We start from the raw sequence: 53,170 nt of genomic DNA, 5'->3' as shown, positions 1-53,170 counted from the left end.
ACGGGGTATCAACATATCTGGCGTTGACTTTTGGCACGCTGTTGAGTTCTCAAGGAACGGACGCTTCCTTCGTACTCACCCTCTCGGGCTTTCCTTCGGGCGCTTCCCTTCGGTGTCTCCGACTCTATCAGGATTTTCCGGTCTCTCTGACCACCGTCCTGCGGGCATGCAGAAGATGATCCCGAGATAGGATCTGACAAGTTGGGTGCTGCCAGGCGACGACGCGTGGTGCGCCGCTCAGCCCCAGGCAGGAGTACGACTGTACACGGGGTCTCGGAACGGGTGCAAATCAATAGGAGAGGTGGTCTAGACCACCAACCGTGAGCTGTCGTAAGCTCTCGTACGGAACCGGCACGTACCGTGACATAACCTGCTGCACAGTGCGCCGTCCGGTACATGCAGTGACGGCCCATCTGAATCTCCACCCCTGGGAGGCTTCCCATGACCACCGTGACGTCCCCGCTCGCAGGACGCGCCATCGGACTGGCGGCTGTGCCGGATCCGGTCTTCTCCGGGGCCATGGTGGGCCCGGGTACCGCGATCGATCCGGTGCGTGAGCCCTCCGAGGCCGTCGCTCCCGTCGACGGAGTCATCGTCTCGCTGCACCCGCACGCTTTCGTCGTCGTGGACGAGCAGGGGCACGGGGTCCTCACTCACCTGGGTATCGACACCGTGCAGCTCAATGGGGAGGGCTTCGAACTGCTCGTGAGCAAGGGGGACAAAGTGACCCGGGGTCAGGCCGTGGTCCGCTGGAACCCAGTCGCCGTAGAAGCCGCCGGCAAGTCCCCCGTGTGCCCGGTCGTGGCGCTGGAGGCCACGGCCGAGTCTCTCTCCGATCTTCGTGACGACGGCGACGTGAAGGCCGGAGACGCTCTCTTCGCCTGGCAGTGACATCACCGTCGTCTCGAAGTGACACCACGGCCGTCTTGAGCACGGCGAACAGGACAACCATCGCGGCGGCCGGACCCGCCGCACTATCGGAGACGGGTGAGATGGAGACAACGCTGCGAGGCGTCGGCGTGAGCCACGGAGTGGCGATCGGCGAGGTTCGGCACATGGGGACGGCGGTGCTTGAGCCGCCTGCCAAACAGATACCGGCCGAAGAGGCGGGCCGCGAACAGGGGCGCGCCCGTCAGGCCGTGGAGGCGGTGGCGGCCGACCTGATGGCGCGCGGCAATCTGGCGGGGGGTGAGGCGCAGGCGGTGCTCGAAGCGCAGGCCATGATGGCGCAGGACCCGGAGCTGATCGCGGATGTCGAAAGGCGCATCGCGGTCGGCAGTACGGCCGAGCGAGCGGTGTACGACGCATTCGCCGCGTATCGCAACCTGCTGGCGGGTGCCGGCGAGTACCTCGCGGGCCGGGTGGCCGACCTCGACGACGTGCGGAACCGTATCGTCGCGCGCCTTCTCGGCGTGCCGATGCCGGGTGTGCCGGACAGTGACGAGCCCTATGTTCTGGTCGCGCGCGACCTGGCACCGGCCGACACCGCGCTGCTGGACCCGTCCCTGGTGCTGGGCTTCGTCACCGAGGAGGGCGGGCCGACGAGTCACAGCGCGATTCTGGCTCGGGCGCTCGGTGTGCCGGCCGTGGTGGCACTGCCGGGGGCCGGTGAGCTGGCCGAGGGCACCGTGATCGCTGTCGACGGCAGCACCGGTGAGATCTTCGTGAACCCGAGCGACGAGAAGAAGGCACACATGGAGGCCGCGGCGGCCGAGCGCAAGGCCGCGCTTGCCGCCTCGACCGGACCGGGTGCCACCTCCGACGGTCACAAGGTGCCACTGCTCGCGAACATCGGTGGTCCTGCCGATGTGGCGGCGGCGGTCGAGGCCGGTGCCGAAGGTGTCGGCCTGTTCCGGACCGAGTTCCTCTTCCTGGACGACAACAAGAACGCGCCGTCCGAGGAGAAGCAGGTCGAGGCCTACCGTCAGGTGCTGGAGGCCTTCCCCGAGGGCCGTGTGGTCGTCCGGGTGCTCGACGCCGGCGCGGACAAGCCGCTGGACTTCCTCACGCCGGCCGACGAGCCGAACCCGGCCCTCGGCGTGCGCGGCCTGCGGACACTGCTCGACCACCCCGAGGTGCTGCGCACCCAGCTGACCGCGCTCGCCAGGGCTGCCGAGGGACTTCCGGTCTACCTCGAGGTCATGGCCCCGATGGTCGCGGACCGGAGCGATGCCAGGGCGTTCGCGAACGCGTGCCGCGAGGCCGGGTTGCAGGCGAAGTTCGGTGCGATGGTCGAGATCCCGTCGGCCGCGCTGCGGGCGCGCTCGGTCCTGCAGGAGGTCGAGTTCCTGTCGCTGGGGACGAATGACCTCGCGCAGTACACGTTCGCCGCCGACCGTCAGGTGGGCGCGGTGTCCCGCCTCCAGGATCCGTGGCAGCCGGCGCTGCTCGACCTGGTCGCGATGGCCGCCGAGGCGGCGAAGGCCGAGGGCAAGAGCTGTGGTGTCTGCGGCGAGGCCGCGTCCGACCCGCTGCTCGCCTGTGTGCTGACCGGTCTGGGTGTCACCTCCCTGTCCATGGGTGCCGCGTCGCTTCCCTACGTCCGGGCGACGCTGGCCAAGTACACGCTGGCGCAGTGTGAGCGGGCGGCCGCCGCGGCGCGGGCCGCGGACAGTGCGGACGAGGCGCGCGACGCTGCTCAGGCGGTGCTGTCCGGCGAATAGCCGGACCGGGCATCGGCCGTGCATCGAGGGGCGCTCCACCTGGGGCGCCCCTCATGCGTTGGGAACCCTTGTCCCTCACACGACCTGGGCGAAGGTGACCGCGCCTGCTCAGTGCCGGTGCCCCTGCCCAGTTCTGGTCCCTCTGCTCAGTGGTGGTGCCCCGTCGCCGGTCCCTTCCCTCCCAGGTCCGGCGGCTCGCAGTAGTCGACGCCCGATTCCGGGGAGATGAGGTCGCCGGATTCGATGTCGGTGCAGTAGGCGTCGAAGACCTCTCCCGCCGTGAGGGGTGCAAGTCCGTCGCCGCGCAGGCGCCAGCCGTAGACGCGGTCCGGGATGCCGGGAGCGGTGGTGCGCATGACGAGCCCGCCGGCGCCCCGGGTGGCGATCCCGAGGGCGAGGACCGTGGTGAATTCGAGGGCTTCCGCCTCGTCGAGCCGGGTGTCGCCGTTCTCGTCCTCGTCCGCGTGCAGCACGGCCACGAGTGTTTCCGGGGGACCGGAGACGCTGCACACCATGTGCCGGTTGCCTGGCGGGGCTGTGTCGAGGATGCGGGTGAGGAGGTCCGATGCGCGGGTGAAGGCGGCGCGGCCGATGTCCTCGCCGCAGGTTGCGCAGGGGCCGAGCCGAGCCAGGAGCGTGGATGCGTACTCCCAGGTGGCGTGGCGGACTGCCTCGTCGACGAGGTCGGGCACCAACTCGGCGAGGGGTCGCCCGTCATAGGGGACGGTGGGACCTGAGCTCGCGAGTTCGGCGGTGAAACGGGTGCGGCTGGACGGGATGTCGGGGTCGAGACCGGTGTCCGCGCAGTACTCGGCATACTCCTCCGGGTCGAAGAGGGCCACTGTGGTGTGGCTGCCCTCGGCGGACCGGCTCTTCAGCAGTGCTTCGACCTGTTGGAGGTAGGTGGTGTGGTCGTCGAAGGCGAAGCTGCGGTAGCGCCGCATGGCGCGGAAGTCCTGCTCGTCGGTGAGCAGGCCGATGATGCCGGCGACTTCCTGGCGAAGGACGCGGCGCATGGTCTGCTGGTCGGTGTAGGCCATGTTTCCCCCTGTGTGCACAGTCGATCAATGCTCACTCACAGTAACCGGCGGCACTGACAACGGGGTCCGGGTGAGGCGGTCGCGGACGAGCCGGTGCTGGATCAGGCAGGTCGCGGCGATGCCGGCGCCGAAAACCGTCCAGCCGACAGGGCCGGTCGCGATGGCGGCGGTGACCGCGAGGGGTCCGATGCTGCGTTGTGCGGACTGCGCGAGTCCGTGGACGCCGAGGTATGCGCCCAGTGCGGTGTCCGGGGCGAGGGCGACGGAGAGCTCCCAGGAGACGGTGGCGTGGAGCATTTCGGCCAGGGTGAAGGCGGCGGCCGAGGCGGTCAGGAGCAGGGTGGCGCCGACGGGGCCGCGGGTGGCGGAGAGGGCCATGGTGACGCCGCCTGCCGCGAATGCGACGGAGAGCGGGAGCAGGAGGGTACGGGCGGCCGCGGTGGTGGCGCCGAAGCGGGCCAGTGGCACCTGGAGGCCGACCACCATCACGTTGTTGAGCACCATCAGCAGGGGGGCGAGGCCGTGCGGTGCGGTGCTCGCGTCGGCGATCCACAGTGGCAGGCCGACCTTGAAGACTGCATCATCCAGGAAGAGGACGGTCTCGGTCGCCACGTAGGCGAGGTAGGTGCGGTCGCGCCAGGGGTTCGCCGGTTCGGTGCGGGCTGCCCGGGTTTCGGAGCCGGTGACCTTGCGCGAGGACGACGCGGGTTCGCCGCAGCGCACGGTGAGCACGGCGGCGGCCACGAAGGAGAGGGAGTCGCCGGCCAGCAGCCATCGGTAGGCCGCCGTGGTGCCCAGGGCGAGAGCGGCCGCGGCAACGAGTCCGCCCAGGGCCCAGCCGGCGTTGGCGACGGTCCGGTTCACCGCCTGGTAGCGGACCCGGTCGGGGCCGGAGACGCGGGTGGCGTACAGCTTGGTCAGGACGCCGGCAGCACGGTCCGCGAGGCCGCCCAGTGCCGAGAAGGCCAGGAGCAGGGCGTAGTTGTCGGTGGTCAGGAGGGCGAAGGAGGCCAGGGCGCGCAGGAGTTGCAGGGCGATCAGCACACGAGTGAGCGGGAGCCGGTCCGCGATGCGGCCGCCGACCGGTGCGCCGGCGATTCCCACGGCTCCGGCGACGGCGGCGAGGGTGCCGACCTGGGCGACGGAGAGGCCGGAGACATAGGTGAAGTAGAGGACCGAGACGGAGGCCCACAGTCCGCTGCCGGTGCGGTCGACGAGGGCGATGACGAGCATTCTGCGGCCGTCACGTCCTCCGGGTATTCGTCCCGCCGCTGCGGCCGTTCGGCGCGTGATGCTCATTGCTCTGCTCCCCCTAGCTTCGCGTTATGTATTGATACATAATGATCAACGTGGCAACACAATATGGGATCAGTGGTTCGACGGCCAAGGCAATTGCCGCGTCCGTCGAACGGGGCGTGGCAGAGGGTGCGTTGGCCCCGGGGACGGCACTGCCGCCGGTGCGCCGGCTCGCGGACGAGTTGGGAGTGAGCCCGGGGACGGTGGCGACCGCGTACAAGGACCTCCGCGGACGCGGCATCGTGGTCACCCGCGGGCGGGGCGGCACGGTGGTGGCGCCCGCCCCGGCGGTGGCCTCACGACGGCCGCCCAGGGTTCCGGCGGGGCTGCGGGACCTGGCCGGTGGGCACCCCGATCCCGGACTGCTGCCCACCCTGGTGCCGCGCTCCGTCCTGTCCGCCGGTGCACGGTCCCATCGCTCCACGCCCAGGCTGGCGCGGTTGGAGGAGGCGGTGCGCGACTGGTTGCGACCGGACGGTGTGCCGGTGGAGCACGTGACGTTCGCGCACGGTGCGCTGGACCTGATCGGACGGCTGCTTTCCGTGGAACTGCGTCCGGGCGACGCCGTCGCGATGGAGGACCCCGGCTACCACCATCTGCTCGACCTGGTGACCGCCCTTGGGCTGCGCAGCGTTCCGGTCGCCGTGGACGACGAGGGTCTGCGGCCCGACGCGTTGCGTCGGGCACTCCGCGCGGGGGTGCGGGCGGTGGTGTGCAGTCCGCGGGCGCAGAATCCGCTCGGCGGGTGCTTCTCCACGGAGCGCCGCGACGCGCTGACCCAGGTGCTGGGCGAGGCGCCCGACGTACTGGTCGTGGAGAACGACCATGCCTCCGCGGTGGCGGACGTGCCTCTGCGGACGCTCACCTCCGGCGGTCTGACGCGATGGGTCCATGTGCGGACGGTGAGCAAGTTCCTCGGCGCCGACCTGCGCTGGTCCGCGGCAGCCTGTGACGCCACCACGCTGGCCCGGCACGACGGGCGGCTGCTGCTGACGTCCGGCTGGGTCAGCCACCTGCTCCAGGAGACGGTGTACGGCCTGATGAAGGACGACGACACGCGCGCGTTGGTGTCACACGCCCGCGAGACGTACGGGCAGCGGCGAACTGCCCTCCTGAGGGAGCTGGAGGCCAGGGGCCTCAGGGCACACGGCGCGAGCGGGATGAACGTGTGGGTGCCGGTGACGGACGAGTCCGCCGTGGTGAACGGGTTGCGGTCGTACGGCTGGTGGGTGGCGGCCGGAGCCCGCTTCCGGCTGGCGTCGGAGCCGGGTGTCAGGATCTCCGTCGCCGAGCTGGAGCCGGCCGACGCGGCCCGGCTGGCCTCGGACTTCGCGGCGGTGCTGGGCGAGTCCGAGGCGACCTACGGCGGCTGAGCGGGTGCGCCCTCAGGCGCGCTTGCGGGCCAGGTCCTCGTAGAAGCTCAGCAGGTCGAGGTTGTCGATCGAACCGGGGTTGACCGCCTTCTCCAGAGGCGTGCCCTGGAGGAGGCGCTTGACCGGGACCTCGATGCGCTTTCCGGTGAGGGTGTGCGGTACGCCGGGCACCTCGATGATCTCGTCGGGGACGTGGCGCGGGGAGAGCTGTTCGCGGATGGTCCGCTTGATGCGGTGCTCGAGGTCCGCATCCAGGACGGCCCCGGGGATCAGGTGCACGAAGAGCGGCATCCAGTACCCGCCGTCGGGCTGTTCGATGCCGATGACGAGGGACTCCTTGATCTCCGGAAGCCGTTCGACGGCTTCGTAGATGTCGGCCGACCCCATGCGCACGCCCTGACGGTTGAGCGTGGAGTCGGAGCGACCGTGGATGATCACCGAGCCGCGGGAGGTGAGGGTGATCCAGTCACCGTGGCGCCACACGCCGGGATACACGGCGAAGTAGCTTTCGTGGTAGCGGCTGCCGTCGGGATCGTTCCAGAAGTGGATCGGCATCGACGGCATGGGGTTGGTGACCACCAGTTCGCCGACTTCGTCGATCACGGGCGTTCCACTCGGGTCCCAGGACTGCAGATCGGTTCCCAGACAGGGTGCCTGAAGCTCGCCGATGTGCACCGGCAGGGTGGGGACGGCTCCTGCGAAGCAGGAACACACGTCGGTGCCGCCGCTGACGGAGGCGATCCACAGGTTGTCGCGGACCTCGTCGTGCAGCCAGCGGAATCCGTCGGGCGGAAGGGGCGATCCGGTGGTGGCGACGCACTGCACCCTGGACAGGTCGAAGTCCCGGGAGGGGTGCACGCCGGCCTTGCGGCAGGCCATGACGTACGCGGCGGAGGTGCCGAACAGGGTGGCTCCCGTGCGCTCGGCGACTCGCCACTGGGCGCCGGTGTCCGGGTGGCCGGGACTGCCGTCGTACAGCACGATCGTCGTGCCGGTCAGCAGGCCGGAGACGAGGAAGTTCCACATCATCCACCCGGTCGACGTGTACCAGAAGAACCGGTCCTCGGGGCCGAGATCACAGTGCAGGCCGAGTTGCTTGAGGTGCTCCACCAGGATCCCGCCCTGGGACTGGACGATGGCCTTGGGCAGGCCTGTCGTGCCGGAGGAGTACAGCACCCACAGGGGATGGTCGAAGGGGACCTGTTCGAAGTCGGGTGCCACGTCGGCGGAGGTGAGCGCCGACCACTCCAGGGCACCTTCGGGGGCCGGGGTCCCCAGGAGGGGGATGTGGACGACCGCACGCAGGGTGGGCAGTTCGCGGCGCAGCTCGGCGACGGTGTCGCGGCGGTCGTGCTCCTTGCCGCCGTAGCGGTAGCCGTCGACGGTGAACAGGACGACCGGCTCGACCTGCTGGAAGCGGTCCAGGACGCTGCGGGCGCCGAAGTCGGGAGCACAGGACGTCCACACGGCGCCGACCGCGGCCGTGGCCAGAAGGGCGACGACGGCCTGCGGGACGTTCGGCAGGTAGCCGCTGACGCGGTCTCCCGGGCGGACGCCGAGGGCGCGCAGCTCGGCGGCCAGGGAGCCCACCTGGCGGCGCAGCTCGGCCCAGGTCACGGGCCGCGGTTCGTGCGTCTCGTCGACGTACAGCAGCGCCGGTTCGTCCGCGCGGGTCGCGGCCGCGCGCAGGGCGTGTTCGGCGTAGTTCAGGGTCGCCCCGGGGAACCATGCGGCGCCCGGCATCCGGCGGTCGCCCAGTACGCGTTGGTACGGAGTGGAGAAGTGCACGTCGAACCACTCCGTCACGGCCTGCCAGAAAGTGTCCAGCTCGTCGACGGACCAGCGGTGCAGGGCCGCGTAACCGCCCTCGGACGGCGCTCCGTGGTGCTCGGCGGCCCAGGCCTGGAACCTGGTGATCTGTGCCTGGGCGATGCGCTCCGGCTCGGGCTGCCAGAGCGGCAGGGGGTTCGCGGTCGACATGGGGGCGGCTCCTGGACTGTGCGCGTCGTGAGCGTCGGTCGCGCACGTGCGGGGTGTGCGCGTGACGCGGCTGACACGGACGATGCCATGTGATCGACTTCTGCACCAGGGTGCCCCCCACATAGTCCGTGTCGTGAAGATGTGGCCCCGGCACGGGTGAACGGCAGTTGAACGACACGCGCGGACGGTGCGGTCAGTGGCAGGGTGAGCAGTATGGACGGTCGTGACCTGGTGCGTTCGGTGAAGGCGGTCGGTTCGGCGGGGGCAGCCCAGGGGGTGCGCACCGTACGGGCCGCGTGGCGCAGGCGGCGCACCGACGCCAAGGGGCTGCCGCCGCGGGGGGCCGAACGCGCGCGGGTGCCCGGCACGGTGCGGGACGTGGAGCCCGGACCGGGAGGCGGTGTGGTGCGGTTCAGCCGGTCACAGCTGCGCATCACCGTCACCGTGACCGGGGCCGTGTTCTGGGGCTGGGACGGCGCCGCCCCCGAGCCGTCGTACGCGCTCGCGGGCCGGTGTCCCGAACCGGACCCCCGCGCGGTGCTGGAGCCGGACAAGGACGGCGGCTGGCGGGTGGTGGCAGAGCGGGTCACGGTCACCGTCTCGCGGCACGGCGCGGTCGAGGTGTGCACGCCCGGGGGCGTGCCCCTGCGCCGCGATCTGCCGCCCCGGTGGTGGGAGCCGGTCGGTGGGGGCCCGGCGCGCTGGCTGCAGCGGACGGAGGTCGCGGCGGACGCGCGTTTCTTCGGCCTGGGCGGACGCTCCTCGGGGCCCCGGCTGCGCGACGGCACGTACCGCCTGTGGAACACCGATCCCGGGCATGCGTTCGCGCCGGGCGACGACCCGCTCTATGTGACCATGCCGGTCCAGCTGGTCGTGGCGGACGCCGGCACCCACCTGGTGTTCCACGACAACTCGTGGGACGGCCGGGTCACGCTCCGGGAGGGCGAGGAGGGCGCCGGCTCCGGTCACGACCAGTCCGGGAGGACCGAGCTGCGGATGGACGGCGGCCCGCTGCGGTGCTGGGTCGTCGTCGGCACACCCGCGCGCGTGCTGCGCACCTGGGCCTCGCTGACCGGTGCGGCCGCGCTGCCGCCGGCGTGGGCCCTGGGCCACCATCACGCGCGGTGGGGGTTCGGGTCCGAGCGGGAGGTGCGGCGGATCGTCGCCGGCTACCAGGAGCGCGGCCTGCCGCTGGACGCCGTCCACCTGGACATCGACCACTACGACGCGCACCAGGTGTTCACGGTCGACCAAGAGCGCTTTGCGAAGCTGCCGGAGCTCGCCAAGGAGCTGCACCGGGACGGGATCCGGCTGGTGTCGATCGTCGACCCGGCGGTGAAGGCCGCTTCGGGCAACCCCGTCTACGACACCGGGGCGGCCGAGGACGCCTTCGTGCGGGACTCCTCGGGGCAGGTCGTGCGGGGCGTGGTGTGGCCCGGGGAGGCGGTCTTCCCGGACTTCACGCACGCGCGCGTGCGGCAGTGGTGGGGCGGACTGTACGAGGAGCGGCTCGAGCAGGGGTTCGCGGGCTTCTGGCACGACATGAACGAGCCCACCTCCTTCACCGCCTTCGGCGAGACGACCCTGCCCCGGTCGGCGCGCCACGCTCTGGAGGGACGGGGCGGCGACCATCGCGAGGCGCACAACGTGTACGCCCTGTGCATGGCCAAGGCGGGCTACGAGGGAGTACGCCATCTGGTGCCGCAGGAGCGGCCGTTCGTGTTCTCCCGGTCGGGGTGGGCGGGGATGCAGCGCTACGGCGGGACGTGGTCGGGGGATGTGGCCACCGGCTGGCCGGGGCTGCGGGCGTCGCTGTCGCTGGTGCTGGGGCTCGGACTGTGCGGAGTGCCGTACTCGGGGCCCGACGTGGGCGGGTTCGACGGGAGCCCCTCACCGGAGCTGTACCTGCGCTGGTTCCAGCTCGCGTCGTATCTGCCGCTGTTCCGGACGCACGCGAGTCTGCGGGCGGGGCGCCGGGAGCCGTGGGAGTTCGGACCGGACGTGCTCGACCACGCGCGCGTGGCACTGGCCGGGCGTCGGCGTCTGCTGCCGTACTTCGTGACGCTGGCGCATCTGGCACGGCGCACGGGTGCGCCGTACGTGCGTCCGGCGTGGTGGCGCACGCCCGAGGACCGTGCCCTGCGGGACTGCGAGGACACCTTCCTGCTCGGTGACGGCCTTCTGGTGGCACCGGTGCTCGACCGCGGCGCGGACCGGCGGGCGGTGCAGCTGCCACGGGGCCGCTGGTACGACACCGCGACGGGACGGACGTACGAGGGGCCCGGGCAGGTGCTGGTCGACGCGCCCCTGGCACGGATTCCCGTGTTCGCGCGCGCCGGCGCCGTGATCCCGGTGCGCGGCAAGGACGGTGGGCTGGAGCTGGAGGTGTGGGCACCCGCCCGGGGGCGTACCGGCAGCGGAGTTGTGGTGCAGGACGCGGGCGACGGTTGGGAAGAGCCGGAGATCGAGCGCTATGCCGCCCGCTGGGAGGACGACAAGGTGATCGTCGAGCGCGAGCGGGAGGACGGCGTGGGCGCGCCGTCCCACCCGGTGCGGATACGCGGGCTGGACGAGCTCTGACTCAGAGGTAGCGGCCCTCGAACCACGCGCGCACGGCCAGTGTGTGCAGCGGGAAGGCCAGCCCCTCCGGCCTGCGCAGCAGGTGCCAGCCCTCCGTCTCGTCCGTGGCGGTGGACTGCGGCAGGCCCTCGGCCGGGCGCTCCGGGAGCAGGCCGAACAGCAGCAGATGGCCGTCGGGGGAGCTCATCGCGTCCACGAGCCGCACGTCGCGACTCAACGCGTCGATGCCCGTCTCCTCCCTGAGCTCGCGGACGACGGCCTGCCGCCAGTCCTCGCGGTCGTCGACGTACCCGCCCGGCAGAGCCGTGCCCCCGCGCGCGGGAGCGACGGTGCGGGTGATGACGACCAGGGCGGTGCCCTTCGTGTCGTACACCGGCTGGAGGGCCACGGCAACCGGCAGCGGATTGCGGTAGGCCACGGCGCCGCAGGCCGAGCAGGTGCGGGGCCAGCCGGAGATGCCCTCTCCATAGGGCGCTCCGCAGCCGGAACAGTGAGAGCCCGGTATGGAGTTGGCTGAAGGGTGCTGATTTTCGGACACGCGCGGACTGTATCCGATCAGAGGAACGCCGTCTTCCGTCAGGCTCGCATGCCAGGGCTGCGTCCGCACCGCAGCGACCGCCGCCCCGGAGGCCTGCCCTTTTCTCCCCGCCCGTGGCACACTTCTGACGCATCGTCAGGTTTCCGATGCCGGGGAGGGACCTTGTCGCGCACACGCACTCCAGTGGTTGCCGGGTGGTTCACCGGGGCGGGGGACGCCTTCCGGCTCCTGGGCACGCGGTGTTCCGCCTGCGCGTCCGTGTTCTTCCCGCGCGAGGACGGCCACTGCCGCAATCCCGGTTGCCCAGGGGGCGGTCTGGTGGAGGTCCCGTTGTCCCGGCGCGGGCGCGTGTGGTCGTACACGGACAGCCGGTACCGGCCGCCGTCACCGTATGTGAGCGACCCGGAACTTCCCTGGGAGCCGTACGCGTTGATCGCTGTGGAGCTGGAACCGGAGCGCATCGTGGTTCTCGGCCAGGCGGCCGACGGGGTCACCGTCGCCGATCTGGCCGTGGGCATGGAGGTGGAGGTCGTCCCCGGCGTGCTGCATGAGGACGCCGAGACGACCTGGACGACGTGGAAGTGGCGGCCGACTGGGGTGACAGCATGACGGCGGAGGTGGCGGTGCTGGGCGCGGGCATGCACCCGTGGGGCAAGTGGGGCCGCACCTTCGTCGAGTACGGGGCGACGGCGGCCCGCGCGGCGCTCTGCGATGCCGGGCTGTCCTGGCGGGAGATCGGCTCGGTCGTCGGGGCGGACACCGTGCGGGGTGGCTACCCGGGCTATGTGGCGGGCGCGAGCTTCGCGAAAGCACTCGGTTGGCAGGGAGCGCGGGTCGCGAGCGTGTACGCGGCGTGCGCGTCCGGGGCGCAGGCCGTGGCCACCGCACGGGCGCAGATCCTCGCCGGCCTCGCGGACGTGGTGCTCGTCGTGGGCGCGGACGCGGCCCCCAAGGGGTTCTTCCGGCCGGCCGGCGGGGACCGGCCCGACGATCCGGACTGGCTCCGCTTCAGGATCCTCGGCGCCACGAATCCGGCCTACTTCGGCCTGTACGCCAGGCGACGGATGGCGGTGCACGGCGACACTCTGGACGACTTCGCGCAGGTCAAGGTGAAGAACGCCGCCCTGGGAGCGCTGAATCCGAACGCCCGCTACCGCAGACGTGTCACCGCCGAGGAGGTCGCGGCCTCCGCGGTCGTCGCGGATCCGCTGCGGCTGCTGGACATCTGCGCCACCTCGGACGGCGGAGCAGCGCTGGTGCTGTCCAGCATGGAGTTCGCCCGCCGACGCGGCGCTGCGCAGCCGGTGCGGATCCGCGCGGTGTCCACGGTGACCCCGCGCTTCCCCAACACCGTGCTGGACCTGCCGGACATCGCGACGGACTCCGCCGTCGCGGTGGAGCCGGCCGAGGACAGCTTCAGGGCCGCCATCGCCCGGGCGGCGTACGAAGAGGCGGGTGTCGGCCCGCAGGACCTGTCCCTCGCCGAGGTCTACGACCTGTCCACCGCCCTGGAGCTGGAGTGGTACGAGGATCTGGGCCTGTGCCGCCAGGGTGAGGGTGCCAAGCTGCTGCGGGAGGGCGCAACGGCCCCCGGCGGCCGCATACCCGTGAACGCGAGCGGCGGGCTGGCCTCCTTCGGGGAGGCGGTGCCGGCACAGGCGATCGCCCAGGTGTGCGAGCTGACGTGGCAGTTACGGGGGCAGGCGGGTGCGCGGCAGGTCGCCGGGGCGCGCGTGGGCATCACGGCGAATCAGGGGCTGTTCGGGCACGGCTCGGCAGTGGTGGCGGTGCGGTGAGAGGAGCCCCGACGGGGAGGTGACCCGCGGTTCGCGAGGCGGCCGGTGGGGCTCGGCGTGCGACCGTCACGGACGGCCGGTGGGGCTCGGCGTGCGACCGTTCAGGACCGTCGGTTGGTCGGCGTGCGGCCGCGGTCAAGACCCCTTTCCATACGCTCCGTGATCGCTCAATAATCCTGTGTGAACGTCTTATGAACTGAACCAGGGCGGCCTCGGACGGCGCCATCATGCTCCCGTGAAGTCCTGGTCGGATACTCTCCGCTTCGCCTTCCAGCCGGTGGTCAATCTGACCACCGGTGGGGTCACGGCGCTGGAGGTCCTCGCCCGCCCGGAGTCCGGCGACGTCCTGGCCGAGGCCCGCCGCGACCCCCAACTCGACGGCCGACTGGCCGTGCTGGCGTTCCGCGCGGCGACCCGTAAGGAGACGCTGCTGCCGCTGCACGTGAACGTCTTCGCCGCCACTCTCGCCGACCTCGGCGGCCTCGACACGTTGCATGACGCCGTGCGGCAGGCGGGGCGGATGCCCTGGGAGGTCACGATCGACGTCGTCCCGCCGTACACGCATGTGCCGCAGCATGCCCTGCTGGAGGCCGCGACCGCGCTGCGCGGGCACGGGTTCCGGGTCAGCGCGGACGGGGTCGGGGAGGGGGACATACCCCTGCGGCTGCTCGCCGATCTCGCACCCGACCTGGTGAAGCTCGACGGCGCACTGCTGGCGCGGCCCGCGGCCATACGGGCCATGAGAACTCTGTGCGAGCAGATGGGTGCACTGCTGGCCGTGGAGGGCGTCGAGACGGAGCGGCAGTGTGCCCTCGCGCAGTCGGCCGGGGCGCAGCTTGCGCAGGGCGAGCTGTTCGCGCCGCCGGCCAGGCTGCCGGCGGTGGACGTATACGTTCCGCCGCGCTACCCCGAGATCGTGCCGGCACCGCGCTCGGGGCCGTCGGTGCGGGAGTTCCTGCGGCCGGCGGCGCTGCTGCCCGCCAACGCCTCCGCGGGCCAGGTGCGGGCGTTGCTGACCGGGTCGCCCGAGGTGTCCGGGGTCCTGCTCGTGGACCAGTACGGCATTCCGGTCCGGTCGGTGCACCGATCGCGCTTCCTGCTGTCGATGTCCGGGCGCTACGGGCACGCCCTGTACGCCGACCGTCCCGCCGCCAAGCTGGGCGATCCGCCGCGCACGGTCTGTATCGGCGCCACCGCCTGGGAGGTCCTGGACGTGGTCGCGGTCGGGGCGCGCGACCGTACGTCGGACGACGTGGCGGTCGTCGACCAGCGCGGCCGGTGCGTGGGCGTCGTACGCCTGGCCGATCTCGTACGGGCACTGGCCGAGTCGCGGGTGGAGGAGGCGGCGGCACTCAATCCGCTGACGCGGCTGCCCGGCTCGGACATGATCACGGGTGAGGTGGACCGGCGGATCGCGGCCGGGCGGACGATCGCGCTGAGCTGGCTGGATGTCGACCACTTCAAGCAGGTCAACGACGGCGCCGGCTTCGCCGCAGGCGACGAGCTGATCCGGTCGGTCGGGCGGGCACTGCAGCGTGCCGCCACCGGATCGATGCAGGTGGGACACATCGGCGGGGACGACTTCCTGGTGCTGGCGGATCCGGAAGGACTCGATCCACTGGTGGCCTCGGTGTTGGACGCGCCCTGGTCGGCGGGTGGCCGGCCCGTCACGTTGTCGCTGGCCACGGTCGTGTGCGCGCCGGGCAGCGTGACCGACCACCGCCAGGCGGCCGCCTGTCTGGCACCGCTGAAGAAGGCCGCGAAGGCACTCCACGGGGCCAGCTGGGTCCTCGGTCGAGCGGGGCTGCCCGGCCACGAGATCCGCCGCGGCTCGGCGGCTGCGACCGCGCAGGCCGGGTGAGCCGCGAACCGCAAGGCCCTTGGGCCACTCCCCCGGATCGCGCCGAACCGCTTGTCCACCGGCGCTGCGGCCCGCCGTCATCGTTGCCGTCGGCGACCTTGACGCTCTCTGTATGCAGGTGAACACTTCCCGTGTCAGTCGACGTCGCCGTACATCTCGGCGTTCCAGGCGGCGCGGTGCGGGCCCCGCCTGCATCCCGCCTCTCCCCCCACGGGCGATTCGGCTGCGACGGCACGCTCGTCACGGACGCCGGGCGGGGCGCGGAATCTCCCTGCCTTCGGCCCAAGACGCCATGGGAAACGCACCTCGCAGGGAGCACCGGGGCCGAGCCCCGGCCGGGGCCTAGGAGCCGCCATGAGCAACGGAGACATATTCGTCGGCGAGATCATCGGCACGGCGATCCTGATCCTGTTCGGCGCGGGAGTCTGCGCCGCAGTGACCCTCAGATACTCCAAGGCCCGCGCCGCCGGCTGGACCGTGATCGCGTTCGGCTGGGGTTTCGGCGTGCTCGCCGGTGCCTACACCGCCGCTCCCCTGTCCGGCGGACATCTCAATCCGGCCGTCACCATCGGCATCGCCGTGGACACCGGGAAATGGGACAAGGTCTGGGTCTATCTCCTGGGGCAGTTCGTCGGCGCGATGCTGGGCGCCGTCCTCACCTACCTCGTTTATCTCGCGCAGTTTCGAGCCAATGTGAGCCAAACTGGTACCACCGAGGGCACAGCGGATGAACCGGTCCCCACTCTCGGTATCTTCTCCACCATCCCGGAGATCCGAAACCCAATCGCCAACCTGATTACGGAGATCATCGCAACGATCGCGCTTGTCCTGCCGATCCTCGCCTTCGGACTGACGAAGGGGCTCGGCGAGTCCGGCACCACGGTGCTGGTCGTCTCCCTGCTGGTCGTCGGCATCGGTCTGTCGCTGGGCGGGCCCACTGGTTACGCGATCAACCCGACGCGCGACCTGGGCCCGCGCATCGTCCACACCTTCCTGCCGATCCCGAACAAGGGCTCCTCCGACTGGGGCTACGCCTGGATCCCGGTCGTCGGCCCACTGATCGGAGGGGCGCTCGCGGGCGTCATCTACAAAGCAGCCTTCTGACCTCGCCACCAAGGGGTAGCCATGACGGACAACGCCGAGAAGTACGTGGCCGCAATCGACCAGGGCACCACGTCGAGCCGCTGCATCATCTTCGACCACGGCGGCGCGATCGTCGCCGTCGACCAGCGCGAGCACCGCCAGATCTTCCCCAAGCCGGGCTGGGTGGAGCACGACGCCACCGAGATCTGGTCCAGGGTGCAGGCGGTGGTCGCGGGCGCGATCGCCAAGGCCGGGCTGCGCGCCGACCAGCTCAGTGCGCTCGGCATCACCAATCAGCGCGAGACGACCGTCCTGTGGGACCGTGCCACGGGCAAGCCCGTCCACAACGCGATCGTCTGGCAGGACACGCGCACCTCGGCGTTGTGCAGTGAGCTGGGCGGCTCCGACGGGCAGGACCGTTTCCGCGAGCAGACCGGTCTGCCGCTCGCCAGCTACTTCTCCGGACCCAAGGCGGCGTGGCTGCTGGACAACGTGCCCGGGCTGCGGGACCGCGCCGAGCGTGGCGAGATCGCCTTCGGCACCATCGACTCGTGGCTCATCTGGAACCTCACCGGCGGCACCGACGGCGGTCAGCACGTCACCGACGTCACCAACGCCGGACGCACCATGCTGATGAACCTGGCGACCCTGCAGTGGGACCAGTCCATCCTGTCCGCCATGAACGTGCCCGAAGCGATCCTGCCCGAGATCAGGTCCTCCTCCGAGGTGTACGGCACCGCCGTCGGCCAGCTCGCCGGAGTGCCCGTCGCGTCCGCCCTGGGCGACCAGCAGGCGGCCGTTTTCGGACAGGCGTGCTATGACGTGGGCGACGCCAAGAACACGTACGGCACCGGCAGCTTCCTGCTCCTCAACACGGGCAACCGGCCCGTGCCGTCCAAGAGCGGCCTGCTCACCACCATGGGCTACAAGATCGGCAGTGAGGCGCCGGTGTACTGCCTGGAGGGCGCGATCGCCATCACGGGCGCGCTGGTGCAGTGGTTCCGCGACCAGCTCGGCATCATCCGTACCGCGGACGAGATCGAGCCGCTGGCGGCGAGCGCCGAGGACAACGGAGGCGCCTACATCGTGCCCGCGTTCTCGGGACTGTTCGCGCCGTACTGGCGCGCGGACGCGCGCGGGGTCATCACCGGTCTGACGCGGTACGTCACGAAGGCACACCTCGCGCGGGCCGTGCTGGAGGCGACAAGCTGGCAGACGCGCGAGGTCGTGGACGCCATGTACCAGGACTCCGGGGTGGAGCTCACCACCCTGAAGGTGGACGGCGGCATGACGAAGAACAACCTCCTCATGCAGCACCAGGCCGACGTGCTCGACGTGCCGGTGATCCGTCCGAAGGTCTCCGAGACCACCTGCCTGGGCGCCGCCTACGCGGCCGGGCTCGCCACCGGCGTCTGGAACGACCTCGACGAACTGAAGTCGCACTGGCAGGAGGACGCCGAGTGGACTCCGGCCATGGAGTCCTCGGTCCGTGACCGCGAGTACCGCAACTGGAAGAAGGCCGTGGAGAAGAGCTTCGGCTGGCTGGAGGACGGCGACAGCTAAAGGGGCGACAGCTGGACCCACACGCGCGCGTGCCGCGTGCCACGGGACGCGGCCCGTACCCCGGTCGGCGGGGGTACGGGCCGTGCGCGTGGGTCAGGTGGTGACGGTCTGACGTCGGTCGGCCGCGTACGCCATGGCGTGTTCGACGACGCCGATGAGGATCTCCTTCACCGACTCGCGGTCGCGGGCGTCGCACAGCACCAGTGGTACGTCGTCGTCCAGGTCGAGGGCCTGACGGACGTCCTCCTCCGGGTACCGCGCGGCTCCCTCGAAGCAGTTGACACCGACGATGAAGGGAATGGCGCGCCGCTCGAAGTAGTCGACGGCGGCGAAGCAGTCCTCCAGACGGCGCGTGTCGGCCAGCACCACGGCGCCGAGCGCCCCCTCGGACAGCTCGTCCCACATGAACCAGAACCGTTCCTGACCGGGCGTCCCGAACAGGTACAGCACCAGGTCCTCGCGCAGCGTGATACGGCCGAAGTCCATGGCCACCGTGGTGGTGTGCTTGCCCTCCACGCCGCTGGTGTCGTCGACCGGGCGCCCGGCCTCGGTGAGCAGTTCCTCGGTGCGCAGCGGCCTGATCTCGCTGACCGCACCGACCAGGGTGGTCTTGCCCACGCCGAAGCCGCCGGCCACCAGGATCTTGAGCGTGACGGGCTCGACCGGGGGCTTGCCGCGCTCAGAACGCCCGAAGATCATCGATCTCTTCTCCTGCTTGATGGGGGTCGGGTGACGGTGGGCCGTAGCCTCCGCCGCCGGGGGTTTCGATGACGAGTACGTCGCCGGGGACGGCGTCCGCCGAATCGCTTCCCCCGAGTCGGACGACCGTGCCGTCCGCACGCTCCACGCGGTTGGCACCCAGCCCGCCGGGCTCGCCGCCCGCCATGCCGTACGGCGGGACGCGGCGATGCTGGGACAGCGTGGAAACGGTCATGGCCTCCAGGAAGCGGATGCGGCGCACCGCGCCGTCGCCGCCGCGCCGTCGTCCGGCGCCACCGCTGCCGTGCCTGATCGCGAACTCCTCCAGCCGGACCGGCAGCCGCCATTCGAGGATTTCGGGGTCGGTGAGGCGGGAGTTGGTCATGTGGGTCTGGACGACGCTCGCCCCCGGGAAGCTGTCGCCCGCGCCGGAGCCGGAGGCGACCGTCTCGTAGTACTGGTGGCGTTCGTTGCCGAAGGTCACGTTGTTCATCGTCCCGGAACCCTCGGCCTGGACGCCGAGCGCCGCGTACAGCGCGCCGGTGATCGCCTGGGAGGTCTCCACGTTGCCCGCGACGACCGCGGCCGGCGGCTCCGGGCTGAGCATCGAGCCGGGCGGCACAACGATGCGCAGCGGGCGCAGACAGCCGTCGTTGAGCGGGATGTCGTCGGCGACCAGGGTGCGGAAGACGTAGAGGACGGCGGCGTTGACCACGGAGAACGGCGCGTTGAAGTTGGTGGCCAGCTGCGGGGAGGTGCCGGTGAAGTCGATGGTCGCCGACCGCTTCGCCCGGTCCACCCGCACCCGGACCCGGATCACGGCACCGGAGTCGCACTCGTAGGCGTACTCGCCGTCGTCCAGTGCGTCGATGACCCGCCGCACCGCCTCCTCGGCATTGTCCTGGACGTGCCGCATGTAGGCCTGGACGACGTCGAGCCCGAAGTCCTCGATCATGCGGGCGACCTCGTCGACCCCCTTGTGGTTGGCCGCGATCTGGGCGCGCAGGTCGGCCAGGTTCGTCCTGGGGTTGCGGGAGGGGTACGGCGACTCGGTCAGCAGGCGGTGGGTCTCCTCCTCGCGGAGCCGGCCGTTCTCGGTGAGCAGCCAGTTGTCGAAGAGGACGCCCTCCTCCTCGATCGTGCGGCTGTTCGCCGGCATGGAGCCCGGCGCGATGCCGCCGATCTCGGCGTGGTGGCCCCGAGAGGCGACGTAGAAGAGAATCCGGTCACCCTCCGTGTCGAAGACCGGAGTGATCACGGTGATGTCCGGCAGGTGCGTGCCGCCGTGGTACGGGTCGTTGACCGCATACGTGTCCCCCGGTCGCATCCGGGAGCCGCGACGGCGGATGACCTCCTTGACGCTGGTGCCCATGGAACCCAGGTGGACGGGGATGTGCGGGGCGTTGGCCACCAGGTTTCCGTCCGGATCGAACAGGGCGCAGGAGAAGTCCAGGCGTTCCTTGATGTTGACGGACTGGGCCGTCGACTCCAGTCGGGCGCCCATCTGCTCGGCGATGGACATGAAGAGGTTGTTGAAGACCTCGAGCAGAACCGGATCGGCTTGCGTGCCCAGATCGGAACTCTGCGTAACCGCCACGCGTTCCAGGATCAGATGCCCGTCGTCGGTCGCCGCGGCCCGCCAGCCGTCGTCCACGACGGTCGTCGCACTGGCCTCAGTGATGATCGCGGGGCCGGTCACGGTGTGGCCGGGAGGCAGGTCCTCGCGGCGATGGAGGGGGACGTCCCGCAGGGCGCCGCCGGTGTGGAGACGGACGGTCTCCGGGGTGGCGGAGCGGCCTGAGCGGGCGGCCTCGTAAGGGGCGAGGGCGGAGAGATCGGGGGGTTGGGTGATGCCGGTGGCTTCCACGGAGAGGGCCTCGACGACGATCGGGCGGTCGAGCGTGAAGGAGTACGTGGCGCGATGACGTTCTTCGAATGCGTGTGTCATGGCGTCGGGCTCGGTGAGCTCGACGGTGAGGGCGGTGTCCGTTCCGTCGTAGCGGAGTTGGGCGCGCCGGGTGACGCGGATGCGCTCCTGCGGGATGTCCTCGGCGAGCAGTTCCGCGCGGGCGGCGCCCTCCAGGTCGTCGGCGGTCTTCAGGACGCCCGGCATGCAGGCGGGCTCCAGGGGCACTTCGACGGACTGTTCCCGCATGGCCGTGGTGTCGGCGAGGCCGATGCCGAGCGCGGAGAGGACACCGGCCATGGGCGGGACGAGGACGGTGCGGATGCCCAGCGAGTCGGCGACCATGCAGGCGTGCTGGCCGCCCGCACCGCCGAAGGTGGTGAGGGCGTAGCGGGTGACGTCGTGCCCCTTCTGCACGGAGATCCGCTTCACCGCATTGGCGATGTTGGCGACGGCGATCTGCAGGAAGCCCTCCGCGACCTGCTCGGGGGTGCGGTCGTCGCCGGTCTTCTCGCGGATCTCGCGGGCGAGCGCGGTGAAGCGTTCGCGAACGAGTGCGTCGTCCAGGGGCTGGTCGCCGTCGGGGCCGAAGACCTTGGGAAAGTGCGCCGGCTGGATGCGGCCGAGCATGACGTTGGCGTCGGTGACGGCGAGCGGGCCGCCGCCCCTGTAGCAGGCGGGGCCCGGGTCGGCGCCCGCCGAGTCGGGGCCCACACGGTAGCGGGAGCCGTCGAAGTGCAGGATCGAGCCGCCCCCGGCGGCCACGGTGTGGATGTCCAGCATGGGAGCCCGCAGCCGGACGCCCGCGATCTGCGTGGTGAAGACGCGTTCGTACTCGCCCGCGAAATGCGAGACGTCGGTCGAGGTTCCGCCCATGTCGAAGCCGATGACGCGGTCGAAGCCGGCGAGCTGGGACATGCGGGCCATGCCCACGATGCCGCCCGCGGGACCGGACAGGATGGCGTCCTTGCCGCGGAACTGCCCGGCCTCGGCGAGGCCGCCATTGGACTGCATGAACATCAGCCGTACGCCTTCGAGCTTGTCGGCGACGTGCCGGACGTAACGGCGCAGCACGGGCGACAAGTAGGCGTCGACGACGGCGGTGTCCCCGCGCGGGACGAGCTTCATCAGCGGGCTGACCTCGCTGGACAGCGAGATCTGCGGGAAACCGGTCCGGGCGGCCAGCTCGCCCACGGCCTGTTCGTGCGCGGGGTGCAGATGGCTGTGCAGGCAGACCACGGCGACGGCCCGGATCCCGTCCTCGTACGCCTGCTGGAGGGGGTCGGCGAGAGCGTCCAGGTCGGGAGCGCGCAGGACGGTGCCGTCGGCCGCGATGCGCTCGTCGACCTCGATGACCCGCTCGTAGAGCAGCTCGGGCAGTTCGATGCGGCGGGCGAAGATGTGCGGGCGGTTCTGGTAGGCGATACGCAGGGCGTCACGGAAGCCGCGGGTGATGACCAGGAGGGTGCGCTCACCCTTGCGTTCCAGCAGGGCGTTGGTGGCGACGGTGGTGCCCATGCGGACCGACTCGATGGCGTCCGGGGAGCCGTCCAGCAGTTCGCGGACCCCGGCCACGGCAGCGTCGGCGTAGCGCGCGGGGTTGTCGGACAGCAGCTTGTGTGTGATCAGGCGGCCGTCCGGGCGCCGCGCGACGACGTCGGTGAAGGTGCCGCCTCGGTCGACCCAGAACTGCCAGCCTGTCACGTCACTACCCCGCTTCCGCGCCGTTCACAGCGCCCGCAGGCCGTTGATCACGTCGCGCAGAATACTCTCGTCCGGCAGCTCGGCCGGGGGCACCGGACGCTTCACATGGATGTAGGCCTCGTCCACGAGGTCACCGATGAGGACCCGCACCACACCCACGGGGAGGTCCAGCTCCGCGGCGAGTTCGGCGACCGACTGCGGTGTGTTGCGGCACAGCTCGACGATGTCCACGTGTTCGGGAGACAGGGTGTGGTCCGCCTCCGGATCCGCCACATGGGGTTCCGTGGCGACCGTGGCGATCAGGTCGAGGCGGTGCTGGGCCGCGTGGCTGGTGCGTCCCCGCGTCATGGCGTACGGACGGACCACCGGTCCGGCCTCGTCGTCGAACCAGTGGCTTGTTGCCTGACCGTCTCCGCTCATGTCATCCCACTACCCACCGGAGGACAGATCGGTGCGCGGAGCGGTGCCCAGGTGCACACCGACCCGCTTGACGAGAAGCGTCATCTCGTACGCCACCTGGCCCACGTCCGAGTCGGCGTCGGACAGAACGGCGAGGCAGCTGCCGTCGCCGGCGGCCGTCACGAACAGGAACGCCTCGTCCAGCTCGACGACCGTCTGCCGGACGTTTCCCGCCTCGAAGTGGCGGCCGACGCCCTTGGCGAGGCTGTGGAAGCCGGAGGCCACGGCGGCCAGGTGCTCGCTGTCCTCCCGGGTCAGGTCCATGGACACGCCCGTCGGCAGACCGTCCCCGGAGAGCACGATGGCCTTGCGGATGCTTGCCACCCGGTCCACGAGGTCGTCGAGGAGCCAGTTCAGCTCCCCCTTGCTGGTCGCGGTGTGGTCGGTCGCCTTCGGTGCGGTCATCGACCGTCCCCCTTAGTCGTTCCTTGTGCTGTGCCGTCGCGGGCATCGTCGCCCCTCGAGTTCTCCTTGCGGCCGCGCTGCCAGCCACGCTGGAGCGAGGCCATACGGCTGCGTACCTCGTCGGCGTCTCGTTCGACGAGGTCCGCCGAGTCCTCGGTACGCCGCTCGGAGCTCTGCTTCAGTTGCGGGGCGAGGTTCGCCTGCCGTACCCGTCGGGGCAGCGCCCCCGTGCCGGGTCCGGGTTCGCCGGGGCCGGTGGTGCGGCCGGGGCTCGTCTCCCCGGGGCCGCCGGCCGTCAGCCCGGCCGGGCGGGTGCGCCGCGAGAGGGCGGGCGGCTCCTCCGGCAGTCCACCAGCGGCGGGCGATGCGTCGCCTCCGCCGATCCGGTCCACCGAGGCGGAGGCTCGCCTCACCGGTGTGTCGGCGCGGCGGCGGGCGGGCAGTGAGGCCGTCGTCTCCGGTTCCGCCCGGCCGAGACTCGCCGAGGCATTGTCGTCCCCGGAGTCGCGGCGGGACCGCTGCTCGCTGACCGGACGCCCGTGGGAGCTGACCAGCTTGGGCGTGCGCCGCCTGGGCAGGGGGACCGGGCCGCCCGGGCCCTGTTCCTCCGCGGAGTGGTCCGGCGCGCCGCGCAGGCCTGTGGTCTGCCGGTGGGTGGCACCGGGTGATGCGGGAGCGTCGTCCGTCTCCGGGCGAGGCTGTGGGCGACGCGGGCGGAACAGGCCGCCTTGTTCACTGTCCTGGTCGCCGAGCGCGCCCGGGAAGTCGTCGACGGCGTCCAGGTCGACGGGGCCCTCCAGCTCCACCGGGCCGTCCAGGAGGGAGGTCGGCAGCCCGGGCAGTGGCACGGGCGCCCGGGAGAGAGCAGCCCTGTGGGTGTCCGTGAGCTCGGTCTCCTTCGGGGGCCGCTCCCGGTCGAGGCGGAAGCCGACGCCGTTGGTGTCGGGCACGTCGTCGGTCAGCAGCGCGTCGGGGATGAAGACGACCGCGGTGGTGCCGCCGTACGGGGACGGCTGCAGCGAGACGCGGATGTTCTGCCGCTGAGCGAGCCGGCTGACGACGAACAGCCCGAGCCGGTCGGTGTCGGAGAGTTCGAACTCCGGTGTCTCGGCGAGCCGGAGGTTGGCGTCGAGCAGTGCTTCGGCCGCCATGCCGAGGCCCCGGTCGTGGATCTCGAGGGTGAAGCCGTTGGCGACGCGTTCACCGAGAACCTGCACGGCGGTGTGCGGCGGCGAGAACACCGTGGCGTTCTCCAGGAGTTCGGCCACGAGGTGGGTGAGGTCGGCGACGGCCGGACCGGTGACCGCCGTGCGGGGCAGGCGGCGGACCTCGATCCGTTCGTAGTCCTCGACCTCGGCGACGGCGGCGCGCACGACGTCCATCAACTGCACGGGCTTGCGCCACTGCCGGGACGGGGCGGCGCCGGAGAGGATCACCAGGCCCTCGGCGTGCCGACGCATGCGCGTGGTCAGGTGGTCGAGGCGGAAGAGGTCGGCGAGTTCCTCGGTGTCCTCGGTGCGGCGCTCCATCGTGTCGAGGAGGGTGAGCTGCTTGTGCAGCAGGACCTGGCTGCGGCGGGCGAGGTTGACGAAGACCTCGGAGACACCGGCGCGCAGCTCGGCCTGTTTGACGGCGGCCTCGACGGCGGCCCGCTGCAGGGTGTTGAGGGCCTGGCCGACCTCACCGATCTCGTTCCTGTCGTATTCGAGGCGCGGGACCTCGGTCTCGACGTCGACCTGTTCGCCGGTCGACAGGCGGCGCATCACACTGGGCAGTCGGACTCCGGACGCCTCGTGGGCTTCCAGGCGCAGCTGGCGCAGGTCACGTATGAGGCCGCGGCCGATACGCACGGAGAGGACCAGCGAGACCAGCAGAGCGATCAGACCGAGGACGCCGGCGACGACCGCCTGCAGGATGACGTCCATCGCGACCGGACGGACACGGGCCTGGTAGCGGTCGTTCGCCCGGTCGTCGAGGGTGCCCAGTTCGTCGAGCACGGTCCCGGCGTCGATGTTCCAGCTCTGCGCGGTCACCCCGCGGGGGACACCGGTGGTCGTGGACACGGCGGCTTGCTCGGCCACCCGCAGCGGTGCGGAGGTGGCGTTGCTCCAGAAGCGTTCGTAACGGCCGCGTTCCGCGATGGGCAGCACGGGGAGGCTGACGGCGTACAGCAGCGAACGCTGGGCCACGAGGTCGGAGATGTCGCGGCTCTCCGCTCGAGTGAGCTTGCCGACGATCAGTGAGGAGCCGAGCAGCGCGTCCTCCCGGGAGAGCAGTTCGCGGGCCCGGGCCAGGTTGACGAGGGCGCGGTACTGCTTGTCCAGTCCCACGTCGTCGACGACCGGGAGGTTGGCGAGCAGGATGTAGCAGGGGTCGACCAGTCGGTTGTAGAGGTCCAACACCTGGGCACGGCTGACGGTGCCGTCCTCGACGCTGCGGCGCAGGGACTCAAGACCGTCGAAGGCGTCCAGGGCGGCGGACAGCCGTCCTTCGCTCCCGCTGCCCATCGCGCTGCGTACGTCGGAGTCCTTGGCGTTTGCGCGGATCTTGGCGACGGCCTCGTCGGTGGCGGTCCGGCTGTGCCGCAGCGCGGCGAGTCCGTCGGAGGCACGCGGGTCGGCGAGATAGACAAGGGTCTTGCGCCGCTCCTGCTGCACGGCGCGGACTGTGTCCTCGGCGGGGTAGGCGATCTTCTCCACCACCGTTGACACGTTGAGCAGTTGGGCCGCCTGACTTCCCGTGATCACGGTCGCGAAGGCCCAGATCGCGGTCAGGGACAGCAGCGGCACGAGCAGCAGCGCCACGATCTTCCTGCGGATGGACTTCCCGCGAAAGCGCATGGCCTCCCCCAGCTCGACCCCCACCGGCAGGGGGTACACATGTGCGTCAACAAACGGCGCGAGCCTACTACCGACGCACAGTTAACTCGAAGAGCCGTCCGGAAGCTGAACTTCCGTACCGGCGGCAAGAGATGGCGAGTTGTCCGGGCATTGCGGGAGATGACGGCCCGGAACCCGAAGGTGGCGGGTTACCGGAACGGGTCAACTCACTTGGCCGGTTGGCCGATATTTTTCGTTGGTTGGGAATCTTCGTGGCGCCTCGTTCGTCCTTGTCTGTAGGAGATGGGGGCGGAATCGGGCACGCGAGCCGTATCCCGCACCTGGGCGGCGTAAAACAGCGCAAGCCGGGCAACCACTGGGGAGCCGGTGCTTGGGGCACCGGGGCGAGCGGTCTGCTGGCAGTGGGGAGTGACACGGTGATGGGCACGGCGGAGCGGCACGAGGCAGCCGCTGACGGCGGGGTGGCGCAAGTGACGGCGGCGCGGCGGGCGCCGAAGGCGCGGGATCACGACATTCCGCGAGCCGACGGCGGCGTGGACGGCGGCCACGGTCATGCGATGACCCCAGCCACGTCGCAGGACGGACAGGCGGTTCGGACGGGTACGGGCCGACCGGCCGCGCCGCGCGAGCCCCGGGACCAACAGGCCTGCAAGCCCTTGTGGGTCGAGGAGCCGGCGAGGCGGCGCCGGTTGCCGGATCCGGTGCGCGAGGCGGCCGTGCGGGCGGTGCTGATCATCGCCGTGACGCTGATACAGGCGGTCGTGGCGTTCCTGTGCACGATGGCCGGATCCTGGCTGGCCTTCCCGATGGTCCTCAGCAGCGTGGCCAGCACGGTGGTGGCCACCTGGGCCGCCCTCGACGTCTGGGTGACCCGTCAGGTGTGGAGCCAGCGCCACGGCGTCGTGTCGTCGCCGAGCAGCACCGCCCGGGCCCTGCGCCGCGAGCGGCGCCGGACCCTGCGGGAGGAGCGGGCCGCCGAGCGGGCGCACGAGCGCATACGCCGGTCGGGCGGGGCGGGACAGCTGTCGCACCCGTAGAGACAGGGGGCCGGAATTCCGTCGGTGCCGTTCGACGTGAACATCGCGCGGTGGGGCTGTCCGACATCGGAGAACGCGTTCTGCCTGACCCCGAACGTGACCAGGGCGAAGTCCCGGGGCACGGTGCGGCTGCGCACGCGGGACTACCGGGACAAGCCCCAGGTCGATCCGCGGTACTTCACGCACGAGCACGATGTGCGGGTGATGACGTGCGGGCTGAGGCTCACCCGGAAGATCGCCTCACAGCCGGCGCTCAGCGGCTGGGCGGGGGCCGAGCTGGCTCCGGCGAGGGTCACGCGGGGCGTTTGAACATCCGCGTCGCCGTGATCTCGCTGTGCACCGTCTCCCCGTCGGGGGTCTGCTGGGGCAGTCCCGGCCGAAGGTGTTCCTCCACACTGATGTACTTCAGCCCGGCCCTGAGGTCGGCGTCGTTGCGCAGTCGGATGACCAGCGGGAACTCGGCCAGCGCGGTGGTGTCGAACAGGCCGGTGGTATAGAGCAGCTGGACGCCCAGAGCGTCGGAAACGGCCCGCTGGAGCTCCAGCAGATACGTGGCGTTGGCCCGCCCGATGGGGTTGTCGAGGAACAGGGTGCCGGCGTGCCGGTGCTTGTCACGGCCGCGGTCGTTGGACCTTAGCGCCGCCATGGTGCAGTAAAGGGCGATGGCCGCGGTGAGCAGCTGTCCGCCGGAGAACACGTCGCCCATCTGCCCGACGGGGACGCGCTCGGCGCGCAGCACGGCGTCCGGCTTGAGGATCTCGACCGCGACGCCCCTGGGCTGCAGGGCGGCGGCCACACCTCGCAGCAGCAGCGACATGCCGTCGCGCCGCAGGTCGGAGTTCTTCTTCACGGCGGCGCGGGTGGCCTCGTCGATGACCTCACCGAGCCGCTCGGTGAGCGTGGCCTGGTCGGGCTCCTCGAAGCGGATGCGCAGGAACTCCTGCCCGGACCACTCGCCCAGGCCCTCGGGCAGGCGGGACAGCCGCTGGGCGGAACGGAGGGTGGCCAGGGCCGACTCGACGAGGCCGCGCAGGCGGTCCACGATCGAATCCCGGTTGCGCTCCAGCTGCTCCAACTCATCGGTGAGCACCCGCAGTCGGGGCGCGAAGGCGTCGGCCCACCGCTGGGCGTGCTCGGGCAGCGCGGAGGCGGGCAGCTCGCGGATCTGCTGACGGGCCGGGGTGCGGACCTGCTCGTAGCGGGTGGAGTTGGCGTGCCGGACGAGGACGTCGCTCGCCTCGCGCACGCCCGCCTCGGCGGCCGACAGGTCGGCGGCGCAGCCGCGCAGCGAACGGCGTGCCTCGGCCGCCGCCTGCCGGGCATCGTGCGGACCGCCCGGGTAGGGCTCGGGCCTCTCCTGCTCCTCCTCGACGGTGTGCTCACGCAGAAGGTCGCGGAGCATCGCGGCGATCTCGTCGAAGCCGCTCGCCGCGTCCTCGGCGCCGCGGTGGGCTTCGAGGAGTTCGGCGTGCGCCTCGCGGGCCTGGGCCAACGCCTCGGTGCGGGAGGCGAGTTCGGCCGTGGCCGTGCGCAGCAGTGCCTGGGCATGGTCGGCGTCGCGCGGCACCAGCTCCTCGGGGAGTTCGGTGTGCGTCTCGCCGTCCTCGGGGGCGTGCCGCTCGGCCTCACCGCGCAGTCGGCCGAGCTGCTCGCTGGCGCTCGACATGCGCGTCTCCAGAAGCTGCACCAGCTCCTCGGCGCGGACGGCGGCGGCCTGCCGGGAGGGTCCGTCGGAGCCGTCGGGGGACTCCAGCAGCTGCTCCGCGCGGGTACGGACCTTGTTGCTCAGCCGGTCCAGTTCGCCGCGGGCCGCGCTCTCGTCGCTCTCCGCGCGTGCCTGCTCGGCGCGCAGGTCGGCGCCGACGCCCACCTTCTCGTAGACCTGCGAGGCGGCCCGGTAGGCCTCACGGAGGGCGGGCAGGGACGCTTTCGGCACGTCCCCGTCGCTGTCCGGTACGTCGTCGGGGGCACCGGCGATCTCGGCGCGCTCGGCGCGCAGCGCGCGGGCGGTGCGACGGGCGTCGTCGGCGGCGCGCTGGGCGGCGCGCCGGTCCTCGTCGGCGGCGCGGGCACGCTCCAGGCAGGCCTCGGCGCGGGCCTCCGACTCGGCTGACTCGTCGGCGAGTTCGCGCAGTTTGACCTGCCAGCCGGCGCGTTCGCGCAGCCGGAAGGCGAGTCCGGCGAGGGCGTCGGCCGCGCGCCGGGCCCGCTGGGCGGTCTCCTGCTTCTCGTCGCGCGCCTGCGCGGCCTCGGCAGCGGCCTCGTCGGCCTCCGCCCGCAGGGTCCGCGCCTCGGCCAGCTCGGCCTCGGCCTCCTCGGCGAAGGCACGCGCCTCCCGTGCGGCCTCGGCCAGCTCCGCGAGCCGCCCTGCCGGGCAGCCGGTGCGCCACGAGGCCAGTCGCGCCGCCAGCTCACGGTCCTTGCCCAGCCGGGCGGCGAGCCCGCGGATCTCCTCGTCCCGCTCGGTGGCCCGCGCGCGCAGCGCCTGCCGCTCCTCGTCGGCGGCGTGCTCGTCGTGCATGGCCGGGTTCGGCGGTACGAGGAAGACGTCGGCGGGGGTCGCCTCGGCCGCCGGGGTCGGAGCGAGCAGCGCGGCCGCCGTGCCGACGGCCACGGCGGACCTGGGCAGCAGAGCGGCGTCGGCGAGCGCCTCGCGGGCCCGCGCGTGCGTGTCCGGGTCGGTGATGATCACGCCGTCGACCAGCTCGGGCCGGGCAGCCAGCACGCGCGCGTGGTCGGCGGGGTCCACGGCCTGGGCGAGATAGCGCCAGCCCGGCAGGGCCGGGATGCCGTGCTCACCCAGGAACTCCACGGTCGCCAGCACGTCGGGGCCGGGCGGCAGCAGCCCGCCGTCGCCGAGGGCGCCGAGGATCCGGGCGTCGTCCGCGGCGGCCGTGCGCAGCTCGAACAGGTGCCGCTCGGCGCCGGAGACGGCGTCGTCGAGCAACTCGCGCAACTCGTCGGCGAAGCGGTCGAGTTCCTCGGGGGTGAGGGGACCTTCGGCGCGGGTGGCCCGGGCCTGGGCACCGGCCTCGGGGTGCGTGCCGGACGTGCCGGAGGTGTCGGCCGCGGTGGTCCCGATCGCCGTGCCGCCCCTTGCGACGGTCGCGCCGTCACCGCCCGTCCGCGGTCCGGGCACACCGGCCCGTTCCGTGCCGGAGGCACCGGGCAGACCCAGCACCTGTGCGAGCCGGTCCTCGGCCGCCAGCGCCTCCGCGACACGCCGCTCGGCCCCGTGGGACCGCTCCGCCGCGGTCGCCGCGTCCGCCGCGCGGGCCGCCGTCAGCTCCGCGCGGGACTCGGCCGAGGCGGCCTCGCGCGCGTGCTCCGTGGCCTTGCGGGAGGCTTCGCGGGCCTGGTCCCAGGCGGCGACCGCGGTCTTCTCGGCGTCGCTGGCGGCGAGGGCGGCGCGGGCCGGGTCGGCGTCGGGGGCGCTGTCGTCGAGCCAGCCCGCGCGAACCGCCTCGGCGGTCTCCTGCTCGACCTCGGTCAGCCGCTGGCGCAGGTGTCCGGCCTCGCTGCGGGCCCGCTGCGCCTCGGTGGCGGCGGCGGTCGAGTCCCGGTGGGCCGAGTCGCCGACCTGCTGAAGCTGCGCGGACCGCTCCTCCTGCTCGTTGGCGAGGGCGTCGGCGCTGTCGGCCGCCCCGTGCAGGGCGCGTACCAGGTCCACGGCGGCCTTGGCGCGCGCGGCCAGCGCGGGAGCGGCGTCCCGTTCGGCCTCCTGAATGGCGGCGGACACGCGGGCGACCCGGTCGGCGGCGGCGCGGTGGCGCAGCACGGCCTCGGCGGCCTGCCAGGCGGAGTGCAGGGTGCGCGCGTCGGCGAGCTCCCGCTTCTGCGCGGCGGCGGACTTCTCGGCCGCGGTGAGGGCCAGCGAGGCGTGCCGGTAGGCGAGTTCGGCGGCGATGAGCGCGCTGCGCTCCCGTGCGCCCTCGGAGTGCGTGACGGCGTAGGCGGCCGCGGTGACCCGCTGGGCGAGGTCGGCGGCCCGCACCCGCTCCTGCACGGCCCGCGCGGAAAGCCGGCGTGCCAGTGTCCGGGTCCGCCGCTCGGCGCCCGCGTGGATGTCACGCGCGCGGGTGCGCGCCTCGGCGGCCTCCACGATCCGGCCGAGCAGGTCGACCGAGCCGGCGGTGAAGTCCCGTTCGGCGATGAGTTCGGCCCGTCGTCCCAGCTTGTTGCCGAAGCCGCTGACCAGGTCGGCGAGCCCGTCCGTGTCCCGGGTGTCGGTGACGGCGCGCAGCAGCAGGTCGGTGAAGTCGGAGTCCTTCTTCACCGCGAACAGGCCGGCCGCCTCGCCCTCGTCGGCGTTCATCTCCCGCTGGTAGCGAAAGAGTTCGGGGTCGAGGCCGAGCTCGCCGAGGTGCTCGGTCCAGCGCTCGTGGGTCTCCTCCCAGTGCACCTCCAGGTGCGGGTACGCCTTTCCGGCCTCGGTGAGCGCGTCCCGGAAGCCCTTCATGGTGCGCCGGCGGCCCTGCGCGCCCGACTGGCCCTCGACCGGGGGCCGTACGGCGGTGGACTCGGCGACGGGCAGGTTGTCCAGGCTCAGTCCGGGGCCGGGCCGGAAGGAGTACCAGGCCTCGGCGAACTTCCGCGGGTCGCTGGAGACCTGGCGTCCGCGCCACTCGCTCACCTTGCCGACGACCACGCACTCGCCGGTCTGCACGTGCTGCCACTCCAGTGCCACGTGCCCGCAGTCGTCGGCGAGCAGGAACTTGCGCAGCACACCGGAGCTGGCGCCGCCGAGGGTGTTGCGGTGACCGGGCAGCATCACCGAGAAGATCAGCTTGAGCAGGACGGACTTGCCGCCCCCGTTCTCCAGGAAGAGCACGCCGGCGGGTGCGGGCCGGCGCGGCGGGCCGACCGGCTCCTCCTCGAAGAACTCCGCCTGGGTGGGCGCGGGGTCGGGCACCGGCTCGCCCACACCCCGCAGGTCGAGCACGGTGTCGGCGTAGCGCGCACCGGCCGGCCCGATGGAGTAGAGGCGGACCCGGGACAGCTCGTACATGGCGGACTCTCGTCAGTCTTCTTGCGTGGTGCGGATCAGGGCGGTCAGGAGGAGGCGGGCGTGTGGAAGGGCAGCCCGGCGTCGGCCACCAGCTCCAGGTCGTCGGTGACCTCGGCGGCCAGCAGGGTCGGCGTGCCGTCGGTCACCGGGACCACGCCCAGTTCGAGGAGCTCGGCCATGGCCGCGCTGCCCGCCAGGTCGCGCACCTGGAGCTGGTAGCGGGCCGTCGTCCGGTAGGTGCCGCCGCCGTCGTCGCCCGTGCGCTGCAGGAACCCGGAGTCGGTGAGGAACGTGACGGCCTTCGCCACGATGCCCGTGGTGGACGCTGCCGGACGGCGTGCGTCCTTGGTGGCCCCGGTCGCGCTGCGTCTGGCCCAGATCCGCCAGGCGGCCTCCAGTCCGGGCGCGTCGGTGGCCGGGTCGGTGTTCTCGCCCTGCTCCTCGGCGCGCTCCTCGAGGCGACGGCAGGCCTGGCGGACGAAGGCGTCGACGCCGTTGACCGTGACGCGCCCGATGTAGCCGTCGTCGGCGAGGTCCTCAGGCCGCGGGAACGCCATGGCGGCAACCGCGAGATGGGCGAGGCCGTGCAGGAACCGGTCTGCCGAGTCGGCGGCCGTACGGCGCGCGTAGTCACCCATGCGGACGGCGAACACCGAGTCGTCGGCGGCCGTGACCGCCATGCCCGCGCGCGGGGACACCTCCAGCACGACCAGGCCGAGTCCGGCGGCCACGGCGTCGGCGAGCCGTGCGAACGCGGGGTCCTCGCGGTAGCGGCGCAGCAGCTCCGCGTACTCCTGGTCCCGGGCGGGCTGCAGCTTGGGCTGCAGCCCGAACGCGACGAGCCGTGCCGCGTCGGCGGCGTCGGCGGGCGTGACGGCCGCACCGGCCGACGTGGCGGCAGGCTCGGTCTCACTCGACTCGACGTGCTCGTTCACGGTTGAGGCTCCCTGGGGATCGGAAGAACTGGGGGCTGGGCAACTCCGCAGGGGGCGGGAGGTACTGCGCGGCAGGACACAGCGGACCCGCACCCCGGCGACGGTCTGCACTCCATCACGCGGCTTCCGTCCTGTCCGCCGCCATGCCCGCCGCGTCCAGCAGCGCCGTACCCACGATGAGGTCGGCTCCGCCGAACTCGGGATCGTCCAGCTCCGTGCCGTCGTCCACCGCGAACAGGAGCTTCTCCTCCCCTTGACGATAGGCCGTGCCGACCGGCGGGCTCGCCGCGTGCACGGCCAACAGGGCGACGAGATAGGGGAGATCGGGATCCTTGCGCCGGGCCTCGGCCAGCAGACCCGACAGCCGCCGCGGCGCGTCGGCGGGCAGGTCGAGGAGTTCCGTCGCGGCCGCCAGCTGCTCCTCGCTGAAGCGGCTGTCGTCCGGCGTGGCGATCAGGTCGGGCTCGGGCATCTCCGCGCCGAGGTGTTCCCGCTCCACCGGCGGCGTGAGCAATATGTCGACAAGGTCGCCGACCCGGACGGACACCGGTGTGCGCAGCCCGGTCCCGCGTGCGAAGAAGGCGTCCGTGACGCGGATCGCCTGCTCCAGGGGAAGCGGAAGGGTGGGCGCGAGCAGATGCCCGTAGAGATCCGTTCCCGAGGTGCTCGTGGGGGCGGCGAAGGCCTGGCGGTCCTGTTCGGCGCGGAAGAGCGGGCCGGCCTCCAGCAGCCGCGACTGGAGCTGCGTGTGCCGGCGGATGCAGTCCTTGACGATGTCGACGAGCTCGGCGGCGCGCCGTTTGTGTTCGGGTTCCTCGGACTCGTCACGTGCCTTGCGGATGTTGGTGAGGATCGCGTTCTCGTGCCGGTACCGGTCGGCGACGTGGTCGAGGGCCTCGGCGATCATGTCGGGCACGGCGCTGAGCCAGTCCACGGCGCGGACGTTGCGCCGGGTGGCCTCCAGGGCGCGGCGGAGCGTCTCGGAGTACTGGACGGTCCGGTAGCGGGCCTGCTCGGCGGCGAGCTGGGCGTCGGCGAGGCGTCCGCGGCGGATGAGCACCTCCAGCTTGACCTCGGCGGCGATCTGCGCGCTGGTGACGTCGGTGTCGAGGGCGCCCACCAGGACGTTGACCGCCTCGTCCGTCGTCCGCAGGTAGACGCTGCCGCCAGGGCCGGGCACCTCCTCGATCAGCTTGAAGTCGTAGTCACGGCGCACGTACGTGCCGTCCGGCGCGAAGGTGCCGTACACCGCGCGGAAGCCGCGGTCCACGCTGCCGACGTTGATCAGGTTCTCCAGTACCCAGCGGGCCACGCGCTCGTGCTCGGCGACGGGCCGCCGCGGGGCCTGGGCGGCGATGCGCGGGACGAGCCGGGCCACGATCTGGTCGTGGTCGGCGCCGGTGTCGAAGTCCATGTTGAGCGTGACGAGGTCGATGGCGGCGAGGGCGACCTCCGCCATGCCGTACACGGAGTACTCGCCCGCGAGGTTGGCCTTGCGCGCGTCCAGGTCGTGCAGCGGCGCGGTGCAGGCGAGCGCGCGCAGGCGCCGCGCGAGCCCTTCGTCGGCGGCCGGGCCCGGTGCGGGCCGCGGCCCCGCGCTGAGCTGGGGCGGAACGCTGTCCGTCGATGCAGGCGAAGTCACGGTGCACAGATTAGGTCCTTGGTCTGACAACGACCCAAACGACGCAGACGGGCCCCGGCGCCACCGTGGTCGCGGCGGCCGCGGTGGACCAGCTGTCCGTCCTCGCCGGACCTGCTGTCGTCCTCGCCGGACCAGGTGTCGTCCTCGCCGGACCGGCTATCCGTCCTCGCCGACCCGGCGCCGGTACACCTCCACGACCCGGTCGAGCGAGTCGTCGAGGTAGACGGCGAGCAGCTTCTCGGCCTCGCTCCGGGCGCCCTCCTGGAGGGCGTGCAGGATCTGCCGGTTGCGGGTGAGGTAGGGCTCGTGCAACTGGCGCGGGTCGTCGACGACATGGAAGGCCAGGCGCAGTTCGGCGAACACGCTGCGCATCAGCTCGTCGGTGCGGTCGCTGCCCGCGAGGGCGACCAGCTCCCGGTGGAAGTGGATGTTGGCCGTGCCCAGCCCTTTCCAGTCACCTTCGCGCGCCGCCCGCTGCCCCTCGCCGACGGCCTCCGTGAGCCCGTCGAGCGCGTACGGCGGCTCGCCGAGACCTCGTACGACGGCGCACTCGACGAGGCGGCGGGTGCGGTAGATGTCCTCGACGTCCTCCACGGTCAGCACCCGCACGAAGACGCCGCGGTTCAACTCGTGGACGAGCAGCCGCTCGTGCGTGAGCAGGCGGAACGCCTCGCGCAGGGTGTTGCGGGAGACGCCGAGCGCCCCGCCGATGCTGTCCTCCGACAGCCGGGTGCCGGGTGGGAAGTACCCCTCGGCGATGCGGCTCCTGAGGATGTCCGAGACCCGCTCGGCGGTGCTGGTGCGGCCCAGCAGGGCGCGGTCGTCGGCCAGTCCGGTCAGCTCCTCTGCCATGCCCGGAATTCAATCGCAGACACCAGAACGAAACAACACGGGTATTGAAGGATCGTTCAACGATCCTCTACCTTGCTGCGGACGGTGTCGCCCCGCTCCCTCCGCGGCGCCGCGGATTCCACCCGGCACGAAACGACGCGACGGCAACACCACGCGGCGGCACAACGCCACGCGACGGCACGACTTCCGCACGGCACGGCTCAGTCCCACAGCGCCCTCCCGCCCCTTCATCTGCGAGGTGCCCATGAGCTCTACCCCTCCACCGCAGGCCATGCCCTCCGACGCCCCGGTCCGGGCCGGTGAACGCACCGCCGACGACGGCGCGTTGGGCTGGATGCGGGCCCTGGACCCGCGCGGCCGGCGCGCCTTCGTGGGCGCTTTCGGCGGCTATGCCCTGGATTCATACGACTACTTCACACTGCCGCTGAGCATGGTCGCGCTGGCGGCATACTTCGGCCTGGACAGCGGCCAGACGGGCCTGTTCACCACGGTCACGCTGGTCGTCTCCGCAGTCGGCGGGGCCGTGGCCGGTGTGGTCGCGGACCGGATCGGCCGCGTCAGGGCCCTGATGATCACCGTGATCACCTACGCGGTGTTCACCGTCGCCTGCGGGCTCGCGCCCACCTACGAGACGCTGCTGGTGTTCCGCGCCCTGCAGGGCCTCGGATTCGGCGGCGAGTGGGCGGTCGGCGCGATCCTGGTCGCCGAGTACGCGAGCGCGAAGCACCGGGGACGTACGCTCGGCGCGGTCCAGAGCTCGTGGGCGGTCGGCTGGGCGCTGGCCGCGGCCGTCTACACGCTGGTCTTCTCCTTCGTGGGCGACGACCTCGCCTGGCGCGTGATGTTCTGGACCGGCGCGCTGCCCGCGCTCCTCGTGGTGTGGCTGCGGCGCCGCGTGCACGACGCGCCCGGGGCGACCGCCGTCCGTGAGCGGGGTGCCGGGAAGGGCTCGTTCGCGGCGATCTTCGAGCGCGGCTCGGACGGGTCGCCGGGTCTGCTGCGGACGACGGTCTTCGCCGTGCTGCTCTCCACCGGCGTCCAGGGCGGCTACTACACGCTGGCGACCTGGGTACCGACGTATCTGAAGACCGAACGGGGCCTGTCGGTCGTCGGGACGGGCACCTACCTGACACTCCTGATCTCCGGCGCCTTCGCCGGCTACCTGACCGGCGGCTACCTCACCGACCGACTGGGCCGGCGGCGCAACATCTGGCTGTTCGCCCTGCTGTCGGCGATCTGCATCGCGGCCTACGCGAACATCCCGACCGGCGCCAACACCCTGCTGCTGGTGCTCGGCTTCCCGCTCGGGTTCTGCATGTCGGCGATCTTCAGCGGCTTCGGCTCGTACCTGAGCGAGCTCTACCCGACGGCCGTGCGCGGCACGGGCCAGGGCTTCACGTACAACACCGGCCGGGCCGTGGGCGCCGTCTTCCCGACCCTGGTCGGCTTCCTGGCCGACAGCTGGGGAGTGGGCGGCGCGCTGGTCTTCGGCGCGATCGGCTACGGCATCGCCGCCCTGGCACTGCTGGGGCTCCCGGAGACCCGCGGCAAGGAGCTGGCGTGAGTGCCGTGGACGACCGCCGTCCGGACCTGGCGGAAGACCGCCCCGTGGCCCTCCTCGACGAGCACGCGCACGCGTGGAGCCCGAAGGCCGCGCGGGAGCGCTTCCGGGACGGCCTCGCGGGTCCCACGGCCGGAGTGGCGGCCGGCCACACCCAGGTGAACCTGATCTGCGTCCCGGCGGACTGGGCCTACGACACGCTGCTGTTCTGCCAGCGCAACCCCAAGCCCTGCCCGGTCCTGGACGTCACGGACGCCGGTTCCTTCACCACCGTCCTCGCGGACGGCGCGGACCTGCGAACCGACCTGCCGCGCTACCGGGTCTGGCGGGAGGGCCACCTGGTCGACGAGCCGACGGACGTGCGCGACCACTGGCGCGAGGACCTGGTGTCCTTCCTGATCGGGTGCAGCTTCACCTTCGAGTGGGCGCTGGCGGAGGCGGGCGTGCCGATCCGCCATCTCGAGCAGGGCTGCAACGTCCCCATGTTCGTGACGAACCGTCAGTGCCGGCCGGGCGGGCGGCTGCACGGCCCGTTGGTGGTGTCCATGCGTCCGGTGCCCCCGGAGCACCTGGCGGCCGCCATCCGGGAGAGCAGTCTGCTTCCCGCGGTGCACGGCAGCCCCGTCCACTGCGGCGACCCGTCGGGCCTCGGCATCGAGGACCTCGGCCGCCCCGACTTCGGCGACCCGGTGGCCGCCGAGCCGGACGACATCCCGGTGTTCTGGGCGTGCGGTGTGACCCCGCAGGCGGCGGTGACGGCCTCCCGGCCGCCGTTCGCGATCACCCATGCACCGGGCCAGATGTTCCTGACCGACGCCCGGGACGAGCAGTACCGCGTGGCCTGAGCGAGTCCTGAGCCAACAACACACGGAGAAACCAAGTCCCATGACCTCGATCGATCTGAACGCCGACCTCGGCGAGGGCTTCGGCCGCTGGCGGCTGACCGACGACGAGCGGCTGCTGTCCGTCGTCACCAGCGCCAATGTGGCCTGCGGCTTCCACGCCGGGGACGCGGTCACCATGCGGCAGGTGTGCGAACGGGCCGCCGAGCGCGGGGTACGGATCGGCGCGCAGGTCTCCTACCGGGACCTCGCCGGGTTCGGGCGGCGCGCGATGGACGTGCCGCCCGCCGAACTGGCGGCCGAAGTGGCGTACCAGATAGGTGCCCTGGAGGTCTTCGCGCGGGCGGCGGGCGCGCGCGTGGCCTACGTCAAGCCGCACGGCGCGCTCTACAACCGGGTGGTGCACGACGAGGAGCAGGCGGCGGCGGTCGTCGAGGGCGTCCTGCTGGCGGACGCCGCCCTGCCGGTGCTCGGGCTGCCCGGGTCCCGCCTGCTCGAACTGGCCGGGAAGGCCGGACTCCCCGCGGTCACGGAGGCGTTCGCGGACCGCGCCTACACCGACGCGGGCACGCTCGTGCCACGAGGCCGGGACGGCGCGGTGGTCACCGACCCGGAGGCCGTCGTCGAGCGCTCGGTGGGTCTGGCGCGCTCGGGGACGGTCACCGCGCACTCCGGGGCGCGCATCGAGGTACGGGCCCGCTCCCTGTGCCTGCACGGCGACACGCCGGGGGCGGTGGAACTGGCCCGGCGGGTCCGGGAGCGGCTCGTGGCCTCCGGTGTGCGGGTGGAGGCCTTCGTATGAGGGCGCTGCCCGTCGGCGAGCGCGCGCTGCTCGTCGAGGTCGCCTCGGGCGAGGAGGCACAGGCCCTGCACGCGGAGCTGCTGCGCCGCCGTGCGGAAGGCCTGCTGTCGGTCCGTGAGATCGTGCCCGCGGCTCGCACGGTCCTCCTCGACGGCCTCGACGACCCGGATCGCCTGGCCTCTGAACTGGCCCGGTCCCCCCTGCCGCCGGCGCTCCAGGGCGAGCGGCACGTCGTGGAACTTCCCGTGCGCTACGACGGTCCGGACCTCGCCGCCGTCGCCGCCCTCTGGAACGTCCCCGAGCGCGAGGTCGCCCGGATCCACGCGGCCACCGACTTCCGCGTCGCCTTCTGCGGCTTCGCCCCGGGCTTCGGCTATCTCACGGGGCTGCCCGCCCCCTGTCACGTTCCGCGCCGGGCCAGCCCGCGCACCGCCGTCCCGGCCGGTTCCGTGGCGCTGGCCGGGCCCTACACCGGCGTGTACCCGCGCTCCTCGCCGGGCGGCTGGCAGTTGATCGGCACCACGGACGCGGTGCTGTGGGACCACGCGCGCGTGCCCGCCGCACTGCTGTCGCCCGGCACGCGGGTGCGCTTCGTCCCGGTGGGTGCCGTATGACGGACCGCGCGCTCGTCGTCGTACGCGCCGGGGCGCTCACCACCGTGCAGGACGAGGGGCGCCCGGGCCACGCCCATCTCGGCGTTCCCCGTTCCGGTGCGCTCGACGCGCCGGCCGCCGCGCTCGTCAACCGGCTGGTCGGCAATCCCTCCGGGGCAGCGGTTCTGGAGACGACGCTCAGCGGTTGTGCGGTGCGGCCGCGCTCGGCGGTCACGGTCGCCGTGGGCGGCGCGCCGTGCCCGGTGACGCTGGACGGGCGGCCGGTCGCCTGGGGTGCGCCGGTGCGGGTGCCGCCCGGCGCGCTGCTCGACGTGGGCCCGGCCGCCTCCGGAGTGCGCAGTTACGTCGCCGTCTCCGGAGGTGTCGCCGTCGAGCCGGTGCTCGGCAGCCGCTCCACGGATCTGCTGTCCGGGCTGGGCCCCGCCCCGCTGACGGACGGCATGGTGCTCCCCCTGGGACAGCCGATCGGCCGTCACGCGCGCGTGGATGTCGCCCCGCAGCCGCGGGCTCCGGCCGCGCTGGTGCTCAGGGTGACCATCGGGCCGCGCGAGGACTGGTTCACGCGGGCGGCGGTTCGTGTCTTCACCTCGGGCACGTACCGGGTGTCGTCGGCGAGCAACCGCATCGGCCTGCGGACCGAAGGACCCGCCCTGGAGCGGGCGCTGCCGGGGGAACTGCCCAGCGAGGGCATGGTGCTGGGCGCCGTGCAGGTGCCGCCCGACGGCCGGCCGGTCGTCTTCCTGGCCGACCACCCGACCACCGGGGGCTACCCGGTGATCGGGGTCGTGCGTGCCGCCGACCTCCCGGCCGCCGCCCAGGCGGTACCGGGCACGCCGGTCCGCTTCGTGGCCGTGCGCCGCCGCTGAGGGCCCGAGGGCCCTGCCGGACGTCCACTCGCCGCCCACCGTGCCCACTCGGCCCACTCGGCCCACTCGTTCGGTGACCTCGCGTACGCACTCGAGGTACGCCCGCGCCCGCAGGGCCGACGCGCGCTACGACTCCGCGACGGCTCGGCACTGCTCACCCTGCCCGGCCTGCGCCCGTGCCCGGGCCGGCCCGGCTCAAGCCGCCTCCGGCTCCGGGGGCTCGGCCGCGGACAGCGCGGCCAGGGCGGCGGAGACGGCGGCGGACGCGCGCAGGTCGAGCCGGGCGCTCGTACCGCGGGCACGGTGGCGCATCTCGTCGGCTGCGAGGGAGACCAGCTGCGGGAGCAGGTCCGTGCACCGCCGGGCCACCCAGCCCGTTCCGGCCGTGGCCAGCCACAACAGGCTCGCCGACCTGCTGGGCGCGGGGAACTCGGGTACGGGCGAGGGCGCGGCCCCGGTCGCCAGGCCCGCCCCGGCGAGCAGGGCGTGGAAGCGGACGGCCAGCTGCCGGTGCCCGCGCTCTCCGGGGTGCAGCCGGTCCGCGCTCCACATCGCCCGGTCGGTGAGCCACTCCCCTTCCCCGGCGTGCAGGTGCACCGCCCCGTAGCGGTCGGACAGTGCGTGCACCACGGCGTTGACCGCCCGCTGCCGCCGGGCCAGCGGGCGGGCCAGCGCGCGCGGCAGGCCGAGCATCGCGCCGGGGTCGGGCAGACAGGCCGTGAGCAGGACCGCGCCCTGGCCGGTGAAGGCCGCGTACACCCGGTCGAGCCGGTGGGCCACGGCGTGGATGTCGAAGGTGCAGCGCAGGGTGTCGTTGACGCCGATGAGGACCGCCACGAGGTCAGCCCGTAGCTCCAGCCCGGCCGGGGTCTGCCGTTCCAGCACGTCGCGGGTCTGCGCCCCGCTGACCGCGAGGTTGGTGAACTCCACGGGGCCTTCGGCCAGTCCGTCGGCCAGCAGCGCGGCCCAGCCGCGCCATCCGCCGTCCACGGGGTCGCCCACGCCCTCGGTCAGCGAGTCTCCGAGGGCGATGAAGCGGAGGCGTCTCATGCCACGCCCTCCGACACGAAGCGGGCCGAGTCACGGGACGGCGCCGGCGCGTCGTGCGCGGCGAGGAAGGCGGCGACGGAGGTGTCCCATCCGAAGCGTTCCGCACGCGCGCGTGCGCCCTCGCGCCGCTGCCGCTCGGGGCGTTCCAGCAGCGTCTCCACGGCGTCCGCGAAGGCCTGCCCGCGGTCCACGGCGGTGGCCCCGGCGGAGCCGATCACCTCGGGCAGTGCGGAGGAGGCGCTCGCCACCACCGGCGTGCCGCAGGCCATCGCCTCCAGCGCGGCGAGCCCGAACGTCTCGGCGGGCCCGGGGGCCAGGCACACGTCGGCGGAGGCCTGGAGTGCGCCCAGCAGGCCGCGGTCGGAGACGTGCCCGAGGAAGGTGACGGGCAGCCGGGACTCGCGTGCCCGCTGCTCCAGCCGGGGGCGCAGGGGACCGTCGCCCGCCACCACCAGCGCCGCCCGCCGCCCGCGCCGCAGCAGGGCCTCCAGCGCGTCGAGCGCGGTGCCGGGCCGCTTCTCCACGGACAGCCGGGTACATGTCACCAGCAGCGCCTCGTCCACGCGCGCGTACTGGGCCCGCAGGCCGGTGTCCCGCAGCGCCGGGTGCCGTTCCACCAGGTCGACGCCGAGGGGCGCGCGGACGACGTTGCGCGCGCCGATCCGGACGAACTCCCGCTCGGCGAACTCGGTGGTGCACACCACGCGCGCGTAGGTGTGCGCGGTGCGGATGTTGAGCGCGTCGGCGGCGCGCCGGGACAGGTTCTCCGACAGCCCCCAGGTGCGCAGCACCCCGTCGGCCGTCTCGTGGGACACCATCACGGCGGGAACGCGGGCCCGCCGGGCCCACCTGCCGGTCCAGCGCAGCGTCGTACGGTCGGACACCTCCAGGCGGTCCGGGGCCAGCTCCTCCAGCAGGGCCGCCACCCGCCGCTTGTCGGTCAGGACGCGGTATCCGCCGGTGCCGGGCAGCAGCGGGCCGGGGAGGGTGATGACCCGGCCCTGCTCGGTGTCCCGGTCGGTGTACCGCTCGGCCGGGATGATCAGCACCGGTTCGTGACCCGCCGCCTTGAAGCCCTTGCCGAGTTCGCGCAGTGCGGTGCGCAGGCCGCCGGAGGCCGGGGCGACGAAGTTGGCGAGGCGGACGATGCGCAGGGAGCCGGTCATGCGGCCACCACCGTCTTCCGGGCGGCGAGGACGTCCTCGTAGTGGGCGATCAGCTGGTCGCCGACGGCCGACCAGGTGCGGCCCTCGACGGTGGCGCGTCCGGCGGCGCCGTAGGCGGCGCGCAGCTGGGGGTCGGCCGCCAGCGACGACACGGCCTCGCGCACGGCCGCGGCGTCGCGCGGCGGGACCAGCAGGCCGGTGCGGCCGTGGCCGACCAGGTCGAGCGGGCCGCCGGCGGCGGGCGCGACGACGGGGACGCCGCTGGCCATGGCCTCCTGCACGGTCTGGCAGAAGGTCTCGAAGGGACCGGTGTGCACGAAGACGTCGAGGGAGGCGAAGAATCGCGCGAGTTCGTCGCCGGTGCGGCGGCCCAGGAAGAGCGCACCGGGCAGTGCCTCCGCCAGACTCGGTTGGCTTGGCCCGTCGCCCACCACGACGACCCGGACGCCTTGCAGACCGCAGACGTCGGCGAGGAGTTCGACCTGTTTCTCGGGGGCGAGCCGGCCGACGTAGCCGACGATCAGCTCGCCGTTCGGGGCGAGTTCGCGGCGCAGCGCCTCGTCCCGGCGCTCTGGCCGAAAACGGGCGGTGTCCACTCCGCGCGGCCACAGCCTGACCCGGGGCACGCCGTGCGCCTCCAGGTCGTGCAGGGCCGCGCTGGAGGGGGCGAGGGTGCGGTCGGCGGCGGCGTGCACCGAGCGTATGCGCCGCCAGGCCGCGGCCTCACCGGCGCCCATGTAGGTGCGGGCGTAGCCGGCGAGGTCGGTCTGGTAGACGGCCACGGCGGGGATGCCCAGCCGGGCGGCGGCCGCCATGCCGCGGACGCCGAGGACGAAGGGACTGGCCAGGTGGACCAGGTCGGCGCGGTGTTCGGTGATGGCCGCGGCGACGCGTCGGCTGGGGAGGGCGACGCGGACCTGGGGGTAACCGGGGAGCGGAAGGGAGGGGACACGCACCACCGGGCACGGCGCCAGGGCGTCGGGCCCGGTGCCCAGGTGGGCACCGCCCTGTTCGAGCGGAGTCGAGAACTTGGGGGAGGTGGTGGGTGCGACGACGAGGGGAGCGTGACCGCTGTCGACGAGGTGCCGGGCGGTCTGGAGCGCGCAGTGGGCCACGCCGTTCACATCGGGGGGAAAGGATTCGGTCACGATGACGACACGCATACCGGTGTTGTCGCCGTGCCGGACGTGGCCGCGTCAACGTGGATCTTTCCGAACGAGGAACGTCCCATGAGCGTTGGGCTGCACAGCCGAGCAGGTCAGCCCCTGTCCACACGCTCCTGACTTCCGGGTCACCGGTCGTTCATCGGATCGACTCTCGGGTCACCGCACCTTCACGTGTTCGGCATGTCGGGTCCGATCCGGCTGCGGACGGCTGTCTGCACCTCGGCCTCCTCCGCCGGGTCGGCGGCGAGCCGGCGCAGCCGGTCGACGACGCGGTTGTCGCCGGTCTCGGCGTGCCGGGCGGCGAGCTCCCGGGTCGTCTCCTCGCAGTCCCACAGGCACTCGACGGCGAATCCGGCGGCGAAGGAAGGGTCGGTGGCGGCCAGGGCGCGGGCGGCCCGGCCCCGCAGATGGGAGGAGGCGGTCTCGCGGTAGATGTGCCGCAGGACCGGGGCGGCGCAGGTGATGCCGAGCCGTCCGGTGCCGTCGACGAGGGTCCACAGGGTCGGCGCGTCGGGGCCCTCCCCCCGTACGGCCTCCCGGAGCGCGGCGAGGACCAGGTCGCGGTCCCGGGTGGCGCCGCGACAGGCGAGCATGCGGGCGGCGGCGGCGCCGAGCGGGTCGGGGCGGCGGGCCCAGCCGCGGGCCCGGTCGACGACGGCGACGCTGCGCATGCGCTCGAAGGCGTCGACGGCTGCCTCGACGACTACGGCGGAGCCGTCGCTCACCGCGGCCTCGATCAGGTCCAGCGCATCGGGATCGTTGCTGTCAGCGAGGTAGCGCAGCGCGGTGGAGCGGGCTCCGTCGGTGCCCTCCCGGGCGGCCCGGACGATCTCGGGCCGGTCCTCGGGGCCCGCGACGGCGCCCAGACAGCGGGCGGCCGGGACGTGCAGGGCCGCGCCCCGCTCGACACCCTGCTGGGCCCACTCGAGCACAGCCTGGACGCTCCATCCCGGGCGGGGACCGCTCGGCCGCATCTGCCGCTGCCAGCGGTCGAAGCAGCCGGTCTCCTGGGCGGCACGCACGCGCGTGGCGATCGATGCGCGCGGATCCTCGGCCCACAGCCGCCACGGCCGTGGCTCGAAGGCGTCACGCACGGCGACGGCCAGCTCGGCCTCGCCCTCGGCGTCGGTGGAAAAGCGCGCGAGGACGGGCGCGGCCAGGGCGCGCAGCCCCGCGTCGTCGTCCCTGAGCGCCAGTTCGTCGAGGGCCCAGGCCCAGTTGGAGCCCGAGGCGGCGTACCTGCGCAGCAGTGCGAGCGCGTCGCGCCTGCCGTACGAGGCGAGGTGCCCCAGGACAGCAAGGGCCAGCCCGGTGCGGGACTCGTCGGTGTCGAGGACGTCCTCGGGGTCGAAGAGGTGCGCCTCGATCGCGTCCAGCTCGCCGTTCAGGTCGAGGAAGAGCCGGGCGTAGTAGAGCGAGCGGTTCTCCACCTGCCAGTCGTGGCGGGGATCGCGCAGCACACAGTGGTTCAGTGCCGCCAGCGCTTCGGCGCGGGGGGCGGTGAGCGCGTGCAGCGTACCGTCGCCGCGGCCCCGCTGGAGCAGGCCGAGCAGCGTACCGCTGGGCGCTATGACCGGATCGAACATGGGAAACAGCCTCACATCAAGCGTCGACGCAACCGGAGAACACGCACTACCTGGCCGCGTGACAACACGTCGGTGCGCCCGCCGTCTCTTGCTTGCTGTAGACCATGTTCCTCTGCCTCTCGTCGGTGGCCCATGCGGACCGCATCACGGCCCGCGCGGTGCGGCAACACCTGCCCGGCCATCGCGTCCGTGAATCACGACGTCATGATGACCCGGCCTGTGAGCTGCCGCGACCGAAATTTCCGGCGGCCCCGTACCGCCTCCCCCGTTTTCCGTTTCCTACCTGGTCAGAGGGGCCGTTTCAGCTGCTCACGGCCCCTGCGTTCAGTGTTCGCCGAACAGCTCCAGCAACTCCGCCCGGGCGAACATGCGGGCCGTGTCGACGGCCGAGGGCGTCCCCAGGGACGGGTCCGCGCCGCCCTCCAGCAGGGCCTTGATGACGTCCTGCTCGCCCTTGAAAACCGCCCCGGCGAGTGGTGTCTGGCCCCGGTCGTTGACACGGTCGGCATCGGCGCCACGGGCGAGCAGCGCCCGGACCGCGTCGGCGTGCCCGTGATAGGCGGCGAGCATCACGAGGGAGTCGCCGCGGTCGTTGGTGAGGTTGGCCGGAACGCCCGCGTCGACGTACGCCACGAGTGCCTCGGTCCGGCCCTGCCGGGCCAGATCGAAGATCTTGGTCGCCAGCTCCACGACCTCGGGGTCGGGGGCTTCACTCATCGGCGGACCGCCTCTCACGAACGTTGGGGACTGCGGAGAGCAAGCGTACGGCGGCGAGCGGTGCCGTCCGTACGGGTGAATCGCCAGCGTACTGGCTCGTGCGGCACATGACCCGATGTGCCCGAGGTAAAGATCACCACAGACACGACCGGACGCAACAGTGCTTCTCATTCGGCCCAGCAGACTCGGCCACCCGAAGGAAAACGAACGAAATTCACCCAGTTGCACCTTTTGTCATATAGATACATGCTGTGATGCTGGAAGAACTCAGGGTGACTGTCCCCCTCGACACCAGGAGACCCCCATGATCCTCTCCATCTCAGGCGTCGTCCTGCTCGGCATCATCGTCTTCGTGTTCTTCCGAAAAGACGGACTGAAGCCCTCGCACGCCTGCATCTCGACCCTGTTCGGTTTCTACCTGGCGAGCACGGCCCTCGCGCCCAGCATCAAAGCGGGCGGCGAGAGCCTGGCGAGCCTGCTCGGCGGCATGAAGTTCTGACGCCGCCCTCTCCCGCCCGTACGCACCCGCAGGAGGCAGCAGTGGCCCGGCGTCCCCTCCCCCGCATTCTGAGCACTGGCGGCGCGCAGCTCGCCCGGAGCCGGGAGCTGGCCCGGACGGCGGCCGACAGTGCCACCGACGTCCTCCACCCGCTGATCACCGTCACCCGCGGTCTGCGCCGGCTGGCCGCGGCCGGGCGGCGCAAGTGGGCGGACACGCCGAAGGACCGGCGCGGGCCACTTCTGTTCCTGGTGGCGTCGCTGATCCTGGTCGTGGCGCTGGTGCCGTACGGTCCGCTGCTCGCCGCCATCGCCCTGATGGCGGCGGCGGCATGGCACGGCCGCGACCGCACCCCGTCCGACGCGGAAGGGCCCGACGAGTCCCGGATCCAGCGCCTCCGGTCGCTCTACGAGGCCCTGGTCCCGTACTTCTCGGCCGCTGAGGACCCCGCACCGCTGTACGCCCACGGCGGCGAGTGGGAGAAGGCCTTCCCGTCCTACGAGTTCGACGACTCCGGCCGCGTCTGCCATCTGCTCGTCCGCTACCCCGCGTACTTCACCGACGGCGAACCCGAGTCCCGCGCGCGGATCGAGCACCTGCTGACCGCGAAGTCCGGTCGCGGCCGCGAGTACCTCTTCACCTGGGACGAGGAGGGCAACCAGCTCACGGTGACCGCCCTGGCCCCGCTCCCCGGCGACATCGCCGCCCAGCGCTTCGTCTCGGCCCCGGGCGAGACGGTCCTCGGCTTCACCGACCCCAGCGAGGTCCAGCGCACGCTGCCCCTCACGTACGGCGAGGAACAGCGCGACGTGCCCCCGGTCGTCTGGCGCACGGGCCTGCGCTCGACCGAGCCGCACCTGCTGGCCCTGGGCCAGCCGGGCAGCGGCACCTCCACCCTGCTGCGCTCCGTCGCGCTCCAGGCCCTCCAGTACGGCGACGTGCTGATCGTGGACGGCGGCGGCACCGGCGAGTACGCGTGCCTGACCGGCCGGGACGGAGTGCTGGCGGTGGAGTGCGGACTGGCCGGCGTACTGGCGAGCCTGGAATGGGCGGCCACCGAGACCGAGCGCCGGCTGATCGCCGTCAACCGGGCCCGGCAGGCGGGCCACCCGCCGCCGGACGACACCAAGCGGCCGCTGTGGATCCTGCTCGACCGGCCGACCGCGTTCACGCACCTGGCCGCCGCGGACGGCCGCAAGGATCCGCAGTCCCTGCTCCAGGTGCCACTGCGGCACGGACGGGCGGTCCATGTGACGGTGGTCGTGGCCGACCAGTTCGACAGCGCCGACGCTCTCAGCGACGCGGTACGGCAGCACACCCGCGCGCGCGTGGTGCTCGGGCCCGCGACGGCCGAGCAGCTGAAGGCCGTGCTGGGAGCGCCGCCGCACACGACGCCGCTCTCCGTCGTGCCGCCCGGGCGCGGGTACGCGCGGCTGGGCACGGGACCGGTGCACCGGCTGCAGGTTCCGGCGACCCCCGATCCCTACGACGACTCGACCAGCGACGCGCATCGCAAGGCGGTGCTGGATCTTCTGCCGCCGAAGACGACTCCCGCGGACGGGGAGACCGTGCCGGAGCCCACGGAGGCTGTGACCGAGGCCGCGGTGGCCGAGCCTTCGTAGAGCGACCGGGGGCAGGCTGTCGCCAGGACGCGCGGATCGGCGGTTACGCCACGAACGAGCGTGGAGACTCCGTCCCCACCGAAGCCCCCGACTCCACCAGCCGCGCCGCCGCGGCGAGCCGCGCCGCCGCCTCCTCCGCCACCGCTCCGCCGACCGTGAACGGCAGCCGGACATAGCCCTCGAAGGCACCGTCGACGCCGAAACGAGGGCCGGAGGGGACGCGTACGCCCACCCGCTCCCCCGCCTCGGCGAGCCGGGACCCCGACAGGCCCCCGGTGCGCACCCAGAGCGTGAGCCCACCCTGCGGAACCTCGAACTCCCAGCCGGGCAGCTCCCGGCGGACGGCCGCGACCAGGGCGTCCCGGTTCTCCCGGGCCTGGCTCCGCCGGACCTCCACGGCCTCCTCCCAACCCCCGGTGCTGAACAGCCAGTTGACGGCAAGCTGCTCCAGCACGGGCGTGCCGAGGTCGGCGTAGGCGCGCGCGGCGACCAGGCTCCGGATCACATCGGGGGCGGCCCGGACCCATCCGATGCGCATGCCGGCCCAGAAGGCCTTGCTCGCGGATCCGACGGTGAGGACCGTGGATCCGGCGGGGTCGAAGCCGCACACCGGGCGGGGCATCCGCAGGCCGGGGTCCAGGTGGAGTTCGCTCATCGTCTCGTCGACGACGAGCACGGTGCCCGCCGACCGGGCCGCCTCCACCAGCCGGCGCCGCTGGTCCTCGTCGGCGAGCGCACCGGTGGGGTTGTGGAAGTCGGCGACGACATAGGCGATCCGCGGCGCGGCCTCGCGCAGCACCTGCCGCCAGCGGTCCATGTCCCATCCGGACAGCCCCTCGGCCATCGCCACCGGCACGAGCCGGGCGCCGGCCTCCCGCATCAGCTGAAGGATGTTGGCGTACGAGGGCGACTCGACCGCGATGCGCTCGCCACGGCCCCCGAAGAGGTGGCAGATGGCGTCGATGGCACCCATCGCACCGGTCGTCACCATGATCTGCTCGGGCATGGTCGGGATGCCGCGCGCCGTGTACCGCTCGGCGATCATCGAACGCAGCGCGGGCAGCCCGGCCGGGTAGTCGCCGTGCGTGTGCGCGTAGGGCGGCAGTTCCTCCAGCGCTCCCTGCACGGCGCGGGTGAGCCATGGTTCGGGGGCCGGAAGCGCCGCACAGCCGAGATCGATGATCGAGCCGAGCGCCTCCGGTGGCAGCGGTTCGAGGCCCCGTGCGGGCAGCGGGTTCCCGGCCGGCACCGCGGTCCAGCTGCCCGCCCCCCGGCGGGACTCCAGGAAGCCCTCGGTGCGCAGCGCCTCGTACGCGGCGGCGACCGTGGTGCGGCTGACGGACAGGGACAGGGCCAGCTCGCGTTCGGCGGGCAGCCGGGCGGCCACCGGCACCCGGCCCTCGAGCACCAGCAGCCGGATGCCGTCGGCGAGCGCGCGGTAGGCCGGTGGGCGGCGCGTGCCTGGGCCCGCCGGGCGGTCCTGCTGGGAGTTGAGCAGCCGGGCGAGCTGAGCGGCACCCACCGCAGAGGTCCACTGCGCCATGACTACCAGTCCACCTTCCCGGAATTGGCCATGGATGGCTTTTCTTTCCAAGCCACAGAGTGACATGTGTCAGGCCACTACCACCACCGGGGGCTCGTTTTGTCCGCTGATCCATGTGATCCCTCTGATCCCTCTGATCAGTTTGATCCGTCTCACCCCTCTGACCGCTCAGACCCCTCTGACCGCTCTGACCGCTCAGACCCCTCAGACCGCTCAGACCCGTGTGATCCGCCCAAGAAGGGCCGCCGTCCGGGACGGCGGCTGTTCCAGTTGTACGGCGGGCTCGCACTGTACGGCGGGAGCTCCGCCCTCCTGGTGAAGGCCGGGCTCGGCCTGGAGCCGTGGAACGTGCTCCACCAGGGGCTCGCCGAGCTCACCGGACTGAGCATGGGCGTGGTCCTGACCATCGTGGGCGCGGGTGTCCTGCTGTTGTGGGTTCCGCTGCGCCAACGCCCGGGGCTCGGCACCGTCTCCAATGTGCTGGTGATCGGCTTCGCCATGGACGCCGCCCTGGGCGCGCTTCCCGAACCGCGCTCCCTGGCGGTGCGGATTCCGCTGCTCGTCTCCGGCATCGTGCTCAACGGTCTGGCGACCGGCCTGTACATCGCCGCGGACTTCGGCCCCGGTCCACGGGACGGTCTGATGACCGGGCTGCACCGGCGCACGGGCCGCTCGATCCGGCTGATCCGTACGGCCGTTGAGGTCGCGGTCGTCGCGACCGGCTTCGCCCTCGGCGGCACGGTCGGCGTCGGCACGATCGCGTACGCGCTGGCGATCGGCCCGCTGGCCCAGCTGTTCCTCCGGGCTTTCGCCGCCCCCACGGCATCGGGCCGCAGCACGGTCGTTGCCGTCGGGTCACCCGAACGGGCGATACTGCGTTCGTGACCACGCACATACGCCACCCGTACCTCGACCACCCGGGCCCCATCGCCTTCGCCCACCGCGGCGGAGCCGCCGACGGTCTGGAGAACACCGTGGCGCAGTTCCGGCGTGCGGCCGAGGTCGGCTACCGGTACATGGAGACCGACGTCCACGCCACCGCGGACGGCCATCTGGTCGCCTTCCACGACTCGACCCTGGACCGGGTGACCGACGGCGCGGGCCGAATCGCCGACCTGCCGTGGGAGGACGTGCGCCAGGCGCGTGTGGCGGGGCGTGAGCCGGTGCCGCTCTTCGAGGAGCTCCTGGAGACCTTCCCCGAGGTGCGCTGGAACGTCGACGTCAAGGCGGAGCCGGCGCTGCGCCCGCTGCTGGATCTGATCGAGCGGACGAACGCCTGGGACCGGGTCTGTGTCGGCTCGTTCTCCGAGGCGCGCGTGGTGCGCGCGCAGCAGCTGGCCGGGCCGCGGCTGGCCACGTCGTTCGGCACGAGCGGCGTGCTGGGCCTGCGGCTGCGCTCCTGGGGCGTACCGGCCGCGCTGCGCCGGTCCGCGGTCGCCGCGCAGGTCCCCGTGTCCCAGTCGGGCGTCCCGGTGGTCGACCGGCTGTTCCTCCGCGCCGCCCATGCGCGCGGGCTGCACGTGCACGTGTGGACGATCAACGAGCCCGAGCGGATGCACCGGCTCCTGGACCTCGGTGTGGATGGCATCATGACCGATCACATCGACACGTTGCGCAAGGTCCTGGAGGAGCGGGGCACCTGGGTCTGACGGCCCCGGCCCGCCCGCCCCAGGGCTGCGCCGCATCTTCAGCGGGGAAGCGAGGGCACGGGTGGGCACCGACACCGTGCAGGCAGGCGCGGCCGACGAGGCCGGCGAGCGGCGGCGCGAGCAGCGCGGCTGGTACTTCTACGACTGGGCGTGCTCCGTCTACTCGACGAGTGTGCTCACCGTGTTCCTGGGGCCGTATCTGACGACGGTCGCCGAGTCGGCCGCGGACGCCGACGGGTTCGTGCATCCGCTGGGGATCCCGGTGCGGGCCGGGTCGTTCTTCGCCTACTGCGTCTCCGCGTCCGTGATCGTGGCGATCCTCCTGATGCCGCTCGCGGGTGCGGCGGCCGACCGTACCGGCCGCAAGAAGCCGCTGCTGGCGGCGGCCGCGTATGTGGGGGCGGCCGCCACGACCGGGCTGTTCTTCCTGGACGGCGAGCGCTATCTGCTGGGCGGTCTCCTGCTGGTGATCGCCAACGCGTCCGTGGCCGTCTCGATGGTCGTCTACAACTCCTACCTCCCGCAGATCGCCCCGCCCGAGGAGCGTGACGCGGTCTCGTCCCGCGGCTGGGCCTTCGGCTATGCGGCCGGCTCCCTGGTGCTGATCGCGAACCTGGTGCTCTTCACCGGGCACGGCTCCTTCGGGGTGTCCGAGGGCATGGCGGTGCGCATCTGCCTGGCCTCGGCCGGCCTGTGGTGGGGCGTCTTCACCCTCGTCCCGCTGAAGCGGCTGCGCGACCGCCGTACGACGAAGGCCACGGCACCGCCGGTGCACGGCTGGCGTCAACTGGCCGCCACGGTCCGGGACATGCGGGGCAAACCGCTCACCCTGGCCTTCCTGCTCGCCTACCTCGTCTACAACGACGGCATCCAGACGGTGATCTCGCAGGCCTCCGTGTACGGCTCCCAGGAGCTGGGCCTGAGCCAGTCGACCCTGATCACGGCGGTACTGATGGTGCAGGTGCTGGCGGTGGCGGGAGCGCTGGGCATGGGACGGCTGGCCCGGACGCATGGGGCGAAGCGCACGATCCTCGGTTCACTGGTCGCCTGGACCGTCACCCTGGCAGCCGGGTACTTCCTGCCGGCCGGGGCACCGGTGTGGTTCTTCGTACTGGCCGCCGGTATCGGACTGGTCCTGGGCGGAAGCCAGGCACTGTCCCGGTCGCTTTTCTCGCACCTCGTCCCGCCGGGCAAGGAGGCCGAGTACTTCTCCGCCTACGAGATGAGCGACCGCGGGATGAGCTGGCTGGGGCCGCTGCTGTTCGGGATCACCTACCAGCTGACCGGGAGCTACCGGGACGCGATCATCTCGCTGGTGGCCTTCTTCGCGATCGGCTTCGTGCTCCTCGCCCGGGTTCCGGTGCGGCAGGCGATCGCCGACGCGGGGAACCCGGTTCCTGATCGGATTTAGCACTCGAGGCGAAAGGGCTGTAGCGTACGCGTTTGGCCTGCCAGGCGTACCGTTACTGCGCGTCAAAGATGCCGAAACGCTGGGTGACATCTCCTTTCAGATGTGACAAACCGGGCGCCGGTGGGTACTGCACTGGTTGACAAGGCTGCGGCTACGACGGCGACGCATGACCCGGAACGGGACCTCCGAACGGGAATCTTTACCGCCGACCGGACGTTGACCGGATGACGACGACAGCGACACCTGTCCTGTGGGCGACAAGCCCGGGAGGCACGATTCATGAGTGAGCGAGCTCTTCGCGGCACGCGCCTCGTGGTGACCAGCTACGAGACCGACCGCGGCATCGACCTGGCTCCACGCCAGGCCGTGGAGTACGCATGCGAGAAGGGGCACCGTTTCGAGATGCCCTTCTCGGTCGAGGCGGAGATCCCGCCGGAGTGGGAGTGCAAGGTCTGCGGGGCCCAGGCACTCCTGGTGGACGGCGACGGCCCTGAGGAGAAGAAGGCCAAGCCGGCGCGTACGCACTGGGACATGCTGATGGAGCGGCGCACCCGTGAGGAGCTCGAAGAGGTCCTCGAGGAGCGCCTGGCCGTTCTGCGCTCCGGTGCGATGAACATCGCCGTTCATCCCCGGGACAGCCGCAAGTCGGCGTAGTCCCGGCTGGGCTCGGCCAGAGCACAAGCGCACACCGGTAACCGCGGGCGCCGTACGTCACAGTGACGTACGGCGCCCGCGGTTTGCGTGTGTTCAGCGGCCGAGCGGCGGGTACTGCTCCCGCGGCGCGTCCCCCGGCTCCTCCCGGATCACCTCACCCTG

At 72.3% G+C, this 53,170-nt stretch carries 41 protein-coding genes and 1 pseudogene (1 of these 42 only partly in view); 22 read left to right on the top strand and 20 right to left on the bottom strand.

The window, feature by feature from the left end; translation table 11 throughout:
* The first annotated feature begins 441 nt into the window (after nt 1-441).
* Together AB0A61_RS11960 and ptsP are read left to right on the top strand one after the other, a co-directional pair.
* Nucleotides 442-891 carry a PTS glucose transporter subunit IIA gene (locus AB0A61_RS11960; protein WP_361289999.1) on the top strand — a complete coding sequence of 150 codons (450 nt, stop codon included), beginning with the start codon at nt 442-444 and terminating at the stop codon, nt 889-891.
* Nucleotides 892-992: 101 nt separating this feature from the next.
* The gene (gene ptsP, locus AB0A61_RS11955) at nt 993-2,663 is read left to right on the top strand and encodes a phosphoenolpyruvate--protein phosphotransferase (RefSeq protein WP_361289996.1); all 1,671 of its coding nucleotides are present in this window, start codon (nt 993-995) and stop codon (nt 2,661-2,663) included.
* 146 nt (nt 2,664-2,809) lie between these two features.
* Here ptsP and AB0A61_RS11950 read toward each other — a convergent pair whose 3' ends face one another.
* Nucleotides 2,810-3,703, bottom strand: a complete 894-nt coding sequence (locus AB0A61_RS11950) for a hypothetical protein (protein ID WP_361289993.1) — start codon at nt 3,701-3,703, stop codon at nt 2,810-2,812.
* A 24-nt stretch (nt 3,704-3,727) separates the two neighbouring features.
* Nucleotides 3,728-4,936, bottom strand: a complete 1,209-nt coding sequence (locus AB0A61_RS11945) for an MFS transporter (protein WP_361289990.1) — start codon at nt 4,934-4,936, stop codon at nt 3,728-3,730.
* Between the two features lie 116 nt (nt 4,937-5,052).
* On the opposite strand from AB0A61_RS11945, the gene AB0A61_RS11940 reads away from it, so the two are divergent.
* A complete protein-coding gene (locus AB0A61_RS11940) occupies nt 5,053-6,372 on the top strand; it encodes an aminotransferase class I/II-fold pyridoxal phosphate-dependent enzyme (RefSeq protein ID WP_361289987.1) in 1,320 nt (439 codons plus the stop codon).
* Nucleotides 6,373-6,384: 12 nt separating this feature from the next.
* Here the strand turns inward: AB0A61_RS11940 and AB0A61_RS11935 are convergent, their stop codons facing one another.
* Entirely contained in the window at nt 6,385-8,352 is a 1,968-nt protein-coding gene (locus tag AB0A61_RS11935; protein WP_361289984.1) for an acetoacetate--CoA ligase, read from the bottom strand.
* 213 nt (nt 8,353-8,565) lie between these two features.
* Here AB0A61_RS11935 and AB0A61_RS11930 point away from each other — a divergent pair, with 213 nt between their 5' ends.
* Nucleotides 8,566-10,932, top strand: a complete 2,367-nt coding sequence (locus AB0A61_RS11930; protein WP_361289981.1) for a TIM-barrel domain-containing protein — start codon at nt 8,566-8,568, stop codon at nt 10,930-10,932.
* 1 nt (nt 10,933) lies between these two features.
* Here AB0A61_RS11930 and AB0A61_RS11925 read toward each other — a convergent pair whose 3' ends face one another.
* Complete coding sequence (locus AB0A61_RS11925; RefSeq protein ID WP_361289978.1) at nt 10,934-11,470, bottom strand: NUDIX domain-containing protein; 537 nt, start codon at nt 11,468-11,470, stop codon at nt 10,934-10,936.
* Between the two features lie 183 nt (nt 11,471-11,653).
* Here AB0A61_RS11925 and AB0A61_RS11920 point away from each other — a divergent pair, with 183 nt between their 5' ends.
* The 5 genes from AB0A61_RS11920 to glpK all read left to right on the top strand — a co-directional run bounded on the left by AB0A61_RS11920 (nt 11,654) and on the right by glpK (nt 17,773).
* Entirely contained in the window at nt 11,654-12,079 is a 426-nt protein-coding gene (locus AB0A61_RS11920) for a zinc ribbon domain-containing protein (RefSeq protein WP_361290048.1), read from the top strand.
* Nucleotides 12,076-13,266: a lipid-transfer protein gene (locus tag AB0A61_RS11915; protein ID WP_361289976.1), complete on the top strand. Its 1,191-nt coding sequence runs from the start codon at nt 12,076-12,078 to the stop codon at nt 13,264-13,266. Before AB0A61_RS11920 ends, AB0A61_RS11915 begins: the two co-directional genes overlap by 4 nt.
* A gap of 235 nt (nt 13,267-13,501) precedes the next feature.
* Entirely contained in the window at nt 13,502-15,127 is a 1,626-nt protein-coding gene (locus tag AB0A61_RS11910; protein ID WP_361289973.1) for a GGDEF domain-containing protein, read from the top strand.
* A gap of 354 nt (nt 15,128-15,481) precedes the next feature.
* Complete coding sequence (locus tag AB0A61_RS11905) at nt 15,482-16,231, top strand: MIP/aquaporin family protein (RefSeq protein WP_361289970.1); 750 nt, start codon at nt 15,482-15,484, stop codon at nt 16,229-16,231.
* Between the two features lie 21 nt (nt 16,232-16,252).
* Nucleotides 16,253-17,773 carry a glycerol kinase GlpK gene (gene glpK / locus AB0A61_RS11900; protein ID WP_361289967.1) on the top strand — a complete coding sequence of 507 codons (1,521 nt, stop codon included), beginning with the start codon at nt 16,253-16,255 and terminating at the stop codon, nt 17,771-17,773.
* A 93-nt stretch (nt 17,774-17,866) separates the two neighbouring features.
* On the opposite strand, the gene AB0A61_RS11895 is transcribed toward glpK, so the two are convergent.
* The 5 genes from AB0A61_RS11895 to AB0A61_RS11875 are packed head-to-tail and all read right to left on the bottom strand — an operon-like array spanning nt 17,867 to nt 25,786.
* Complete coding sequence (locus AB0A61_RS11895) at nt 17,867-18,472, bottom strand: ATP/GTP-binding protein (RefSeq protein WP_361289964.1); 606 nt, start codon at nt 18,470-18,472, stop codon at nt 17,867-17,869.
* On the bottom strand, nt 18,453-22,082 hold the full coding sequence (locus tag AB0A61_RS11890) for a hydantoinase B/oxoprolinase family protein (protein WP_361289961.1): 3,630 nt from the start codon (nt 22,080-22,082) through the stop codon (nt 18,453-18,455). Before AB0A61_RS11890 ends, AB0A61_RS11895 begins: the two co-directional genes overlap by 20 nt.
* A 24-nt stretch (nt 22,083-22,106) precedes the next feature.
* Nucleotides 22,107-22,502, bottom strand: coding sequence for a DUF742 domain-containing protein (locus AB0A61_RS11885; RefSeq protein WP_361289958.1), 396 nt, complete (start codon nt 22,500-22,502; stop codon nt 22,107-22,109).
* A 9-nt stretch (nt 22,503-22,511) separates the two neighbouring features.
* Nucleotides 22,512-22,946, bottom strand: coding sequence for a roadblock/LC7 domain-containing protein (locus AB0A61_RS11880; RefSeq protein ID WP_361289955.1), 435 nt, complete (start codon nt 22,944-22,946; stop codon nt 22,512-22,514).
* Nucleotides 22,943-25,786, bottom strand: a complete 2,844-nt coding sequence (locus AB0A61_RS11875) for a nitrate- and nitrite sensing domain-containing protein (RefSeq protein ID WP_361290045.1) — start codon at nt 25,784-25,786, stop codon at nt 22,943-22,945. Before AB0A61_RS11875 ends, AB0A61_RS11880 begins: the two co-directional genes overlap by 4 nt.
* 419 nt (nt 25,787-26,205) lie before the next feature.
* On the opposite strand from AB0A61_RS11875, the gene AB0A61_RS11870 reads away from it, so the two are divergent.
* Complete coding sequence (locus tag AB0A61_RS11870) at nt 26,206-26,823, top strand: hypothetical protein (RefSeq protein ID WP_361289953.1); 618 nt, start codon at nt 26,206-26,208, stop codon at nt 26,821-26,823.
* A 21-nt stretch (nt 26,824-26,844) separates the two neighbouring features.
* Nucleotides 26,845-27,108 (top strand): annotated as a pseudogene (locus AB0A61_RS11865) (GMC oxidoreductase); the annotation flags it as partial.
* Between the two features lie 7 nt (nt 27,109-27,115).
* Here the strand turns inward: AB0A61_RS11865 and AB0A61_RS11860 are convergent.
* From AB0A61_RS11860 to AB0A61_RS11845, 4 genes are all read right to left on the bottom strand, one after another.
* Entirely contained in the window at nt 27,116-31,831 is a 4,716-nt protein-coding gene (locus AB0A61_RS11860) for a hypothetical protein (protein WP_361289950.1), read from the bottom strand.
* A gap of 44 nt (nt 31,832-31,875) precedes the next feature.
* A complete protein-coding gene (locus tag AB0A61_RS11855; protein ID WP_361289947.1) occupies nt 31,876-32,766 on the bottom strand; it encodes a hypothetical protein in 891 nt (296 codons plus the stop codon).
* Nucleotides 32,767-32,881: 115 nt separating this feature from the next.
* Entirely contained in the window at nt 32,882-34,408 is a 1,527-nt protein-coding gene (locus AB0A61_RS11850) for a hypothetical protein (protein WP_361289944.1), read from the bottom strand.
* A gap of 156 nt (nt 34,409-34,564) precedes the next feature.
* On the bottom strand, nt 34,565-35,260 hold the full coding sequence (locus AB0A61_RS11845; protein WP_361289941.1) for a GntR family transcriptional regulator: 696 nt from the start codon (nt 35,258-35,260) through the stop codon (nt 34,565-34,567).
* 244 nt (nt 35,261-35,504) lie between these two features.
* Here AB0A61_RS11845 and AB0A61_RS11840 point away from each other — a divergent pair, with 244 nt between their 5' ends.
* Genes AB0A61_RS11840 through AB0A61_RS11820 form a run of 5 tightly spaced genes read left to right on the top strand, consistent with a single transcriptional unit; the run spans nt 35,505 to nt 39,945 of the window.
* On the top strand, nt 35,505-36,824 hold the full coding sequence (locus AB0A61_RS11840; RefSeq protein ID WP_361289937.1) for an MFS transporter: 1,320 nt from the start codon (nt 35,505-35,507) through the stop codon (nt 36,822-36,824).
* A gap of 5 nt (nt 36,825-36,829) precedes the next feature.
* Nucleotides 36,830-37,666, top strand: a complete 837-nt coding sequence (locus AB0A61_RS11835; protein ID WP_361290042.1) for a putative hydro-lyase — start codon at nt 36,830-36,832, stop codon at nt 37,664-37,666.
* A gap of 40 nt (nt 37,667-37,706) precedes the next feature.
* A complete protein-coding gene (locus tag AB0A61_RS11830) occupies nt 37,707-38,465 on the top strand; it encodes a 5-oxoprolinase subunit PxpA (RefSeq protein WP_361289934.1) in 759 nt (252 codons plus the stop codon).
* The gene (locus tag AB0A61_RS11825) at nt 38,462-39,079 is read left to right on the top strand and encodes an allophanate hydrolase subunit 1 (protein WP_361289931.1); all 618 of its coding nucleotides are present in this window, start codon (nt 38,462-38,464) and stop codon (nt 39,077-39,079) included. The genes AB0A61_RS11830 and AB0A61_RS11825 overlap by 4 nt, the downstream gene beginning before the upstream one ends.
* A complete protein-coding gene (locus tag AB0A61_RS11820) occupies nt 39,076-39,945 on the top strand; it encodes a biotin-dependent carboxyltransferase family protein (protein ID WP_361289929.1) in 870 nt (289 codons plus the stop codon). Before AB0A61_RS11825 ends, AB0A61_RS11820 begins: the two co-directional genes overlap by 4 nt.
* A 195-nt stretch (nt 39,946-40,140) precedes the next feature.
* Here the strand turns inward: AB0A61_RS11820 and AB0A61_RS11815 are convergent, their stop codons facing one another.
* The 5 genes from AB0A61_RS11815 to AB0A61_RS11795 form a co-directional block, all read right to left on the bottom strand.
* Nucleotides 40,141-40,995: an SGNH/GDSL hydrolase family protein gene (locus tag AB0A61_RS11815; protein ID WP_361289926.1), complete on the bottom strand. Its 855-nt coding sequence runs from the start codon at nt 40,993-40,995 to the stop codon at nt 40,141-40,143.
* Entirely contained in the window at nt 40,992-42,161 is a 1,170-nt protein-coding gene (locus AB0A61_RS11810) for a glycosyltransferase (protein WP_361289923.1), read from the bottom strand. Before AB0A61_RS11810 ends, AB0A61_RS11815 begins: the two co-directional genes overlap by 4 nt.
* Nucleotides 42,158-43,324 (bottom strand): glycosyltransferase family 1 protein, encoded by a 1,167-nt coding sequence (locus AB0A61_RS11805; RefSeq protein ID WP_361289921.1) that lies wholly within the window; start codon nt 43,322-43,324, stop codon nt 42,158-42,160. Before AB0A61_RS11805 ends, AB0A61_RS11810 begins: the two co-directional genes overlap by 4 nt.
* Nucleotides 43,325-43,494: 170 nt before the next feature.
* Nucleotides 43,495-44,913 carry a HEAT repeat domain-containing protein gene (locus AB0A61_RS11800; protein WP_361289918.1) on the bottom strand — a complete coding sequence of 473 codons (1,419 nt, stop codon included), beginning with the start codon at nt 44,911-44,913 and terminating at the stop codon, nt 43,495-43,497.
* 324 nt (nt 44,914-45,237) lie between these two features.
* Nucleotides 45,238-45,630 carry an ankyrin repeat domain-containing protein gene (locus tag AB0A61_RS11795; RefSeq protein WP_361289915.1) on the bottom strand — a complete coding sequence of 131 codons (393 nt, stop codon included), beginning with the start codon at nt 45,628-45,630 and terminating at the stop codon, nt 45,238-45,240.
* Nucleotides 45,631-45,934: 304 nt separating this feature from the next.
* Here AB0A61_RS11795 and AB0A61_RS11790 point away from each other — a divergent pair, with 304 nt between their 5' ends.
* Nucleotides 45,935-46,129, top strand: a complete 195-nt coding sequence (locus AB0A61_RS11790) for a hypothetical protein (RefSeq protein ID WP_361289913.1) — start codon at nt 45,935-45,937, stop codon at nt 46,127-46,129.
* A gap of 41 nt (nt 46,130-46,170) precedes the next feature.
* Nucleotides 46,171-47,751: a hypothetical protein gene (locus tag AB0A61_RS11785; protein ID WP_361289910.1), complete on the top strand. Its 1,581-nt coding sequence runs from the start codon at nt 46,171-46,173 to the stop codon at nt 47,749-47,751.
* Nucleotides 47,752-47,794: 43 nt separating this feature from the next.
* Here AB0A61_RS11785 and AB0A61_RS11780 read toward each other — a convergent pair whose 3' ends face one another.
* Entirely contained in the window at nt 47,795-49,294 is a 1,500-nt protein-coding gene (locus AB0A61_RS11780) for a PLP-dependent aminotransferase family protein (protein WP_361289907.1), read from the bottom strand.
* Between the two features lie 261 nt (nt 49,295-49,555).
* Here AB0A61_RS11780 and AB0A61_RS11775 point away from each other — a divergent pair, with 261 nt between their 5' ends.
* The 4 genes from AB0A61_RS11775 to AB0A61_RS11760 all read left to right on the top strand — a co-directional run bounded on the left by AB0A61_RS11775 (nt 49,556) and on the right by AB0A61_RS11760 (nt 53,008).
* Nucleotides 49,556-50,179 (top strand): hypothetical protein, encoded by a 624-nt coding sequence (locus AB0A61_RS11775; RefSeq protein ID WP_361290039.1) that lies wholly within the window; start codon nt 49,556-49,558, stop codon nt 50,177-50,179.
* Nucleotides 50,176-50,943, top strand: a complete 768-nt coding sequence (locus AB0A61_RS11770; protein WP_361289905.1) for a glycerophosphodiester phosphodiesterase — start codon at nt 50,176-50,178, stop codon at nt 50,941-50,943. Before AB0A61_RS11775 ends, AB0A61_RS11770 begins: the two co-directional genes overlap by 4 nt.
* Before the next feature lie 61 nt (nt 50,944-51,004).
* Complete coding sequence (locus AB0A61_RS11765) at nt 51,005-52,354, top strand: MFS transporter (RefSeq protein WP_361289902.1); 1,350 nt, start codon at nt 51,005-51,007, stop codon at nt 52,352-52,354.
* 279 nt (nt 52,355-52,633) lie between these two features.
* On the top strand, nt 52,634-53,008 hold the full coding sequence (locus tag AB0A61_RS11760) for an RNA polymerase-binding protein RbpA (protein ID WP_003977404.1): 375 nt from the start codon (nt 52,634-52,636) through the stop codon (nt 53,006-53,008).
* Nucleotides 53,009-53,101: 93 nt separating this feature from the next.
* Here AB0A61_RS11760 and fxsA read toward each other — a convergent pair whose 3' ends face one another.
* A protein-coding gene (fxsA, locus tag AB0A61_RS11755) for an FxsA family membrane protein (RefSeq protein WP_361289899.1) crosses the window boundary here: on the bottom strand, nt 53,102-53,170 show its final stretch. It continues 492 nt past the right edge of the window; the window shows 69 of its 561 coding nt (coding positions 493-561); its start codon lies off the right edge, out of view; its stop codon occupies nt 53,102-53,104.

It is taken from the genome of Streptomyces sp. NPDC046197 (assembly GCF_040646295.1).
Taxonomy (GTDB): domain Bacteria; phylum Actinomycetota; class Actinomycetes; order Streptomycetales; family Streptomycetaceae; genus Streptomyces.
This window is presented reverse-complemented; position numbering and strand designations above follow the sequence as displayed.

Coding starts and splice junctions, on each gene's coding strand:
- AB0A61_RS11805 (WP_361289921.1), bottom strand. CDS start 43,324: ATGCGTGTCGTCATCGTGACCGAATCCTTTCCCCCCGATGTGAACGGC.
- AB0A61_RS11885 (WP_361289958.1), bottom strand. CDS start 22,502: ATGAGCGGAGACGGTCAGGCAACAAGCCACTGGTTCGACGACGAGGCC.
- AB0A61_RS11830 (WP_361289934.1), top strand. CDS start 37,707: ATGACCTCGATCGATCTGAACGCCGACCTCGGCGAGGGCTTCGGCCGC.
- AB0A61_RS11960 (WP_361289999.1), top strand. CDS start 442: ATGACCACCGTGACGTCCCCGCTCGCAGGACGCGCCATCGGACTGGCG.
- AB0A61_RS11880 (WP_361289955.1), bottom strand. CDS start 22,946: ATGACCGCACCGAAGGCGACCGACCACACCGCGACCAGCAAGGGGGAG.
- AB0A61_RS11840 (WP_361289937.1), top strand. CDS start 35,505: ATGAGCTCTACCCCTCCACCGCAGGCCATGCCCTCCGACGCCCCGGTC.
- AB0A61_RS11915 (WP_361289976.1), top strand. CDS start 12,076: ATGACGGCGGAGGTGGCGGTGCTGGGCGCGGGCATGCACCCGTGGGGC.
- ptsP (WP_361289996.1), top strand. CDS start 993: ATGGAGACAACGCTGCGAGGCGTCGGCGTGAGCCACGGAGTGGCGATC.
- AB0A61_RS11810 (WP_361289923.1), bottom strand. CDS start 42,161: ATGACCGGCTCCCTGCGCATCGTCCGCCTCGCCAACTTCGTCGCCCCG.
- AB0A61_RS11950 (WP_361289993.1), bottom strand. CDS start 3,703: ATGGCCTACACCGACCAGCAGACCATGCGCCGCGTCCTTCGCCAGGAA.
- AB0A61_RS11815 (WP_361289926.1), bottom strand. CDS start 40,995: ATGAGACGCCTCCGCTTCATCGCCCTCGGAGACTCGCTGACCGAGGGC.
- AB0A61_RS11845 (WP_361289941.1), bottom strand. CDS start 35,260: ATGGCAGAGGAGCTGACCGGACTGGCCGACGACCGCGCCCTGCTGGGC.
- AB0A61_RS11860 (WP_361289950.1), bottom strand. CDS start 31,831: ATGTACGAGCTGTCCCGGGTCCGCCTCTACTCCATCGGGCCGGCCGGT.
- AB0A61_RS11780 (WP_361289907.1), bottom strand. CDS start 49,294: ATGGCGCAGTGGACCTCTGCGGTGGGTGCCGCTCAGCTCGCCCGGCTG.
- AB0A61_RS11795 (WP_361289915.1), bottom strand. CDS start 45,630: ATGAGTGAAGCCCCCGACCCCGAGGTCGTGGAGCTGGCGACCAAGATC.
- AB0A61_RS11875 (WP_361290045.1), bottom strand. CDS start 25,786: ATGCGCTTTCGCGGGAAGTCCATCCGCAGGAAGATCGTGGCGCTGCTG.
- AB0A61_RS11895 (WP_361289964.1), bottom strand. CDS start 18,472: ATGATCTTCGGGCGTTCTGAGCGCGGCAAGCCCCCGGTCGAGCCCGTC.
- glpK (WP_361289967.1), top strand. CDS start 16,253: ATGACGGACAACGCCGAGAAGTACGTGGCCGCAATCGACCAGGGCACC.
- AB0A61_RS11790 (WP_361289913.1), top strand. CDS start 45,935: ATGATCCTCTCCATCTCAGGCGTCGTCCTGCTCGGCATCATCGTCTTC.
- AB0A61_RS11905 (WP_361289970.1), top strand. CDS start 15,482: ATGAGCAACGGAGACATATTCGTCGGCGAGATCATCGGCACGGCGATC.
- AB0A61_RS11820 (WP_361289929.1), top strand. CDS start 39,076: ATGACGGACCGCGCGCTCGTCGTCGTACGCGCCGGGGCGCTCACCACC.
- AB0A61_RS11800 (WP_361289918.1), bottom strand. CDS start 44,913: ATGTTCGATCCGGTCATAGCGCCCAGCGGTACGCTGCTCGGCCTGCTC.
- AB0A61_RS11930 (WP_361289981.1), top strand. CDS start 8,566: ATGGACGGTCGTGACCTGGTGCGTTCGGTGAAGGCGGTCGGTTCGGCG.
- AB0A61_RS11945 (WP_361289990.1), bottom strand. CDS start 4,936: ATGCTCGTCATCGCCCTCGTCGACCGCACCGGCAGCGGACTGTGGGCC.
- AB0A61_RS11935 (WP_361289984.1), bottom strand. CDS start 8,352: ATGTCGACCGCGAACCCCCTGCCGCTCTGGCAGCCCGAGCCGGAGCGC.
- AB0A61_RS11825 (WP_361289931.1), top strand. CDS start 38,462: ATGAGGGCGCTGCCCGTCGGCGAGCGCGCGCTGCTCGTCGAGGTCGCC.
- AB0A61_RS11870 (WP_361289953.1), top strand. CDS start 26,206: ATGGGCACGGCGGAGCGGCACGAGGCAGCCGCTGACGGCGGGGTGGCG.
- AB0A61_RS11760 (WP_003977404.1), top strand. CDS start 52,634: ATGAGTGAGCGAGCTCTTCGCGGCACGCGCCTCGTGGTGACCAGCTAC.